Origin of the sequence: Streptomyces sp. SN-593, assembly GCF_016756395.1 — a bacterium.
Taxonomy (GTDB): domain Bacteria; phylum Actinomycetota; class Actinomycetes; order Streptomycetales; family Streptomycetaceae; genus Actinacidiphila; species Actinacidiphila reveromycinica.
The window spans coordinates 7,525,387-7,583,057 of record NZ_AP018365.1; the positions used below are offsets into that span (position 1 = coordinate 7,525,387).

The window sequence follows — 57,671 nt, forward strand, 5'->3', positions numbered from 1 at the left end:
CCTGCACCAGACGATGGAGCAGGACGGCGCGGACTTCTGGTGGCTGGACTGGTGCTGCGACAACTCGCAGTCCACGCTGGCCGGCGTCACCCCCGACGCCTGGATCAACCAGCAGTACGCCACCGACGCGGACAAGACCGTCGGCCGCGGGTTCGTGCTCTCCCGGGCCTTCGGCTCGCTCCAGTCCGGCGGCTACAGCAGCCCGACCGGTCTGCCGACCGGGCCCTGGGCGGACAAGCGCACCACCGTCCACTTCACCGGGGACACCTCCTCAAGCTGGGGCACCCTGAAGTACGAGGTCGGCTACACCCCGGGCGAGTCCGCGTCCACCGGACTGTCGGCGGTCAGCCACGACATCGGCGGCTTCAACGACACCACCGGCCTCAAGGGCGCCGAGACGTACACCGACGGCGGCCAGCAGAAGTCCACCACCAAGCTGCCGGACGACCTGTACGCGCGCTGGGTCCAGCTCGGCACCTTCCAGCCGGTGGACCGGCTGCACGGCAACCACAGCGACCGGCTGCCCTGGCAGTACGGCACCGCCGCCCGCACCAGCGCGGACAAGTTCCTCAACCTGCGCGAGGACCTGCTGCCGTACACCTACACCCTCGCCCAGCAGGCGAACGCCACCGGCATCCCGGTGGTGCGGCCGATGTACCTCCAGTACCCCGAGGAGGACAGCGCCTACACCACGGCCGACAGCGAGTACATGTACGGGCCGGACATGCTGGTCGCACCGGTCACCACGCCCGGCACCACCGCCACCACCTCGGTGTGGCTGCCGCCGGGCACCACCTGGACCGACTACTTCACCGGGAAGACCTACCCCGGCGGCACCACCCAGACCGTCACCACCGGGCTCGACACGATGCCGGTGTTCGTCCGGGCCGGCGCGGTCGTGCCGACCAGGACCGACCACGTCGCCGACGACGCGAACAACCCGCTGGACAAGGTGACGCTCACCGTCACCACCGGCGCGTCGGGCTCCTTCTCGCTCTACGAGGACGACGGCACCTCCGCGGTGCCGGCCAGGTCCGCGACCACGTCCGTGCACTACACCGAGAACAAGGGCGGCGTGCACACCCTGCGGATCGGCGCGGCGGACGGCTCCTTCCACGGCCAGGTCGCCGACCGGCAGTGGACGGTGACCTTCCGCGGGGTCGACACCGCGACCGCGGTGGCCGCCAGCGGCACCCGGCTGCCCAGGACCGCCTGGCACTACAGCTCGGCGGACCACTCGCTGACCGTCACGCTGCCGGCCCGCAGCGTCCGCACCGCCACCACCGTCACCTTCCACTGACCCCACCGGGGGAGGACCTGGGACAAGGCCCCGGGGCGGGGTCCGGCAGCCGGCCGGACCCCGCCCCGGGGCTGTTGGTGCGCGCGGCGCGGGCGGTCAGGCGCCCCAGCCGGCCTGGTTGCCGCCGACCCGGTCGGCGACGATCCGCTCGGCGTAGCCGGAGCGCGCGTACGCGGCCATCGGGTCCGGGTCGAGCCCCATCTCCTCGCGCAACTCGGCGAGCAGCGGCCGCACGTCGGTGTTGAAGGCGTCCATCAGGACGCCGTTGGCCCCCAGCACGTCACCGGCCGCCTGGGCCGCCGACAGCGCCTCGGTGTCGACCAGCAGCGCCTTCGCGGTGGCCTCCTGGACGTTCATCACCGAGCGGATCTGGCCGGGGATCTTCGGCTCGATGTTGTGGCACTGGTCGAGCATGAAGGCGATCCCGGAGTCCGCTGCCAGCCCGCCGGCCTGCTTGACCTCGAAGAGGATGCGGAAGAGCTGGAAGGGGTCGGCGGCGCCCACGATGAGGTCGTCGTCGGCGTAGAAGCGCGAGTTGAAGTCGAACGCGCCGAGCTTCCCCTCGCGCAGCAGGAACGCCACGATGAACTCGATGTTGGTGCCCGGCGCGTGGTGGCCGGTGTCGACGCACACCTGCGCCCGCTCGCCCAGCCGCAGGCAGTGCGCGTAGGAGGTGCCCCAGTCCGGCACGTCGGTGGTGTAGAAGGCCGGCTCGAACAGCTTGTACTCCAGGATCAGCCGCTGGTCGGCCGACAGCCGCGCGTACACCGCCTCCAGCGCCTCCGCCAGCCGGTCCTGCCGGGCGCGGATGTCGTCCTGGCCGGGGTAGTTGGTGCCGTCGGAGAACCACAGCTTCAGGTCGCGCGAACCGGTCCGGTCCATCACGTCGATGCACGCGAAGAGGTGGTCCAGCGCCTTGCGCCGCACGGCCGGGTCGGGGTTGGTGACACTGCCGAGCTTGTAGTCGTCGTCCTGGAAGACGTTCGCGTTCACCGTGCCCAGGGTGATCCCGGCGTCGGCCGCGGCGCGGCCCAGCGCGCCGTAGTCCTCGACCTCGTCCCAGGGGATGTGCAGGGCGACGGTCGGGGCGACCCCGGTGAACGCGTGCACCTGGGCGGCGTCGGCGACCTTCTCGAACGGGTCCCTGGGCACGCCCTGCTGGGCGAAGACCTTGAACCTGGTGCCGGAGTTGCCGAACGCCCACGACGGCAACTCGATGCGCTGCGCGCGCAGAACGTTCTTGGCTGCCTCACGACCGGCCATGGGCGGACCTGCTTTCCAGTGCTGAGAGTTCCTGACGGTTCGTACGGGGGCCGGCGAGCGCGACCTCGGTCAGCTCGACGCCGAGCAGGTCGGCGGTCGCCCGCAGGTGCGGCAGCAGGTCGCCGACGCCCAGCGCCCAGTGGTGCGAGATGCCCGTGGCGCTCCAGGCGTCCGTCCACTCGCCCGGGTCGCAGCCGAAGTCGACCCGCGAGGTGGTGTTGCCGATCTCCAGCAGCGGGCCGGGGACCACCTCGCCGGCGGACGCGACGAACCGGAAGGCTCCGTCGCGCTGCTGGGCGATGCCGAACGTGGTGACCGGGCCGTGCGCCACGTCGAACTCGACGGACACCCCCCAGCCGCGCTTGCCGTGGTAGACGCCCAGGCCGCGCAGCAGCGGGCGGCGCCGGCTGATCGCCAGGTGGGCCGGGCCGTCGTGGCCCATCTCCACCACGTTGTCGCGGAAGTTCAGCGCCTGCAGCTCGGTGAACGAGCCCCCGCCGCCGAGCCGGTCCACCACGAGCATGGCGAGCGAGGTGCGCAGTTCGTACTCGCCGGTGGTGGGCACCCCGCGGGCGGTCAGCAGGGACGCGCCGAGGATCATGCCGGCGCCGAGCCGCTCGTGCTGCTCGCCCTCCAGGCCGCGGTGGTAGTAGGCGAGGCTGTCCAGCGCGAAGTCGTCCACCAGCCGGTCGAGGCCGACCGACACCTTCGCCGCCCAGCGGAAGTCCTCCTCCTGGACGGTGGGGTCCAGGTCGAAGACCTCCCGGGCCAGCGCGATCCGCTCCTCCACCTGGGCGTCGGTGACGGCGGCGACCCGCACCCGCAGGTCGTCGAACTCCAGTACTTCCATGTGGCCGCCGAAGTTCGCCGGGACCAGGGTGAGGTCGGTGGACACGTCGAGCATGCCCGGGTAGAGGTGCCCCATCAGGCCGTGCCGGCCGTGCCGCAGCGCGCCGCGCACCCCGGCCGCCCGGATCCACCGGCCGATCCGGGCCCAGGCCCGCTCGTCCTCCAGGTAGCCGGACACCGAGCGGAAGTCGATGCCGCAGCGCAGGAAGGCGTTGGCCATCTCCGGCAGCGGGCAGGCCCCGCAGTACGCCAGCCACTGGCCGGTGTCGAAGGACGCGTGGTCCATCGCCTCGGTGGGCTGGAGGTTGATCAGCAGCACCGGCGCTCCGCTGCGCTGCGCGATCGGCACCAGCATCGAGGCGGTCATGTAGGTGGTCAGGAAGCCGACGATGATGTCGCAGCCGGCCACCCGCAGCGTCTCGGCGGCGCGTGCGGCGTCCTGCGCGTCGGAGACGAAGCCGGCGTCCACGACGTCGCAGTCCAGCGCCCGCACCCGCTCCGACACCCGGTCGGCGGAGCGCTGGAGCTGGGGGAGCAGGTCGGGGAACTGCGGCCAGTAGGCACCGAGCCCGCCGGCCACCAGGCCCACCCTGGTGCGCCGGGCGGTGATGCGGTGCAGGCCGGGCGGCGGCGCCGCGCCCGGCGGCCGGGCCGGCTCGTCGGGCCGGGAGGTGTCGAACGTCGTGGTCATCGGCCGGTTCCCCCTTCGGATGCGTGCAGTTGGTCGTCGAGGTTGAAGATCTCCCGGAGCAGCAGGAACCCCTCGTCCGGGCGCTGCCCGTCCAGGCCGGTGAAGAAGGGGGCCATCTCGGCCTGCCAGCGCGCGTTGACGTCGGTGCGGGCCATCGCGGCCTGGGCGGCGGCGAGGTCGTCGGCCTCGACGTAGCCCACGAGCAGACCGTCGTCGGCGGCGAAGATCGAGTAGTTGCGCCAGCCCGCCGCGGCCAGGGCGCGCAGCATGTCCGGCCAGACGTGCGCGTGCCGCTCGCGGTACTCGCCGAGCCGGTCGGGCCTGACCCGCAGCAGGAAGCAGTAGCGGTTCATCCGTTCGTCGTTCCCTCGTGCTCACCGGGTGCCGTGGGGCGTCCCGGGTGCCGCCGGCGCCGGCCGGCCCCGCGGTGGGGCCGGCCGGTCGCCCCGCGGCCTCAGAAGTCGAACTTGTCGACGTTGGTGGAGTCGAAGACGGTCGGCGGGCCGAGCACCACCGACGGGCCGACCCCGCCGGCCGAGCCGAGCACCTTGTAGGAGCCGAGCGTGCCCGCCTTGAAGGTGGAACCGGCCTGGAGGCTGGCGCTGCCGGACGCGAGCGACGCGGCCGCGTAGCCGGCGAGGTAGCCCAGCTTGTTGGGGTCCCACAGCTCGAAGGACTTCACGGTGCCGTCCTTGACGTAGGACTTCATCTGCGAGGGCAGCCCGAGCCCGGTGAGCGTGACCTTCTTCGCCACGTCCTTGTGGTTGGACAGGTACTGCGCCGCGGTCGAGATGCCCACGGTGGTCGGCGAGATGATGCCCTTGAGGTTCGGGTACGCCGACAGCAGGCCCTGGAGCACCGTCAGCGAGGTGGCCGGGTCGTCGTTGCCGTAGACGGTGCTGACCAGCTTCATGTTCGGGTACTTGGTGAGCTGCTGCTTCATGTACTTGATCCAGGCGTTCTGGTTGGTCGCGCTGGCCGCCGCGGACAGGATCGCGACCTGCCCGGTGCTGCCGATCTGCTTGGCCAGCAGGTCCACCTCGGAGGTGCCGATGACCTGGGTGTCCGCCTGGTTGATGAACAGGTGGTTCGGGCTGGTGCCGCAGGAGATGTCGGAGTCGAACGAGACGATCTTGATCCCGGCGGCCGCGGCCTGGTTGAGCGACGGGCACAGCGCGGACGGGTCGTTGCCGGCGATCACGATCGCGTCGGCGTGCTTCTGGATCGCGGTCTGGATCGAGGGGATCTGGGCGGCCGCGGTGTCGGCGGTGCCGCTGCTGACCACGACCTTGCCGCCCAGCTCCTCCAGGGCCTTCTTGCCGCCGGCGTCGGCGAGCACCTCGTAGGGGTTCTGGGTGTCCTTCGGGATGAAGTAGACCGTCAGGCCCTTCTTGACGCCGGTCGCGGTCGGTTTGCCGGTCGGGTCGGCGCCGGCGTTGGAGGAGGAGCCGCACGCCGCGAGCACGAGGCCGGCCACGGAGAGGGAGAGGATCGCGGTCGCCCTGCGACGCGCCGTTCTGCTGATGGTCACGTGAGTGTCTTTCTTCAGTGGACTGGACTGGACAAGACGGCCGGCGCCGCCGGTGCCGGCGAAGGAGGTGCGGTGCGGGACCGCGGGACGGACGTGACGCGGGGGGAGGGACGGGCCGTCAGGCGGCCGGCACCGCCCCGCGCCTGGTGCGGGCCCTGGCCCGGCGCAGCAGCTCGCCGCCGTTCGGCACGACGACGCTCACCAGCAGCAGCGCGCCGGTGACGATGTTCTGCACCTCCGGCTGGACACCCATCTGGGTCAGCGCCTGCTGGAGGCAGCCGACGATGGCCACCGCGAGCACCACGCCGATCACGGTGCCCCGGCCGCCGAAGATCGACACCCCGCCGAGCAGCACGATGGCCACCACGTTGAGTTCGAGTCCGGTGCCGGCGTCGTAGCTGACGGAGGAGTTCTTCAGGGTGAACAGGATCCCGGCGAGGGCGCAGAACAGGCCGGAGACCACGTAGAGCCCGAACTTGATCCGGTCCACCCGCACCCCGGAGAAGCGGGCGGCCTCCGGCTGGAGGCCGATCGCCACGATGGAGCGGCCCATCGACGTGGCGTGCAGGACCACGCCGAAGACCACCGCCAGCACCAGGAAGATCAGCGCGGACCAGGCGATCTGCGTGCCCTGCACCGGCATCACGCCGATCTTGGTCAGCGAGATCGGGAATCCGGTGATGGTGCGCGGCGCGAGCACGATCTCGGAGAGGCCGCGGAAGAGCGTCAGGGTGCCGATGGTCACCGCGATCGACGGCAGGCCCATCTTGGCCACGAGCAGTCCGTTGAGCGCGCCGCCGGCCGCGCCGACCGCCAGCGCCGCGGCCATCGCGGCCCACACCGACCATCCGTCGTGGAAGAGCGAGCCCATCACGGTGCCGGACAGGCCGAGCATCGAGGCCACCGACAGGTCGATCTCGCCGGTCATCACGATCAGCGTCAGCGGCAGCGCCATGATGGCGATCTCGCCCATGTTCAGGCTGATGTAGAAGAAGTTGGAGCCGTTCAGGAAGTCCGAGGACTGCGCGGAGCCGAAGATCAGCACCGCGATCAGGACGAACACCAGCGCGGTCTCCCAGCGCACCAGGCCGCGCCAGAGCGGCTGCCCGCCGTCGTCGACGCCCTGGTAGGAGGCGGTGGCCGGCGGCTTGGTGGTGGTGGTGCTGTCAGGCGTCACGGTGGGCTCCCTGTGCGGACTGGAGGCTGCGGGCCACCCGCAGGCCCAGCCAGCGGTCGAAGGCGATGGCCGCCAGCAGCAGGCCGCCGGCGATCGCCTCGTTCCAGAAGGACGAGATCTTGGCGGCGACCAGCGCCTGGTTGATCGTGTTGAGCAGCAGCGCGCCGAGGGCGGCGCCCAGCACGGTGCCGCTGCCGCCGAAGATGGCCACGCCGCCGACCACGACCGCGGAGACCACGGTCAGCTCGTAGCCGTTGCCGCCGGTGACGTCGATCTGGGCGTGCAGGGCGAGGAACAGCGATCCGGCGAGGCCGGCGAGCGCTCCGCTGATCACGAACGCGCTGAACACTCGTCGCCCGGCGGGGATACCGGCCAGCGCGGCCGCCTCCGGGTTGGAGCCGATCGCGTACAGGTCGCGGCTGGCCCGGAAGGAGCGCATCGCGTAGCCGACGACCGCGACCACCACCGCAACGATGATGGCCAGCCACGGCACCCCGAGGAAGGTGCGGTACCCCACCTCGGTGAAGGACTTGGGGATCGCGGCCGGGTCGATCGTCTTGCCGTCCACGATCACCCCGTCCACACCGCGGACGATGTAGAGCATCGCGAGCGTCACCACCAGGCTCGGCACCCGCGTCACGACCGTGATCAGGCCGTTGATCGAGCCGACCAGGACGCCGACCGCGATGCCCAGCAGGTAGCCGAGCAGCACCGGGAACCCGGAGTGGTGCTTGAAGACGTCGCCGACGACGTAGGCGGACAGGCCGACCACCGAGCCGACCGACAGGTCGACGTTGCGGGTGACGATGACCATGGTCTCGCCGACGCCGAGCAGCGCGATCAGGGAGGCGCCGGTCAGCAACTGCTGGACGCTGTGCGCGTTGGCGAAGGCGTGGTTGCTGATCGTGGTGGCGACGAAGACCAGCACGATCGCGACGCCGATGCCCAGTTCCCGGGCCCGCAGCAGCGCGGCCCCGCGGGCGAAGCGCTGGGTGTCGGGCGCCGGGGCGGGCGCGGTGAGCTGTGCGGTCATGACGCCACCGCCGCGTAACCCGTGGCGGCGCGCATGATCGAGTCCTCGTCGGCCTCGGCGCGGCTCAGCTCCGCGGTGATCCGGCCCTCGTGCAGGACCAGCACCCGGTCGGCCATGCCCAGCACCTCGGGCAGTTCGGAGGAGATCATCAGTACCGCCATCCCGCCGGCCACCAGGCCGTCGAGGATGCGGTGCACCTCGGCCTTGGTCCCGACGTCGATTCCTCGGGTCGGTTCGTCGATGATCAGCAGGGAGGGGTCGCGGGCCAGCCACTTGCCCAGCACCACCTTCTGCTGATTGCCGCCCGACAGGGTGGAGACCGGGTTCTTCATCCGGCCGAACTTCAACTGCAGGCGCTCCGCCCAGTTCGAGGCCAGCTCGCGCTCGGATCCGCGCCGGATCAGGCCGAGCCGGCCCAGCCGCGCCAGCGAGGCGAGCGCGACGTTCCGGTCGATGCCCATGTCCATCACCAGGCCCTGCTGGCGGCGGTCCTCGGGGACCAGCGCCACGCCGGCGGCCATCGCGTCGGCCGGGACGCCGTTGCGCAGCCGCCGGCCGTTCACCTTGACCGTGCCCGACGTCCACCGGTCGATGCCGAAGACGGCGCGGGCCACCTCGCTGCGGCCGGCGCCGACCAGCCCGGCCAGCCCCACGATCTCGCCCCTGCGCACGGTGAGGCTCACGTCGTGGAAGACGCCCTCACGGGTGAGGTGTTCGACCTCCAGCACGGTCTCGCCCGGGTCGGTGTGCGTCTTCGGGAAGAGCGCGCCCAACTCCCGGCCGACCATCGACCGGATGATGGAGTCGGCGGTCACCTCCTCGATCGGCGCGGTGCTCACGAACCGTCCGTCGCGCATGATGGTGACGCGCTGGCAGCTCGCCAGCACCTCCTCGATCCGGTGCGAGATGAACAGCACCGCGGCGCCCTGCTCGCGCAGCGTGCGCATCACGTCGAAGAGGCGCTCCACCTCCACCGAGGTCAGGGCGGCGGTCGGCTCGTCCATGACCAGCACCTTGGCGTCCAGCGACAGCGCCTTGGCGATCTCGACGATCTGCTGGTCGGCGACGGACAGGCCGCGGGCCTGCCGCTGCGGGTCAAGCTGCACGCCCAGCCGCTCGAAGACCGCCACGGCCGCCTTGTTCATCGCGGTCCGGTCGATCCGGCGGCCCGCGCGCCGCGGCTGACGGCCCATGAAGATGTTCTCCGCGACGGTGAGGTCGGGGAAGAGGGTGGGCTCCTGGTAGATGATCGACACCCCGGCGGCGCGGGAGGCCGCGGGCCCGGACAGCACGACCGGGGTGCCGTCGATCAGCAGCCGGCCGCTGTCGGGCTGGTGTACGCCGGCGAGGATCTTCACGAGCGTGGACTTGCCCGCGCCGTTCTCGCCCAACAGGGCGTGTGCCTCGCCTGGGTAGAGGGTGACCGACCCGTCCTCGAGCGCGCGCACGGCGCCGAAGCGCTTCGTGGCCTGCTCGAGGACCAGGAGCGGGTCCTTGCCTACGGGATCTTTCATCGTGCCAGGTCCTCGTCTTGGTGTGGTGCGCTTCCGCGGCGGGCTCGCCACATGTGTGCCCACCCCCTCCCCGGAACGCCGTCCGGGACTCGTCGTGCCCTCCGTCCGAACGTCGGGCCACCGGTAAATTGGAACGTTTCACCATGGTGAACGACGCGAGACTATGTCCTGCGTCACCCGACGTCTAGGGTCCCGCACGTAATATTCACCGGCGGGGAAGAGTGCTGGTGGGCGCGTCGCCCCGGCGGGGCCGTCGGAGGGGCCCGCGCCGGGCGCCGCCGGAGCGCTCCCGGGCGGCCCCGCGCCGCCGCCGAGCCCGGCCGTCCGCGCGGGGCGTACGACCGGAAACGGCTGTTCGCCGCGGTCGACGGCCCTGGTCGGGGCGGCCTCCCGGCCGGGCGCCGCGGGTCGTATACGGTGGCGCCGCCGAGGCTGCGGCGGCGGGCCGGGCGGCGGGTCCGGCATCTTCTCCGAATCGTGCCGGTACGCCCCATTGCGGAGCCCGGCCCGCGCCGTTATTCTGTGCACTTTTGAAACGACTCAGGTCCTCAAGGGCGATCTGGGACACGGTAGTTGAGAACCAGGGCGGACTCGGCCGCGGGGGAGGGGCGGCCCGCCGCGGACGGGGAGAATGCGCGCATGCCTTCCCTGTCCTCTCCCGCGATGGCCGCCGGCGTCCTCGGCTCGACCGGTCAGCCGGTGCTGCCAGCGGCTGGTGGCCGGTCGCTCCGGCCCTGGCACCCGGACGACGCGCCGGCCGTCCACGCCGCCTACCAGGACGCCGGAATCCAGCGCTGGCACGTGCGCAGGTCCGACTCCGTCGCGGAGGCGGGGGAGTGGATCGAGCGGTGGCGCGGCTGCTGGGCCGCCGAGACCGGCGGCCACTGGGCGGTGGTCGACGCGGTGACCGACGCGCTGCTGGGACGGGTCGCGTTGAAGGCGTTCGCGCTGCCCGACGCGACGGCGGAGGTCGCCTACTGGACGGCACCGGCGGCGCGCGGCACCGGCGTCTGCTCCGGCGCGGTGCTCGCGCTCGCCGCCTGGGCCCTGGGGGACGGCGGCTTCCACCGGCTCGAACTGGCGCACTCGGCCGCCAACGCGGCGTCCTGCCGGGTGGCTCTGAGGACCGGCTTCGCGCAGGAGGGCGTGCGCCGCAAGGCGGCACTGCACGCGGACGGCTGGCACGACATGCACCTGCACGCCCGGGTGCGCGGGGACTGACCGGAGGGCGGGGCGGCGCGCGGGACCGGGGCGGCGGCGGTGGGCCGGTCCGGGTCGCAGCGGCGGGTGGGCCGGGCCGCGGGACCGGGGTCGGCAGCGGTGGGCGGTCGGTGGTCGGTGGTCGGTCGGCGGGTGGGCCGGGGCGGTCCGGCGGGCGTGCGGGAGGGCCCGGGGGATCGGCGTCGCCGGGCCGGGGATTGGGGGTGGCGGCGCGGGGCACGCGCTGAGGCATGGGCGGCGGTGCGGAAGACGAGGGCGGGCGGGCGTTCGTGCTCGGCGGCGGCGGGGCGCTGGGCGCCCACGAAGTGGGCATGCTCAAGGCGCTGTTCGCGGCCGGGCTGACCCCCGACATGGTGCTGGGCACCTCGGTGGGGGCCATCAACGGCGCGGCCGTCGCGGCGGACCCGTCGCAGGCGTCGGTGGAGCGGCTGGAGGAGCTGTGGACCGGGCTGGGCCGGGCGGGGGTCTTCACGGGTTCGCTGGTGGGACGGCTGTCGACGGTGGTCCGCAGCGGCACCCACCTCTACGCGTCCGCCCCGCTGCGGTCGTTGCTGCGCACCCACCTCCCGGTCACCCGGATCGAGGAGCTGGCCGTGCCGTTCCAGTGCGTCGCCGCGCGGATCGAGGACGCGGCCGAACACTGGTTCGCGGACGGGCCGCTGGTCGACGCGGTGCTCGCGTCCTGCTCGGTGCCGGGGCTGTTGCCGCCGGTCCGGCTGGGCGAGGCGCACTTCGTGGACGGCGGGCTCGTCAACAGCATCCCGGTCGGCCGCGCGGTCGCGCTCGGCGCCCGCGAGGTCTTCGTGCTCCAGGTCGGGCGGATCGAGCACGCGCTCGCCCCGCCCCGGCTGCCGTGGGAAGTGGCCACGGTCGCCTTCGAGATCGCCCGCAGGCACCGCTTCGCCCGGGACATGGCCGACCTGCCGCCGCACGTCACCGTGCACGTGCTGCCCAGCGCGTCCACCCGCGACGAGACGGGCGGCGCGCTGCGCCAACTGCGCCACCGCGCCGCGTTCGGACAGACTGCCGAACGCATCGAGCGCGCCTACGCGGCTACCTCGCGCTACCTCGACACCGCGCTCGCGGCGAAGGGCGGTGGGGACGCGTGACGGTGCCCGCGCCCAGGTCCCCGTCACCGGGCCGCCCGGGCCCTCCGTCGGAGCCGTCCGGGCCCTCCGGACCGGCAGACGCCGCCTCCCCTTCCGCGCCGGCCGTCCTCCTGCCGCTGGCGTCGGCGCTGACGCTGGCCCGGCGGGTGGCGACCATCGCGCTCGTGGTCGCGCTCGTCCCGGCGACGGCAGCCCTGCTGGTGGCCGTGACGGTCCTCGGCGCGCCCGTCTCCGTCGCCACGCGCGGGCCGTGGCGGCAGACCCGGGTCACGGGCTTCGCGCTCCTGTACCTGCTCGCGGACCTGGCCGGACTGCTGGTGGCGGCCGCGCTGTTCCTGCGCGACCCGTCCCCGGGGCCCGCCGCCCGGCGCCGGCGCCAGGACAGCGCGTTCCGCGCCCTCGCCGGCCTGCTGGCCCTGCTCCGCCGCGCCGCCGCCCACGTCTTCCGCGTGCGGGTCGAGATCACCCCGCCGCTCCCCGCCGGGCGCGTCGTCCCGCGACCGGCGGTCCGGTCCGCGGCGGACGCGGACGCGCCGACGGACGCGCCGGCGGACGCGCGGGGCGCTGCTGTGCCGGGGCAGGACGCGCCGGCCTCCCCCGCGCCGGAGGGCTTCGGGCGGGAAGGCTTGAGGCGGGAAGGCCTCGGGCCGGAGGGCGGGGAGGCCCGGTGGGCGGGCGCTCCGGCCGGTGACGGCCCGCCGCTCGGTGCTCCGTCCGGTGCGGCCGGGGGCGGGGGCCTGCCGCCCGGACCGGTCTTGCCGGGAGCCGTCGCACCGGGCGGCGCCGCACCGGTGGGTGCTCCGGCCGAGGCTGCCGCGCCGGTGGGTGCTCCGCCCGGTGCCGTCGCACCGGTGGCGGACGTTGCCGACTCGGCCGACCTGCCGGACGGCGCCGCGCCGGGCTCGGCCGCCCGGGAGGGCGCCGTGCCGACGGCCGGCCCCCTCGGGGACCGCCCGGACGGGAGCGGGCCGGACCGGACGGGCCGGGTGCCGTTGATCGTGCTGGTCCGGCACGCCGGGCTGGGGGACTCCTTCCTGCTGCTCCAGATCCTGCTCACCGAGGCCGGGTTGCGTCCGCACACCGTGCTGAAGCGGACGCTGCGGGTGGACCCCTGCCTGGACGTGCTGCTCGGCCGGGTGCCGCACTGCTTCGTGCCGCCCGCCTCGGGCACGGCCGTCGACGGCATCGCCCGCCTCGCGGCGGGGCTGGGCCCCGGCGACGCGCTCGTGCTCTTCCCCGAGGGCGGCAACTTCACCCCGCGCCGCCACCGCCGCGGGATCGAGATGCTGCGGCGCCGCGGCCTGTACCGGCGCGCGGCCCGGGCGTCCCGGCTGCACTACGTGCTGCCGCCGCGCGACGGTGGCGCGCTGGCCGCCCTGGCCGCGGCCCCCACCGCGGACGTCGTCTTCGTCACCCACGCGGGGCTCGACGTGATCGACTCCCCGCGCACCGCCTGGTCCTCGCTCCCGCTCGAACGCGTCGTACGGGCGCACTGGTGGCGGATACCGGCTGCCGAGATCCCCCGGAGCGAGGAGGCCCGCAGCGACTGGCTGCTCACCCAGTGGGAGCGCGTCGACCGCTGGACCGCCGCGCACGCCGTCGCGCAGACCCCGCACGTGTGAGCGCCCCGGCCGACCTCGCCCGACGTACCGTCGGAGCCGTCGCGTCACCCCGCGCCGAACCGGCCCGGCGGACGGCCCCGAGGGCTCCCGCGCATCCTGGTGACAGGAGGGGCGGGCGTTGCTTGAATGCGGCAAGCGCTTTCCGTCGTCCGGCCCCTGGAGGGTCCGCCGTGCAGATCTCCCGCCGTACCCTGATCGCCGCGCTGCCCGCGACCGCCCTGCCCGCCGCGGCGCGGCCGTCCCGTGCCGGGGCCGCCGGCGTGCCCCCGGCAGCCGCGCCCGCGCCCGTCCCGGCCGGCACCCCCGCCGACCGCGCGACCGTCCTGGCCAACACCGTGGCCGTGTTCGCGGGCACCGACCGGTCCAACGCCCGTCCCGAGACCGCCGCCAAGCTCGCCGCGATGGCCGCGACCGCCCGGACCCGGCTGGCCGCGATGGACGCGGCGGGCAGCGGCGAGCTGTTCGCCGGCCTCGCCCTGGGCACCAGCGACACCGCCCTCACCTCCTGCTACCAGTACCTGTACGAGATCGCGCTGGCCACCCGCGTGCCCGGCGGCGCGTCCGACCTCACCGGCGACCCCGCCCTCCGGCAGCGCGTCGTGGACGGCCTCCAGTGGCTCCACGACCGCTTCTTCGGCGACCAGGAGAGCGGTTACTACGGCAACTGGTTCAACTGGGAGATCGCGATCCCGCAGTACGCCACCAAGACCCTGGTCCTCCTGAAGGACACCGCCGCCGCCTCCCGGCCCGAACTGGCCGCGACCTACGTCGCCACCATGGACGGCTACCTGCGCAACGGGAAGGACGGCGACGTCGACCTCGACTCCCGCTTCCACACCGGCGCCAACCTCGCGGACATCACCACCGACCGGATCATGCAGGGCGCCCTCCTCGACGACGACGCCCGGATCACCAAGGCGGTCGCGGACCAGTCGACGGTGCTCGCCACCATCGACCCCTACGCCCTGCGGCACGGCGTCACCGACGGCTTCTACGCCGACGGGTCCTACCTCCAGCACGCCTCCGTCGCCTACACCGGCTCCTACGGCACCGGGTTGCTCACCCGGATCGTGCAGACCGTCAAACTCCTGGACGGCACCGGCTACCCGGCGGCCGTGGACCTGGTGGGGGCGGCACGAGGCTGGGTGACGCGCAGCTTCGCGCCGCTCGTCTTCGAGGGCTGGATGATGGAGGCGGTCAAGGGCCGCGCGGTCTCCCGCACCACCACCGGCTACGCCGACGTCGGCGCCGTCGTGGAGTCCGTGGCGGACCTGTCGGCCCACGCCGCCGGAGCGGACGCGACCGCCCTCGCCGGCTACGTGAAGTTCGTCCGGCAGGAGTCGCGGGCGCCGGTCGACCCGGTGTCGTTCGTCTCGCCGGTCAGTGTCGCCCGCTACGCCGACATCCTCGCCGACGCCTCGGTGCCCGCCGCCGACCTCAACGCGCCCGCCCAGCACTCCGCGTTCGCCGCGATGGACCGCGTCGTGCACCGCCGCCCCGGCTGGGCGTTCACCCTCGCCCGCAGCTCCACCCGGATCAGCGGCTACGAGTACATGAGCGGCGAGAACCTGATGCCCTGGTTCCAGGGCGCGGGCGCGCACTACCTCTACCTGTCCGGCCAGGACCAGCGGCAGGCGTTCGGCGTCGACCACTTCACCGCCGTGTCGCCCTACGCGCTGGCCGGAGTGACCGCGCCGGTCGAGACCCGCCGGACCGTACCGGAGCTGTACGGCACGGCCTGGTACGACAACCCGGCCGCCGGGTTCACCTCGTCGTCCGAGTCGCAGAACACCTACGTGTACTTCCCGCTGTCCACCAACCCCCACTCCGGAGGCGCGTGTTCGGGCGCGTACGGCACCTGCGGCATGGTGCTGTCCGACGACGCCGCCCGCGCCGCCGCACGGGCCGGCCTGCTGCCCGCGGACTTCGTCACGTACCGCGACGCGCGCGCCACCAAGTCCTGGTACCTGTTCGACGACGAGGTCGTGGTGCTCGCCGCCGGCGTCGGCGACGGCGCCGGCCGCGCGGTGACCACGACCTTCGACACCCGGATCGCCGCCCCCGGGGACGCGGTCACCGCCACCGGAGCACTGCGCGACGGCACGCCGTTCACCGGTCCGGGCACCGCCCCGCTCGCCTGGCTGCGCTACGCCGACCCCGGGCAGGGCACCGCGATCGGCTACGTCCTGCTGGACGGCCCCGGCCCCGGCCCCGGCCGCGACCGGCCGCCGCGGGTACGGGTGGGCCTGGAGAGCGTGACACGCAGCCGGCGCGCGATCCGCACGGCCAACCCCGACACCGCCGTCACCAAGCAGGTCTTCTCGGTCGGCTGCGACCAGCCGGCCGGCGCCGGACCCGCCTCCTTCGCGTACGCTCTCGTGCCGGGCGCGACGGAGGACGCGCTGCGCGGGTACGGGCGGCCCGGCCCCGCGGGCCCGCGCGGGCCGCTGGCGGTCCTCGCCAACTCGACCGCCCTCCAGGCCGTCCGCCACGCGGGGCTGGGCATCACGGCCGCGAACGCCTTCGCCGCCGGGCCGCACCGGACCGGCGGGCTGGAGGTCGACGGCCCCGCCTCCGTGCTGGTGCGCGAGCACGGCGACGGCACCACCACCGTCGGCGTCGCCGACCCGACCACCGCGCGGGACACGGTCACGGTGCTGCTGCGCGGGCGCCGGCTGCGGGCGGTGTCCCCGGCGGACGGGGTGCGCGTCACCCGTTCCCGCGGCGCCACCCGGATCGAGGCCGCCACCCGTCACGCCTACGGCGCCACGCTGGAGGTGACGCTGCGCTGAACCGGGCCGGGCGCACCGGTTCCGCCCGCGCCGGGCGGCCGGGGCGCACCGGTCCGCGGCGGGGCGGCCCGGTTTCCGCCCGGTCCGGGGCGGCCGGGGGCGTACCGGTCCGCGCGGTTCGGGGCCGCCCCGAGCGGCCTGCCCGGGTCGTAGGGTGGGGCCGTGCATCTGTGCTTCGTCTGCAGCGGGAACATCTGCCGGTCGCCGTCCGCCGCGCTCGTGGTCGCCGAACACCTGCGCCGGGAGGGCCTCGCCGGGCAGGTGCGGGTCACCAGCGCGGGCATCGGCCCCTGGCACGCCGGCGAGCCGATCGACCCGCGCGCCGGGGAGGTGCTGGAGCGGCACGGCTACCCCGTGGACCACGTCGCCGCGCAGGTGGGTGCCGAGCACCTGGACGCCGACCTGTTCCTGGCGATGGACCGCGGCCATGAGAAGGCCCTGCGCAAGCTCGTGGGCGAGCCCTCCCGGGTGCGGATGCTGCGGTCGTTCGACCCGGCGGCGGCCGGCGGCGACCTCGACGTGCCCGACCCGTATTACGGCGGTCCAGACGGGTTCGACGAGGTGCTGGGGATGGTCGAGGCGGCCACGCCCGGCCTGCTCGCCTGGGTGCGCGAGCGCCTCGACGCGCTCGACGCGTGAGCGGCGCCACCGAGCCGGCCCCGGCCGCCGCGGCCCGGCTGACCGGGCAGCCGGCGGCGGTGGTGGCCGGGCGGTCGGGCGCGCCCGCCGAACTCCGCCTGGGCGACGGCACCGTGGTGGTGGCCAAGCGCGCCGACCGCCCCGGCGCGGCGCGCGCCGAGGCGGCCGGGCTGCGCTGGCTGGCCGCCGCGGGCACGGTGCGCGTCCCGGCGGTACGGGGCGCCGACGAGTCCTGGATCGTCGTCGACCTGGTGCCGACCGGCCCCGCGGACGCCGGCGCGGCCGAGCGGTTCGGGCGCGACCTCGCGGCGCTGCACGCCGCCGGCGCCCCCGCGTTCGGCGCGCCCCCGCCCGGCGGGCCCGAGGACGCGTCCATCGGCGGCGCCCCGATGCGCAACGCGACCGGCCCCGACTGGCCCCGCTGGTACGCCGAACACCGCGTGCTGCCCTACCTCCGGATCGCCGTCGACCACGGCACCGTGCGGCCCGCCGAGGCCGCGGTGGTGGAGCGCGTCTGCGACCGGCTGCCCGCACTCGCCGGGCCGGCCGAGCCCCCGGCGCGGCTGCACGGCGACCTGTGGAACGGCAACGTCCTGTGGGGCGCCGACGGCGACGTCCGGCTGATCGACCCGGCCGCGCACGGCGGCCACCGCGAGACCGACCTCGCGATGCTGCGGCTCTTCGGCTGCCCCCACCTGGAGCGCGTGCTGCGCGCCTACGACGAGGCCGCCCCGCTCGCCCCCGGCTGGCGCGCCCGCGTGCCCCTCCACCAGCTCTTCCCCCTCCTCGTCCACACGGTCCTCTTCGGCCCCGGCTACGCCGCCCAGGCCGTCTCCGCCGCCCGCGCGTGCCTGTCCGCCATGTGACGGCGCATCGCGCGGTCGGTGGAGGACCGGCCGGGCGGGGTGGGGGAGACTCGGGGAATCGGCAGCGAACGCGAGGAGAGGCGGAACCGGGGATGAGCGGTGGGATGTGGGCGGCCGTGCTCGCGGTGGCGGCGCTGGCACTGGTCGCGGCGCTGGTCGACGGGCGGGCCCGGTCGCGCCGGCCCCCTCGGCGCTCCCGCCGGCAGCCGCCGTCCCCGCGGCCGCGGGCGGGCACCGGACCGGGCCGCACCCGGGCGCCGCACCCGGGACGGGGCGGCCGGACCGGTGGGCGGCGCCCCCGCAGGGGCGAGGTGTGGTGGGCGGAGGTGCCCTTCGAGGACGGCCCCGGCGCGAAGGACCGGCCCTGCCTGGTGCTGTCCGTCCGCGGCGACTTCGTCCGGGTCGCCAAGATCACCACGAAGCACCACGCCGGCCTCCCCGGTGTGCTGGCGCTGCCCGCGGGCACGGTCGACGACGCGGCGGACCGGCAGAGCTACCTGGAGACCGGCGAGTTGAGGGACGTCCCGCTCCCGTCGTTCCGCCGCCACGCCGGCGCGCTGGACCCCGCCTTCATGAAGAGGCTCGGGCTGCGCTGACCGCCCGCCGCGGTCGCGTGCCCGGCGGTCTCCGTGGGGCCGCCGTCCGCCCGGAGTACCCGTGGCGTGCCGGTTGACGCGCGCGCAGCCGGCTGCGCCGTCACACCGCCCGCGCGTGCGCGGAAACGCTAGCCTTGCGTGCGTTGCGGCCGTTCCGGCCACCGGAGGGTCGTCACGAGCCGGGGGAGCTCATGCGGAGAGCTGGGGGCGCCGCCGACGGTGCCGTCGCCCGCGGTGAGGGCGCCCGCGGTGAGGGCGCCCGCGGTGAGGGCACCCGCCCGGAGGGGCTGCCCGTCCTCCCCGGCGGCGGGTCGCGGTGCCGAGGCGGGCCCGTCCACCGCTTCGGCCGCCGCCTCCGCGTCCCGTTCGGCCGCGTCGCGTTCGGCCGTGTGCCGTTCAGCCGCGCCCCGGGCGTGCCCGACCGCCGCAACACCGAGCTGGCGCTGCTGGTCCTCGCGGTCGCGGTGCCGGTCTACGCGTACGCCGAGACCGGCCTGGCGCTGCACGGCGAGGTGCCCGCCGGTCTGTGGGCACCCGCCCTCGGCCTCGGGCTGCTCGCGGGACTGGGGCATCTGGTGGTGCGCCGGTTCGCCCGGCACGCGGACCCGCTGCTGCTGCCGATCGCGACCCTGCTCAACGGCCTCGGGCTGGTCCTCGTCTGGCGGCTGGACCAGTCGCCGCGCCTGCGCTTCTCCGCCGGTTTCGAGGTGGCCGCGCCGCGCCAACTGCTGTACTCCGCGCTGGGGATGGTGCTGTTCGGCGCGGTGCTCGTGGTGCTGCGGGATCACCGCACCCTCCAGCGGTACACCTACCGCTCGATGGCCGTCGCGCTGGTGCTGCTGCTCCTGCCGCTGGTGCCGGGCCTCGGGTCGGAGGTGCACGGCGCCCGGATCTGGATCGCCCTGGCCGGCCACAGCATGCAGCCCGCCGAGTTCGCGAAGATCGTGATCGCCGTCTTCTTCGCGGGCTACCTGGTGGCGAAGCGGGACGCGCTGGCGTCGGCCGGCCGCCGGCTCGCCGGGCTGCCGCTGCCGCGTGCCCGGGACCTGGGACCGATCCTGGCGGTGTGGGCGCTGTCGGTGCTGATCCTGGTCTTCGAGACCGACCTCGGCACCTCGCTGCTGTTCTTCGGCCTGTTCGTGGTGATGCTGTACACGGCCACCGAGCGCATGAGCTGGATCGTCTGCGGCCTGCTGATGGCGGCGGCCGGCGCGGCGGGCGTCGGCTCCTTCGAGCCCCACGTCCGGCAGCGGGTGCGGGCGTGGCTGCACCCCATGGGCGAGTACCTCAAGGGCCGGCAGGGACTGCCCGGCCACTCCGAGCAGTCCATGCAGGCGCTGTGGGCGTTCGGCTCCGGCGGCCTGGCCGGCACCGGCCTCGGGCGGGGCGACTCCGACCTGATCGGCTTCGCCGCGAACTCCGACTTCATCCTCGCCACGGTCGGCGAGGAGCTGGGGATGGCCGGGCTGGTGGCGGTGCTGCTGCTGTACGCGCTCGTCGTGGAGCGCGGCATGCGGACCGCCCTGGCCACCCGCGACCCGTTCGGCAAGCTGCTCGCCGGCGGGCTCTCCGCCGCGTTCGCGCTCCAGGTGTTCGTGGTGGCGGGCGGTGTCCTGGGGCTCATCCCGCTGACCGGCATGACGCTGCCGTTCGTCGCGTACGGCGGCTCGTCGGTGGCCGCGAACTGGGCGCTGGTCGGGATCCTGGTCCGGATCAGCGACACCGCGCGGCGGCCGGTGCCGCGCGAGGACGGGGCGGGGGTGAGGGCGGAGCCGCACGAGGACGGGGCGGGGGTGAGGCCGGTGCCGCGCGAGGACGGGTGAGGCCGAGCGCGGAGCCCGGTGCGGGCCCGCCCGGTGTGCGGGCCCGCCCCGCGGCGACCGGCCCCCGGTGTGCGGGCGGTCGGAGGGCGAGGGGTACCGTCGCCCTGTGCTTCGCGTCGTGTTCACCCGCCGCTGGATCCTGCTGACCCTCCTGTTCGTGGCCCTGATACTGGTCATGGGCCGGCTGGGCCTGTGGCAGTACCACCGCTGGGAGCAGACCAAGCGCAGCAACCACCACATCTCGCTGGCGGTCCACGCGAAGCCGGTCCCGATCCAGACCCTCACCCACCCGGGCGCGGACGTCTCCTCCTCCCTGCGGTACCGCCCGGTGACCGCCACCGGGCACTACGACCCGGCGCACCAGTTCGTGGTCAGGCGCCGTACCAACGCCGACGGTGACCAGGGCTTCTTCCTGATCACCCCGCTGGTCACCGCCGACGGCGACGCGGTGCTGGTCAACCGGGGCTGGGTCGCGCCCGCCGACGACACCGCGACGTTCCCCCCGGTGCCGAAGACCCCGACCGGGACGGTCACCCTCACCGGCCGGCTCCAACTGGACGAGACCTCCCGGCTCAGCGGCATCCGGGACGTGGGCGGCCTCCCGCCCCGCCAGTTCATGCTGATCAACAGCACCGAGCAGGCGAAGAAGCTGCCCGAGCCGGTGCTCAGCGGCTACCTCGAACTGGTGAGGACCAGCCCGCCGCTCACCAAGGACGAGTCCGCCGAGCAGGTCGGCGCCCCGGGCAGCGACAACACCGGTACCGACATGGCGGTCGTCGGGCAGGGCGTGCACCTGCCGTACGCGATCCAGTGGTGGCTGTTCGCGCTCATGGTCCCGGTCGGCTGGTGGATCCTGCTGCGTCAGGACCTGAAGGAGCGCCGCCGGAAGGCGGCCGCCGGGCCCGCGGGAGCGGCGCCTCCCGCGCAGCCGGGGTCGGGCGAGGCCCCGGCCGCAGCGGCGGGCGGCGGCTCCTCCGCGGGCCGGCCCGCCGGAGGAACGGCGGAAGGCGCCGCCCCGGAGCCCGCCTCCGAGACCGCGCCCGCCTCCGAGACCGTGCCCGCGCCCGAGCCGGACCCGGCGGACGGCGCCGCGCCGGACGTCACGGCCGGTGCCGGGTCGGAAGCAGCCGGCCGGACCTGACCGGGACCCCCTCCCACCTGCCCGCGCCCCTGCCGCCCTTCCCGCCGGCGCCGGCGCCGGCGGCGGGGCCACCGCGGTCGCGTGCGTCCTGCTCACGGCGGCGGTCCTCGGCCGTCCGGTACGCGAAGCGCGGCAGCAGTGCCTGGGCGATCGGACCGATCGAGACCGCGTACAGCACCGTGCCCGGGCCGACGCCGCCGCCGAGCAGGACGCCCACGACGAGCACCGTGACCTCCATCAGGGTCCGGACGAACCGGATGGAGCGGCTGGTGGCCGCCGAGGCGCCGGTCATCAGGCCGTCCCGCGGGCCCGGCCCGAACCGCGCGCCGACGTAGACCGCCAGGGACATCCCGTTCACCAGGACGCCCCCGCACAGCAGGCAGACCCGGGCCGGCGGCCCGGGGTGCGCGGGCAGCAGGGCGAGGCCGAGGTCGGAGGCGAACGACAGGACCAGGACGTTCGCCACCGTGCCGAGCGTCGGCCGCTGCCGCAGCGGCACCCACAACAGCAGCACGAACGCCCCGACCAGCCCGTTGACCGTGCCGAAGCTCAGCGGACAGTGCCGCTGCACCCCCTCGTACAGCACGCTCCACGGATTGACCCCCAGGGAAGCCCGCACCATGGCGGACAGCCCGAACCCGTAAAGCCCCAGCCCGACCAGGAGTTGGGGCAGCCGCCGCCACGGGTGGCACCGCAGCGGGACGTATCCCAGCGCCGGCGCCGGACGTGCGCGACCCGCCTCCCGCCGCCACGGCCGGCGCGGTGACCGTACGGCTCCGGGTGCCGGCTCCGGTGCCTCACCGGGCACGACCGGCTCCTTCTCCGGTCGCCCGCGCGGCGGTGACGGCGGCGCCCGCGTGGACCGCGCGGCCCTCGGCGTACGCGAGCGCGGCGGCCGGCAGGGCGGCGGGGCGCCCGCTGTGCACCACGCGCAGACCGCCCACGGCGGGGGAGTCAGGCACCGGCCGCGCGCCGATCCTGCGCAGCGCCTGGGCGGCGACGGCCGCAGCGGTGCCGTACGGCACGACCGGAGGCCGACCGGAACGCCGGAACGCCGCGCACACGCGGTCGGCGACCAGTTCGTAGTGGGTGCATCCCAGGACGACGGCCCTTACCTCGGCGGGGGTCCGTCCCACCGCGGCGGCGACCGCCCGCCCGACGGCCTCCTCGTCCGCGCGCTCCACGGCCTCGGACAGCCCGGGGCAGGACACCTCGGTCACGGCCACGTCGGCCGCGAACGTGTCGATCAGCGCGCGTTGGTAGCGGCTGCCGGTGGTCGCGGGGGTCGCCCACACCGCGACCGGGCCGCCGCCCGCCGCGGCCGGCCTGACCGCGGGCACGGTGCCGATCACCGGCAACTCCGGCTCGAAGCGGGCGCGCAGTGCGGGGAGGGCGTGCACCGTGGCGGTGTTGCAGGCCACGACCAGCGCGTCCGGGCGGTGCGCGGCCGCGGCCTCGGCGACGTCCATGGCACGCGCGGCGAGGTCGGCGGGGGTGCGCGGGCCCACGGCATCCCGTCCGGGTCGGAGGCGAGCACGAGGTCGGCGTCGGGGCGCAGCCGCCGGAGCGCCGCGGCGGCCGCGAGCAGCCCGATCCCGGCGTCCAGGAGGGCGATCCGGGGGCGGCCCGCGGCGCGGCGGGAGGTGCGGGGCATGGCGCGGCGGAAGGTGCGGGGCGCGGTGCGGGGCACGGGCGCGGGCGCGGGCGGCGCGGCGGAGGCGGGCGGGGTGAGAGCCGCGGGCGCTTGCGTGGGCTGGGGCGAGCCGGGCGCGGACATGTGGCCTCCAGGGGGTGCGGGTGGCAGCGGGGTCGCTGGAGGCGAGTCTGTAGAGTGATTGGCCTGGAAGACATGGCCAATCGGGGGGAAATGGTATGGGAAGCCCGGAGGCGTCCCGAGCGGTGGACGGCGCGGGGCGCGGCGGGAGCACCCTGGGAAGCCGGCAACTGGCCGCGATGCTGCCCGATCCGGCGGGCTCCCGGCCGGCCTACCGGCACCTCGCACGGGCCATCGGCGCACTGATCCTCGACGGGCGGATCGCCCTCCATGTGCGGCTTCCCGCCGAGCGCGAAATGGCCGCGGCGCTCGGCACGAGCCGCGCCACCATCACGGCCGTGTACGACCTGCTGCGGGAGAGCGGCCACGCGCGCAGCCGGCAGGGCGCGGGCACCTGGACCGCGCTGCCCGAGGGCCGCGCCCCGAGCGGGGTCACCCGGGCCCTCGGGCTCCCCGGCGCCGCGATCGACCTGGCCAGAGCCTCCCTCGGGCTGCCCGAGCAGACCCTGGCGGACGCCCTCGCCCGGGTCGCGCCGCGGCTGGCCGAGCACGCCCACACCCCTGGCTACCACCCCTACGGCCTGCCGGAGTTGCGGGCCGTCGTCGCCGAGCGCTTCACCCGGCGCGGCCTGCCGACCGTCCCGGACCAGGTCCTGGTGACCTCCGGCGCCCAGCACGCCCTGACCCTGGTGCTCGGGCTGCTGGCCGCGCCCGGCGACCGGATCGCGGTCGAGAACCCGTCCTACCCGAACGCGCTGGAGGCGATCCGCCGCGCCCGGCTGCGCACCGTCGCCGTCCCGGTGGCGGACACCGGCTGGGACACCGGGATCGTGGCGTCCACGCTGCGCCAGGCGGTTCCCCGACTGGCCTACCTGATCCCGGACTTCCACAACCCCACCGGGTGCCTGATGCCCGCCGGAGAGCGGGCCCGCGTGCTGCGGGCCGCCCAACACGCCGGCACCTGGCTGGTCGTGGACGAGACGCTCACCGAACTCGCCCTGGACGTCCCGGCCCCCGCGCCGTTCGCCTCACACGCCCCGGCCGGCGGCACCGGCCAGGTCGTCACCATCGGCTCGATGAGCAAGACGCACTGGGCCGGGCTGCGCGTCGGGTGGCTGCGCGCCCCCTCGCGGCTGGTCACCGAACTGGCCGCGCAGCGCGTCGCGTCCGACATGGGCGGCTCGGTGCTCGACCAACTCCTCGCGCTCGACCTGCTGTCCGCCGCGGACGGCGGCCCGCTGCCGGACCGGCTCGTCCGGCTGCGCGGGCAGCGTGCCGCCCTCACCGCCGCCCTGGCCGCGGAGCTTCCGCACTGGAGGTGGCAACTGCCCCCCGGCGGGCTGTCGTTGTGGGTGGACCTCGGCGCGCCGGTCGCCTCGGCGCTGGCCGAACGCGTCCTCGACCACGGCGTGCGGATCGAGGGCGGCGCCCACTTCGCCACCGACCCCGGCATCTTCGAGCAGCGCCTGCGCATCCCCTACACCGCGCCGCCCGACACCCTGCGTGAGGCGGTGCGGCGGTTGGCCGCCGCCCTTGCCGACGGCCTTCCCCCGCCCGCCGCGGCCGGCCGCCAGCACTGGATCGCCTGACCGCGCGAAGGCATCTCCGGCCCGCGCGCCCGGCTCCGCGGTCCGGGGCGGGCGGGAGGAGCGGGGGTGAGCGTGCGTGCGGATCAGCGGGGGGTCGACGTGGGGGTGACCTGGCGGCGGGCCGCTTCGAGGACGGCGAGGCTGTCGGCGGGGGACATCGCGCGGCTCTCCGCGGTGTCGAGGAGGCCGGGATACGGCCCGGGGGAGCAGGCGGCGCGGTAGAGGGCGCCGGAGAAGTCGTCGAACTCCTCGGCGAAGAGGTGGTGCCGGCCGCCCGCGCGGACGAGTTCGGTCAGCATCGCGGCGTCGGTGGGCTGGGCGTGCATGCCGACCATCCGGACGGTCAGGCTCCCCCGCGCCACCAGGCCGAGCACGTGGTCGAGTTGGGCGGCGGCCACGGCGGGGTCGAGCCCCACGTTCCAGAGGTGGCAGAGCACCATCTCGTCCAGGATCGCGGTCACCGGCACGCCGTCGGGCACCCGGGCCGACGGCGTGAAGCGGTCGGCCGGCAGGTGGTGGGCGGTGCGCAGCGCGTGGGCGTAGCCGGCCGTCCACAGCACGCGCGGGAACACCGTCAGGGCGTAGGTGCGCACCCGCCCGGCGCTGCCGACGCAGGCCGCGAGCCGGTGCGGCCAGCCGGCCGCGCCGTCGTGGAGCACCGCCGGATCGGGCGCGTGCGGCAGCAGCGCGGTCGCGTCGCGGGCGCCGGGATCGGCCATGCCGTAGCGCGCGAGCAGGGAGCGGCGGCCGTCCGCGTCCACGCCGTGGCCGTCGAGCGCGCCCTCCAGCCGGGTGATGGCGCGCGGGCTGACGCCGACGGACCGCGCCGCGTCGGCCCGGCTGCGCACCGGTTCGGCGCCGGACGGCAGGCCGCGGCGCAACGACCGGAGGACCAGGCCGAGGACGACGGCACCGACCGCCGGCCGTACGGCTCCGTGCGTACCGCCGTCCGCGTCCGGCACCCGCACCTCCGCCTCGCCCGCCCCGCCCGCCGCGCCGGCCCTGTCCGCCGCTCCGGCCCCGCAGGGCATCGCGTGCGATCCGGGCGCGCCGCCCGCCGCGCCTGCTCCGGGCGAGCCGGTGCCCTGGTCGGCGGACCGGGGAGCGGCGCGTCCGCTGTCCGGCCCGGGCGCGCCGGGTCCGTCCTCCACCCCGGTCCCGGTGCCGGGGGTCCGGCGGGTGCCGGGCGCCTCGCGTACACCGGGCAGTCCGCGGAGCCCGCCCGGGTCGGGCACGCCGGGCAGCCCGGCCGCGCCGGGAACCCCGCCTGGGCCGGGCCCCGCCCGGAGCCCGGCTGCCGGGGCGGCCGTCGGCTCGCCCCCGGCGCAGGCGGGGGGAGGGCAGGACGGTGCCGGGGCGGGCTGCTCCGGGGGGAGCCGACGAGACGGTGGCGCGCCGGGGTCGGTCCGCTCCCGCGGCTCGCCGCGGACGCAGGAGCCGTGCGCGTCCTCCGGGCCGCGGGGTGCGGGCGGGTTCGGCCCGGAGGGGCGGCCGAGGAGGTCGCGCCGCTCGGCGGACACGCGCAGCACCCGCAGGCCCGGGCCGCCCGCCCGGCGCGGCTCCGTCATGAGGGGGCGTCCGCGCCGGCCCCCGACGCGCCCGCCCCGGCACCCGTGTTCGCCCCGGCACCGGTACCCGTATCCGCGCCGGCACCCGTGCCCGTATCCGCGCCGGTGCCGAGAATCTTCGTCAACTCCTCGCCGAGCACTTCGAGTTCCGTTCCGTCGGGCTCAAGTGCGCAGTCCGCCGCGGCTATCACCAGCAGCACGCTGTCCGAACCGGTCTCGGCGAGCACGATCCGCCCGTCGTGCATGTCGACCACCAGCGTCCGGATGCCGCCGCCCGCGGCGTGCTCGGCGGCCCGCCGGGCGACGCCCATCATCGTGGCGCCCATGGCCGCCCAGTACTCGACGCGCTTGTCGTCCAGTTCGTAGGCGCACAGCGCCTGCCCGTCGGCCGCGACGACCAGGGCGCCGCGCACCCCCGTGACCTGTTCGAGGTGTTGCTCGACGGTCTTCTGCACTTCGGGGTGGACGGTGGGGATCATGGTGTCTCCGGATCGCTGTGGGAGTGCCCCGCCGGCACGGCCCCTGCGCCGCCCGTCGGCTGGGCGCCGCACGCCGCGCGGGCCGCGCGCGGCGATCTGAGGGGGCGTCACGGCAAGGGTCACGGCTTCACTATGCGCGTGCGTCCAATCACTCCGCAAGGGGCAATGTGCATGATGCAGGGTGCTCGATGCCCGGACGCGTGGCACACTGCGGGAACGGTCGGCACTCGCCGGCGGGGCCGGTGCACGTTCGAAGAGGAAGGCGCATCGCGGTGAGTGAACGGCGGGCTGCTCCCACGGTGTTGCAGATCTCGCTCGGCCGCAGGCTGCGGGACCTGCGCGAGGTCGCCGGGCTGTCGGCGGCGCAGGCCGGCGAGCGCATCAGGGTCGCGCAGTCCACCGTCACCCGGCTGGAGGGTGCGAGGACGTCGCTCAACTACACCACCGTCAAGGCGCTGCTGGAGCTGTACGGCGTGACCGGGTCCGAGGCCCGGGACTTCCTGACACTGGTCGACAAGGCCAACGAGTCCGGCTGGTGGCAGGGTTACAGCGACGTGCTGCCCGGCCGGTTCGGCGTCTACGTCAGCCTGGAGAGCGCCGCCTCCCAGATCCGCAGCTACGAACCGCAGGTGGTGCCCGGGCTGCTGCAGACCCCGGCCTACTGCGAGGCGGTCATCCGGCTCGGCTTCCCGCGCGAGTCCGACGAGTCGGTGCGCCGCCGGGTCGCGCTGCGGCTCCAGCGGCAGAACGTGCTGAACCGCCCGGACGGCGCGCCGTTCCTGTGGGCGGTCGTCGACGAGACCGCGGTCCGGCGGCCGGCCGGCAGCCGCGCGGTGATGGCCGAGCAGATCGAGCGGCTGATGCAGACCGCGGACCTGCCGAACGTGGCACTCCAGGTGCACCCGTTCGCGGCCGGCCTGCACCGGGGCGCGTTCGGGCCGTTCACGCTCTTCCGCTTCCCGATCCCGGACTTCCCCGACATCGCGTGCGTCGACAGCCTGCGGGGCACCGCGTACCGGGACGAGAGCGCCGAAGTCGAGCTGTACCGCTCGACGTTCGAGCACCTGATGACCGGAGCACTGGCACGGCGACGCACCAAGGGCTTCCTGGAGGCCCTGCGCAAGGAGTACCTGCGATGAACCCGACACACGTCGACCACGCCCCCGCCGCGCTGGGGGCCGATGGCTGGGTCCGCCCGTGGAGCGGCACCAACGGCGAGGCATGCGTGGAGGTCAAGGTGCTGACCGGCCGCCGGGTCGCGGTCCGCCAGTCGACCGACCCGAACGGTCCGGCGCTGATCTTCCCGGCGGAGGCGGTGGCGGAGTTCGTGGCCGCGGCCAAGGAGGGCGGCGCGGACTTCCTGGTCCGCGCCGACGTGCCCTGACCCACGGCCCCCCCGACCGCCCCGACTTCCCCCTCGTCCGTACCGACACCCATCCGGGAGACAGCAGTGAACGATCCGGCGACCGGCGCCAGCACCGCGGACGACGCGGAGAACGTACCGAGTTCGGCCCGTATGTACGACTACATCCTCGGCGGCAAGGACAACTACGAGATCGACCGGGAGCGGGTGGACGCGGCCGAGCGCGCCTACCCGGGCATCAAGGAGGCGGCCCGGATCAACCGGATGCTGCTGCTGCGGATGGCCCGCTACTTCGGCGAGCTGACGGACGTCGACCAGTTCATCGACGTGGGCACGGGCATCCCGACCGAGCCCAACTACCACCAGGTCATCCGGGCGGCCCGGCCCGAGGCCCGCATCCTGTGCACGGACTTCAGCAAGACGGTGCTGCGCTACACCGAGAGCCTCGCCGAGCAGGACCCCGAGGGCCGGATCTCCTACGTGCACGCCGACGTCCGGGAGCCGGAGAGGATCCTCCAGGCGGCCCGCGCCCACCTGGACCTGAGCCGGCCGGTCGCCATGACGATGGTGGCGCTGCTGCACTTCATATCCGACGAGTTCGACCCGCACGGGATCGTCAGGACGCTCACCGACGCGCTGGCGCCGGGGAGTTACCTCGCCATCAGCCAGGTCACCGGCGACTTCGACTCCGAGGGGGGCGAAGGGGTGGTCAAGGTCTACCGCGCCGGCGGCACCCCGGCGCAGGTGCGCTCGCACGCGGAGGTGGCGCGGTTCTTCGACGGCTTCGACCTCGTGGAGCCCGGACTGGTCGTCGCGCCCCGCTGGCACCCGGAGCTCGCGGTGCCGATGCCCTGGCCGGAGCCGGCCGGCCACGACCGCACCCCGGTGTACGCGGCCATCGGCCGCAAGCCGTAGCCGCGCATCCGCTCGGCCCCGTAGCCCCGTAGCCCCGTAGCCCCGTGGCCACCTGGGCCCGTGGCCCCGTAGCCACCTGGGCCTGTGGGCCGGGGGCCCGCCCCGCGCGCACCGGCCCGGACGGGATCACCCCGTCCGGGCCGGTGCGCGGTCACGGCCCGAGGGGCCGTCGGATCACTGGTTCAGCAGCGTGGTGGAGAGGGTGCCCGCGTTGTACGAACCCCAGCCCGTCACGAAGTCCCAGCCCTTGGCGGCGGAGTAGGCGCCGTTGCTGCCGCTGGTGATGTCGTGGAAGCCGCTGCCGGCCGCCGCGTAGAGCGCCGGGTTGGCGAAGCCGAGCTTGGCCTTGCCGGCCGCCGTGGCCTGCTGGTTGTAGAGCGCCGCGAACGCCGCCCACTCGGGCGCGGCCGTGCTGGTGCCGCCGACCTGGCCCCAGCTTCCCTGCGAGTAGATGGACACACCCGGGCTCGGGTTGGCCAGCGCCGAGACGTCCGGCACCTGGCGCTTGCCGCCGCCCGCGCTCTGCTGGACCGAGGTCTGCCAGCTCGGGATGGCGAACTTGGTGGACACGCCACCGCCGCCGCCGGACCAGGCGGTCTCCTTGCTCCAGGCGTTGGCGGAGGTGACCGTCAGCGTGGTGCCGCCGACGCCGGTGACGTAGGGGTCGCTCGCCGGGTAGTCGACCGACTTGCCGCCGGTGCCCGCGTCGTCGGAGCCGTCGTCGCCGGAGGCCGCGAAGAAGCCCAGGCCCTCGGCCGCACCCTGCTTGAAGACGGCGTCCACGGCGTTGATGTTGGAGGCGGTGCGCTGCGACTCGGCGGCGCCCCAGCTGATCGAGGTGACGGGGATGCCGCTGTCCACGATCGCCTGGTAGGTGTCGACCTCGCCCGCGTCGGAGTTCGGGCCCTCGAAGACGGTGACGTTGGCGGCCGGGGCCACCGCGTTCAGCACCTCGATGTCGAGTTCGACCTCGACCTGCCCGCCGCCCAGCGAGCCGGAGCCGCCGTCCACCTTGCTGACGGTGGGCGCGGTCGAGCTGAGGCCGTAGTAGCTGTCGTACTTGGTGATGTTGGCCTGCTGGAAGCCGTCGAACTCCAGCAGCGCGACCTTCTGGCCGCTGCCGGTGGCGCCGGAGACGTTGTAACCGCCCTTGATCTGCGCGGGGGTGTAGCCGCCGCCCGGGCCGGCGTGCGGGGTCACCGACGCGGCCTGGTGGTGCAGCAGCGCGCGGTTGTTGAGGCCGGAGACGTCGCCGACGATCGAGGCGATCGACAAGGGCACCGACGGCGCGGCGGTGTTGGCGTAGAAGGTGCGGCCGGTGGAGCCGTCCTGGTAGTTCGCCAGCGTGGTGCCGAACGCCTTCTGAAGCTGGGCGGCGGTGCCGGTCGCGTCGACCAGCAGGTTGCCGGAGTGCACCTTGCCGACCTTCAGGCCCTGGGCGCGCAGGTAGTCGGTGACCTTCTTGACGTCGGCGTCGCTGCGGCCGTACTGCGCGGCGAACTGGGCCTTGGTCAGGTAGTGGCCGTAGGACGACGAGTGGGGGTCGCTGACCTTGGCGATGAAGGTGTCGAGCGCCGCCTCGTTCCGGGTGGTGAGGCTCACGGCCACGGATATCTGCTTTCCGGCCGCGACGTCGCCGGTGCGCACCGCGTGCGAGGACAGGCCCGGCACGACGTCGCCGGACAGGGAGGTACGGGCCGAGTCCGCTTGCGGGGCGGCGGCGTACGCGGCCGGGACGGCCGCTGCCAGCAGCGCCGGCGTCGCGGCGGCGACCAGCAGTTTCAGACGGAGCGTCACGAAGATCCTCCAGGAGGGGGGATGGTGCCCGGATCGGGACGACCACCACGCTAGGTGCGGCTGGGACGCGCGCATAAGCGTGGGAACCCTTGCGACGACTGTGAACGATGTGTTTCCCGTGGCGGAAGTGAGGAATCGGTGAATGCCGCGTGCCGGCGGTGTGCGGGCGGCCGCGGGCGCGCGTGGGGGCGGCGGCCGGGCGCCGCCGCGCCGGGCCGCGTGGGACCACCAGGCCGGAGCGGGTGCGGCGGGCAGGCGCACCCGGGGCGCGGTGCCAAGCGGAGCGACCCGCGGCGGCGCCTACTGCGGCCGCGCCGCCGTGGACGCCATCACATGGGCCAGTTCCGTCCTGGACCGGACGCCGAACTTCCGGTAAAGCCGCGACAGCGTGCCTTCGACCGTCTTGACGCTGATGAACAGCTCCGCGGCCACCTCGCGGTTCGTGGCGCCGCCGCGGACGAGTTCGGCGACCCGCGTCTCGGCCGGCGTCAGGCTCACCCCGCTCGCCGCGCCGCGCGCCACCGCGCCCACCCGGGCGAGTTCGTCCCCGGCGCGCGCGGCCAGTGGCACCGCGCCGGTGCGCTCCGCCCACTCCAGCGCCTCGGTGAGCGCCGCCCGGGCCGCGGTCCGGTGCCGGGCCCTGCGCTCCACCGCGCCCAGCGCGGTCAGCGTCCGGACCAGCTCCACCGGCAGCTCCAGCCGGCGCAGCCGCTGCGCCGACGAACGCAGGCGCACCGCCCCCTCCTTGGCGTGCCCGGTGGCGGCCGCCAGCAGCCCCTCGGTGCGCTCCAGCGACGCCAGCACGCTGCCGGGCACCGGTCCGGTCACGCACGCGCGTGCCTGCCCGAGCACCGTCGCGGCCGCGTCGGTCTCACCCGCGGTCACCAGGGCCTCGGCGAGGTCGGCGTGCCAGCACAGCAGCGGCGGGTCCGCGGCGCCCATCGCCGCGCCGATCTCCAGCGCCCGGCGCAGCGGCTCGACGGCCCGGGCGGCGCGCCGGCGGTCGCCCGCGAAGAGTTCGGCCTGCCCGAGCGCCGCGAGGGCGCGCAGCAGGAAGAGCTGGTCGCCGTCGGCCTCGGAGGCGGCCACGGCCTCCCTCGCGAGCCGGCACGCGTCCTGCGTGTCGCCGCCGAACGTCGCGGCGAGCGCCGCCGCGTAGAGCGCCGGCGCCGACACCAGCCCGGCCTCGGCGACCACCCGGGCGCAGTGCTCCGCGGTGCGCAGCGCCTCCCGGCACTCGCCGGCCCGCACCTGGACCCGGGTGAGGGCGACCAGCGACGCCACGTCCTGCTCCACGTCGGCCGCGCCGCCGGTGGCGTCCAGCAGCGCGAGCACCTGCTCCCGCGCGGAGGCGACCCGGTCGGAGTCGAGGGTCAGGATCGCCCGCATCCGCTGGATGCCCCAGCTACGCGGCCCGTGGTCGGCGCGGGCCAGCGCCTGGTCCAACGCGGCCTCGGCGGCGGCCGGTTCGCCGGTCAGCGCGCGCACCCGGGCCAGGGTGGACAGCGCGTCGACCTCGGTGCCGGTGTCGCCGACGGCCGCGGCGCGGCCGGCCGCGAGCAGCGCGTGCTCGGCCGCCTGCGCCAACTCGCCGCACAGCAGCCCGCGCAGGGCGGCCCAGTCGTAGAGCTTCGCCTCCAGAGCCCGGTCCCCGGCCGCCTCCCGCAACCCGTCGGTGATCAGCGGGCCCTTGGCGCGCAGCGCCTGGCCGGCGTTGCGCAGCAGCACCAGCCGGGCCGCGACCCGCCCGGGCGCCGACGCGGAGGTGTCCAGGACGCTCTGCGCGATCCGTTCGGACTCCTCGCGGTGGCCGGCGTCGCACGCGAACCCGGCCGCGGCCAGCAGGCGCCGGTCGTGCGCCTCGACGCGGTCGGCGGGGGTCCGGCCGGCGGCGAGCGCGGCCAGTTCGGCGGCGGTGGCGGCGTCGCCGCGCTCCCGCGCGGTGCGCGCGGCGGCCATCACCCCGCGGGCGGTGGCCTCGTCCTCCTGCGGGTGGGCCAGCGCCAGGTGGCGTGCGGCGTCCACGGGATCGCCGACCGTGCCGGCCAGCAGCGCGTGGGCGCGGCGCCGGGCGGGCCCCGAGGCGTCCGCGCACAGCGCGGCCGGCAGCAGCGGGTGGCAGAAGCGCACCGTGCCGGACGCGTCGCAGGACACCGCCCCGCACCGCTCCGCCGCGTCGAGCGCCGCCGCGGTGGCGTCGGTGCCGGCCGCCGACCGCAGCAGGGCGAGGGTGGGCCGGGCGGCCGACGCGGCGAGCAGCAGGACGGAGCGGTCCGGCTCGGGCAGCGCGCGGACCCGGTCGAGAACCAGCGCGCGCAGCTCAGGTGGCACCGGCAGGTGGCCGTCGGACACCGGGGGACCGCCCGCTCGCAGCGCGTCGCGGCCCAACGCCAATGCGTACAGCGGGTTTCCGGCGGCGGCGTGCAGCACCCCGCGCAGCGCGGACGGCGGGAGGGTCACCCCCGCGGCGAGCAGCAGCAGCGTGACGTCGTCGTCGTCCAGCGGGGGCACGGGGACCTGGGCGGCCCCGGCCGGGCAGCAGCGGGCGCGGGCCGGCGGTCCGTCCCCGGCCACCCGCTCGGTCGCGGCGATCCGCACGTCGGCGCCGTCCAGCCGCCGCGCGGCGAACGCCAGCACCTCCGTGCTCGGCGCGTCCAGCCACTGCAGGCCGTCCACCACCAGCACGACCGGTGCCCGCGCGGCGAGCAGCCGCAGCGCCTCCAGGACGGCCAGCCGCACCGCGAGCCCGCCGTACGGACCGACCGGGCCGTGGCCGCGCAGCAGGGCGGTGCGCAGCGCGGTGCGCGGCCCGGACGGCAGGGCCCGCACCACGTCCTCCGGTACCCGGGCGAAGAGGTCGATCACGCCCAGGTAGGGCAGGGCGGTGTCCGCGGGGGCGGGGGAGCAGCGCAGGACGGTGGCGCCGGCGTCGGCGGCACGCGCGGCGAGCGCGTCGAGCACCACCGACTTGCCGATCCCGGCCGGGCCGTGCAGCAGCAACCCGCCGTCCAGCCCGAGGCGTTGCCACCCCTCCTCCAGCAGCGCCTCGCGTCCGGTCGGTGCGGCGCGGGGGCGCCGCACCGGGCCGCCGCCGGTGCGGGCGGGCAGGGCCGGGCACGGGCGGTAGGCCGGCGGGGCGCCTGCGGCTTCGTGTGCCACGGTGCGAACTGACCTCCTCGTCCGGGACCGCGGACACGCCCTGGGAGCACGGTCTCGATTGGTGTCCATGACAATCACTGCGATGCCGCCTGTCAATGGCGCGAACCGCTCCGGCCTGGCTGTTTTCACGTGAACGTGACGCCGGGCAAGCGGGCGAAACGCTCCCGGCACGCCGTCGGCACGCCGCCGCCGCGCACCCCGCCGACCGCGGTGCCGCGGACGGGAGTTGCTCAAATGATCACACTCAATCTTGCAAGTAAAAGTCGAGATTCAACGAAAACAGATCTGGATATTGCGGCGATGTGTCGGAGGGGTTACGGTCCCCTGCGTCGCCACCGAACTGCGGTGGCGCGCGGGCGTCTTTCCCCCCTGCCCACCCCCTCGTCCCAGCTCGTTCACGCCCCCGGCCCCCACCCGGCAGTGCTCGCGCCGTGGTGTGCCGGTCCGGCTGCACGTGTCGAAAGGAACAAGACGTGTTCAGACGGTTGCGAAGTCTCAGACGCGTGGTCGCGGTCGGAGGCACCACCGCGGTGCTCGCCGCGGGCGGCGTGCTCGGTCTCGCCTTCCAGCCCGCGGTCGCGGCCACGGCGGCCGCCGCCACCGGCGGCAGTGGCGCGAACCTCCCCTACACCGAGGTGCAGGCGGAGAACTCCGCCACCAACGGCACCGTGATCGGCCCGAGTTACGCCGCGGGCAACCTCGCCGACGAGGCGTCGCAGCGCAAGGCGGTGACGCTCCAGGGCTCCGGGAAGTACGTCACCTTCACCACGCCGGTGGCGACGAACTCCATCGACTTCCGCTACAGCATCCCCGACACCGCGAGCGGTTCGGTGTACACCGCGCCGCTGTCGCTGTACGTCAACGGCACGAAGCAGCCGGACTTCACGCTGACGAACGCCTACTCCTGGTACTACGGCAGCTACCCGTTCACCAACTCGCCGGGCACCAACCAGCACCACTTCTACGACGAGGCGCACCGGCTGTTCGGCCAGACCTACCCGGCCGGTACGACCTTCAAGTTCCAGGTCGACGCCGGCGACACCGCCTCCTCCTACACCCTGGACTTCGCCGACTTCGAGCAGGTCGGCGCCGCGCTCCCGCAGCCGGCCGGCTCCGTCTCGGTGACCAGCACGGGCGCCGACTCCAGCGGCGCGGCCGACTCCACAGCCGCGTTCAACGCCGCGATCGCCGCGGCCGGTTCGGGCGGCACCGTGTGGATCCCGTCGGGCACGTACAAGATCCCGGGCCACATCAGCGTCAACAACGTCACCATCGCGGGCGCGGGCATGTGGTACTCCACCGTCACCGGTGCCGCCCCCGGCTTCTACGGCACCTACGGGACCGGCGGGGCGCCGAGCACGAACGTCCACCTGAAGGACTTCGCGATCTTCGGCGACGTGCAGGAGCGGGACGACAACGCGCAGGTGAACGGGATCGGCGGCGCGATGAGCAACTCGTCGGTCGCGGACGTCTGGATCGACCACATGAAGGTCGGGGCCTGGATGGACGGCCCGATGGACAAGCTGACCTTCAGCGGGATGCGCATCCGCGACACCACCGCCGACGGCATCAACTTCCACGGCGGGGTGACCAACTCGACCGTGACCGGCAGCGACATCCGCAACACCGGTGACGACGGCATCGCCACCTGGGCGGACTCCGCGCTCGGCGCCGACGCGAACGACACGATCTCGAACAACACCGTCCAGTTCCAGACGCTGGCCAACGGCATCGCGATCTACGGCGGCCACGACAACACCGTCACCGGCAACCTGGTCCAGGACACCGGACTCGCCCAGGGCGGCGGCATCCACGTCGGCCAGCGCTTCACCTCCACGCCGGTCGGCACCACCACGATCAGCAACAACACCATGATCCGCGACGGCAGCCTCGACCCGAACTGGCAGTTCGGCGTGGGCGCGCTGTGGTTCGACGGCAGCCAGGGCGCCATCACCGGCCCGATCAACGTCTCCAACGCCCTGATCGAGCAGAGCCCGTACGAGGCCGTGCAGTGGGTCGAGGGCACGGTGAGCGGGGTCAACCTCAGCAACGTGACCATCGCCGGCACCGGCACCTTCGCGCTCCAGGAGCAGACCGGCGGCGCCGCGAAGTTCACGAACGTCACCGCCACCGGCGTCGGCGCCCCCTCGCCGGTCTACAGCTGCGAGGGCGGCAACTTCGCGGTCACCGACGGCGGCGGCAACTCCGGCATCGACGGCACCCCTGTCTGCGGCCCGTGGCCGACCCCGGTCTTCCCGCCGTACCCGCCGTCCGGCGTCACCGCCAGCCCCAGCGCGCTGTCCTTCGGTTCGGTCGCCAACGGCGCCACCAGCGCCGCGCAGAGCGTGACCGTCTCCAACCCGACCGGCGCGGCCGCGGCGGTCTCCTCGATCGCCGCCTCCGGCGACTTCGCGCAGACCAACACCTGCGGCAGCTCCATCGCCGCGAACGGCTCGTGCACGGTCAGTGTCAAGTTCAGCCCGACCGCGACCGGTGCCCGCACCGGAACGCTGACCGTCGCCGCCGGCGGTGTCACCAACACCGTCACCCTGACCGGCACCGGCACCGCGCCCGGCCCGGTGCTCGGCGCCACTCCGGGCGGTCTGTCCTTCGCGGGCACGGTCGTCGGCTCCACCACCGCCGCCCAGGCCGTCACCGTCACCAACTCCGGCACCACCGCCGCGACGGTCTCGGGCGTCACGGCCACCGGCGACTTCGCGCAGACCAACAACTGCGCCACCGTCGCCGTGGGCGCGTCCTGCACCGTCAACGTCACGTTCAAGCCGACCACGGGCGGCGCCCGCACCGGCACCCTGAGCGTGGCCAGCAACGCCAACAACAGCCCGACCACCGTCGCCCTGACCGGCACCGGCATCGACTCCACCACCAACATCGCGGCCGGCCGTCCCGCCACCGCGAGCAGCAGCAACGCCCCGTACGTCGCGGGGAACGTCACCGACGCCGACGCGTCCACCTACTGGGAGTCGGTCGCCGACTCCTTCCCGCAGTGGGCCCAGGTCGACCTCGGTGCGAACTACGGCGTCAACAAGGTCGTCCTCAAGCTCCCGCCGGCCACCGCGTGGGCGGCCCGCAGCGAGACCCTGTCCGTGCAGGGCTCCACGGACGGCTCCACCTTCTCCACGCTGGCCGCCTCGGCCGCGCACACCTTCGACCCCGCCACCGGCAACACGGTGACGATCACCTTCAACTCCGCCACCGCGCGCTACGTCCGGGTCAACGTCACCGCCAACACCGGGTGGAGCGCGGCGCAGCTCTCCGACCTGGAGGTCTTCCCCAGCGGCAGCGGCGGCACCACCCCGCCCGCCTCGGCGACCCTGGCGGCCAGCCCGGTCTCGCTGAGCTTCGGCAGCGTGGCCCCGGGCATCAGCAGCAGCCCGCAGACCGTCACCCTCACCAACGGCGGCTCCGCGGCGGCGTCGGTCTCCTCGATCGCCGTCTCCGGTGACTTCGCGCAGACCAACACCTGCGGCAGCTCCATCGCCGCCGGCGCCAACTGCACCGTGAGCGTCACCTTCAAGCCGACCACGACCGGCGCCCGCACCGGCACCCTCACGGTGACCGGCAGCGCGTCCAACAGCCCGACCACGGTCCCGCTGTCCGGCACCGGGACCGGCACGGTGAGCGCCAACCTGGCGCTGCACAAGACGGCCACCGAGTCCAGCCACACCGACGTGTACCCGGCGTCCAACGTGACGGACGGCAGCCAGGACACCTACTGGGAGAGCGCCAACAACGCCTTCCCGCAGTGGGTCCAGGTGGACCTCGGTTCGGCGCAGAGCGCCAGCCGGGTGGTGCTCCAGCTCCCGGCCTCCTGGGCCGCCCGCAGCCAGACGGTCTCGCTGACCGCGAGCACCGACGGCTCCACCTTCACCACCCTGAAGGCGTCGGCGAGCTACAGCTTCACGCCGACCTCGTCCAACACCGTCACCCTCTCGTTCCCCGCGACCAGCCAGCGCTACTTCCGGCTGAACTTCACGGCGAACACCGGCTGGCCGGCCGGCCAGCTCTCGGAGTTCCAGGTCTGGAACATCTGATCCCGAACCGGGTCCGGACCACCTGACCCGGACCCCCACCGGCGGTGCCGCCGGGCGAACCCGCCCGGCGGCACCGCCGCACGCTCGTGGCCCGCCCGCCCCCCGCCCGCCCCTGGCCGTATGACCCGGGCCCCGGCCGGCCGCGGTGATCGACTTCGCCGATCCGTCGCAGACGCTTGACGCGGCCGAACCCCTGCCCGCATCTTGGAGAGCGCTCTCCGAACTCCCCCACCCGCCTCGGAACCCCCCCACTCCACGGTTGACGGGACGGCGTTCGGCGCGTCGGGCCGCCTTCCGCGCCCCCTCGCGCCGCCGCGCCCCGGCCCGCCCACCGAGCCACCCGCCAACCGGCCGAGCGGCACGGCACCGCCGAAGCGGAACAGGCAACTGAAGGGAACGCAATGAGGCTCCTCCCGCTCCCGCGGCCACCGGAACCCGATCACGGCAGGTCGAGACGGCCGCGCCGCCGGCTGCTCCCGCGCCAGCGCTCCGCCCACCGACAGCCCCTGCGCCACAGGCCGTTCCGCCGGCCGCCGCACCGCAGCCCCACCGCCCGCGCGCTGGTCGTGGTGATGGCCCTGCTCGGCCTGTCACTGGCCGGCGCCGGCGTGTTCACCTCGGCCCAGGCGGCCGGCAGCGGTGCCTTCGGCGGCACCCCGGCGGCCGTCCCCGGCACGGTCGAGGCCGCCAACTACGACACCGGCGGCGAGGGCGTCGCCTACCACGTGCTGTCCGCGAACGGCAGCGCCAACGGCTACCGCACCGACGGGGTGGACCTGGAGGCCACCCAGGACACGCAGGGCACCAGCGCGGCCGGCGGTGCCTACGACATGGGTTGGACCACGCCGGGCCAGTGGTTCCGGTACACCGTGGACGTCGCCACCGCCGGGAACTACACGATCGGGTTCCGGCTGGCCTCGCCGTACGGGATCACCGACGCGCTGCACGTCGCCGACGCCTCCGGCGCCGACCTGACCGGCAAGGTCGCCGCTCCGAACACCGGCGACTACGAGACCTGGACCACCGTCACCGCCGACGTCACCCTGCCGGCCGGCCGGCAGACGCTCACCGTCGACCAGGACACCAACGGGTGGAACTTCCACGCCATGACCTTCGCCCAGGGCGGCGACGGCGGGACCACCGGTGGGGGCACGGGTGGCACGGGTGGCACGGGTGGCTCGGGGGGGACCGGCGGCACCGGCCCCACCACCTACTGCGGCACCGACGACCTCGCCCTGGACCAGCCGACCACGGCCTCCTCGACGCAGGACGCGACGGCCTACCCGGCGACCGGCGCCACCGACGGCAACCCCGGCACCCGGTGGTCCAGCGGTGCCGCCGACCCGCAGTGGCTGGAGGTCGACCTCGGCTCCGCGCAGCAGATCTGCGGCGCGGACCTGCTCTGGGAGGCCGCGTACGCCTCCGCCTACCAGGTCCAGGTCTCCGGCAACGGCACCGACTGGACCTCGGTCTACTCCACGACGTCCGGGGACGGCGGCACCGACGCGCTGACCTTCGCCACGACCTCCCGCTACATCCGGGTCTACGCCACGGCGCGCGCCACGCAGTTCGGCGACTCGATCTTCGAGTTCGACGTCTACGGCCTGACCACCACCCCGCCGGTCACCGGCGGCAACGGCAACGGCGGCAACGGGACCTGCCCGTGGGTCGGCTCCACCGCGCCGGTCGCCGATCGGGTGCAGCAGGTGCTCACCACCATGAACCGGGCCGAGGAGGTCACGCTGCTGTCCGGCGACGGCAGTTCGTCGTACATCGGCCAGGTCGGGGGCATCCCGAACCTGTGCATCCCGGCGCTGAACCTGGAGGACGGCCCGTCCGGGGTCGGTGACGGGAACGGCGGCGTCACGGCCTTCCCCGACGGCGAGAACGCCGCCGCGACCTGGGACCCGGCGCTGATCCAGCAGGAGGGCGCGGCCAAGGGCGCCGAGTTCGCCGGCAAGGGCGCGAACGTCGCGCTCGGCCCGACGACGAACCTGGTGCGCGACCCGCGCTGGGGCCGGACCTACGAGACGTACGGCGAGGACCCGTACCTGGCGGGCCAGATCACCTCGGCGGAGGTCCGGGGCCTGCAGAGCCAGGGCGTGATGGCCGAGGTCAAGCACGCCGCCGCCTACGACCAGGAGCAGTACCCCAACGGCGGGAACAACGAGACGGTCAGCCAGAAGGCGCTCGAAGAGCTGTACCTGGCGCCCTTCCAGGCCGCCGCCGAGCAGTCCGCGCCGGGCTCGATGATGTGCTCGTACGCCGTGGTCAACGGCGCGCCCTCCTGCGCGAGCGCGCAGATGCTCCAGCGCGGGCTCGACCAGCAGGCCGACTACGGCGGCTTCATCGTCTCCGACTGGGGAGCCGCGGGCAACGCCGTCGCGGACGCCCAGGGCGGCATGGACGTGGCGATGCCGTTCTCCGACGCGAGCGACGTCTCCGCCGCCCTCGCGGCCGGGACGCTGAAGCAGGCGACCGTGAACGCCGTGGTGGCCCGCATCCTGACCCAGATGTTCGCCTTCGGCCTGTTCGACAACGCGCCGAGCGGGTCGCTCTCCGCCACCGTCACCACGCAGGCGCACCAGCAGACCGCGCTGAAGCTCGGTGAGGAGGGCACCGTGCTGCTGAAGAACAACGGCCTGCTGCCGCTCAACCCGAACATGACCGGGTCCGTCGCGGTCATCGGCACCGACGGCGGCGCCGCGGTCGAACTCGCCGGCGGCGGCAGCGGCGGGGTCACCAGCGCCAACACCGTCTGGCCGCTGACCGGCGTCCAGAACGCGGTGGGCCCGAACGTCAAGGTCACCTACACCGCCGGTGACGACAACGGGACCGCCAACATCCCGCAGGCCGTCGACGCGGCCAGGGCCGCCACCGACGCGATCGTCTACGTCAGCGCCCCGGAGGGCGAGGAGAGCGACCTGGCCACCCTCGACCTGTCCAGCGCGGACGAGACGATGATCAACGACGTGGCGGCGGTGAACCCGAACACCGTCGTGGTGATCAACAGCGGCTCGCCGGTGGTCATGCCGTGGCTGAACAAGGTCGCGGGCGTGTTCGAGAACTGGTACGGCGGAGGGGGGACCGGCGCCGCCACGGCCGCGCTGATCTTCGGTACCGCCAACCCCTCGGGCAAGCTGCCGGTCACCTTCCCGAGCAGCCTGGGACAGGTCCCGGCGCAGACCACCGCGCAGTGGCCGGGCACCCCGACCGGGCCGGTCTACAGCGAGGGCGTGGACATCGGCTACCGGTGGTACCAGTCGCAGAACATCACGCCCGCCTTCCCGTTCGGCTTCGGCCTGTCGTACACGAAGTTCTCCTTCTCCGACCTGAGCGTGGGGGGCTTCGGCGCCGACGGCACGGCCACGGCGACCGCGAAGATCACCAACACCGGGTCGGTGGCGGGCGCGGACGTGGCCCAGTTGTACGTGGGCGACCCGGCCGCGAGCCAGGACCCGCCGGAGCAACTGGCGGGCTTCCAGCGGGTCTCGCTGGACCCGGGGCAGAGCGCCACGGTCACCTTCCCGCTCACCGTCCACGACCTGGCGTCATGGTCGGCGGCGGACAACCAGTGGGAGGCGGCCGCGGGCACGTACACGATCAAGGTCGGGGACTCGTCCGCCAGCCTGCCGCTGTCCGGCTCGACCAGCCTGGCGCACACGCTGACCGGGCAGGTCGCCGCGGGCGCCTCGGCCGCCGGCGTGTCGCTGGCCAACACCGCCGTCAGTGCGAACGTCACCCCCAACTCGGGTGTGGCGGGTGCCGAGACGGTCGGCGTGGTCAACCCGCACGGCTACAGCAGCCCGAAGGGCAAGGCGGTGTCGTTCACCGTGCAGGGGGTCGACTCCGACACCTCGCAGCCGCCCACCTTCACCGCGACCGGGCTGCCGCCCGGCGTCGGCATCGCGTCGAACGGCGCCGTCTCCGGCTCCGGCACCACCGCCGGGACCTACACGGTGACCGTGACGGCCAAGGACCCGAGAGGAGCGTCCGGTTCGGCCACCTTCGTGTGGTCCGTCACCCAGTGATCCAGCGCCACCGCGCCGCCGTGCGGGCCGGGGCCTCCACCCCCGGTCCGCACGGCACCCGATCCAGTACGCCCGCACGCAACCCGGCATGCCCGCACGCCACCAGTACGCCCGCCCGCCGCTCCTCGCCGCGCCGCGGAGATCCGGACGGACAGGCCCTAATCCAGGTCGCGCGCCCGGCGGAAGCGGGCCAGCCCGTCGGCGAGCTGCACGATCGGCTCCGGGTAGTCCCCGCACGCCGCGCGCTCCCGCTCCGGCAGCTTCCACGGCTCGTGCACGGCCGCACCCGCCACCTTCGCCAGCTCCGGCACCCAGCGGCGCACGTAGTCGCCGTCCGGGTCGTAGCGCTTCGCCTGGAGCAGCGGGTTGAGCACGCGGTTGGGGCGCGAGTCGGTGCCGGTGCCCGCCACCCACTGCCAGTTCAACTGGTTGTTCGCGATGTCCCCGTCGACGAGCAGGTCGAGGAAGTGCCGCGCGCCGACCCGCCAGTCCACGTAGAGCGTCTTGGTGAGGAAGCTCGCCGTCAGCAGCCGGCCCCGGTTGTGCATCCACCCCTCGGCCCGCAACTGCCGCATCGCCGCGTCCACCACCGGGTAGCCGGTCCGGCCCTGCCGCCACGCCTCCGCGTCGGCCTCCGCTCCCGCCCCGGTGCGCCAACGGTCCTGCCGCGTACGGTAGTCGGCCGATGCCACGGCCGGGCGGACCGCCAGCAACTGGTAGTTGAAGTCGCGCCAGCACACCTGGCGGACGAACGCCTCCGCGCCGTCCCCGCCCTTCGCCAGCGCCCGCCGTACCGCCTCGACCGGGGACAGCGTGCCGAAGTGCAGGTGCGGTGACAGCCGTGACGTCGCGTCGCCGGGCATGTCGTCGTGGCGCTCGTCGTACGCCTCGACGCCGCGCCGCAGCCACGCGGACAGCAGCCGCCGGGCCTCCTCCTCACCGCCCGCGGCCAGGTCCGGCGACACCCCGCGGACCGCCGAGCGCGGCTCGATCCGGGCCGAACGCACCGCCTCCGGCACCCGCACGGTCCGCGGCGCCGGCAGCGGATCGCGCAGCCCCTCCTGCCGCCAGCGCCGGAAGTACGGGGTGAACACCGCGAAGTGCCCGGAGTTCTGCGGGGTGATCCGGCCCGGCGGGACCGCGGTGACCACCGCGTCGTGGACGTGCAGGGTCCGCCCGTCCTCGCCCAGCGCGTGCCGCAGCCGCTCCTCGCGGCGCAGCGCGAAGCCGCTGCAACCCGCCGCCACATGGACGTCGGCCGCCTCCGTCTCCCGTGCCACCGCGCGGACCTCGGCGACCGTCCCGCCCTCCCGCAGCACCAGCCGCCCGCCGCGCTCGCGCAGCCCCGCGTCCAGCGCGGCCAGGCAGTCCGCCAGGAACGCCCGCCGGTTGGGCGCGGCGAACCCGGCCGCGTCCACCGCCGGATCGCGCACGAACAGCGGCACCACCTCCTGCGCGCCCTCCAGCGCGGCCCGCAGCGGCGGGTGGTCGTGCACCCGGAGGTCCGAGGTGAACAGCACCACGGCGCGGCGCGGCGGCCGCGGACCCGACGCGGCGCCGGAGGCGGTGGACCGGCTCATACGGCGCGGCCTCCCTTCGGGGAGCGGCCGGTGCCCGCCGGTGCGGGGGAGCCGTCCCCGGCCCCTCCTCCGGACGCGTCCCCGGCCCCGTCCGCGCGGGCGGCCGCCCGCGCGATGTTGCGGGCCATCCCGCCGAAGACCACGGCGTGGAACGGCGAGACGGACCACCAGTACAGGTGCCCGAACAGGCCGTGCGGCTGGAAGACGGCGCGCTGGCGGTAGCGGGTGCGGCCCTCGGCGTCGGTGCCGGCGCACATCTCCAGCCAGGCCGGTCCGGGCAGCCGCATCTCGGCGCGCAGCCGCAGCAGCCGGCCCCGCTCGATCTCCTCGACGCGCCAGAAGTCCAGCGAGTCGCCGACCCGCAGCCGTTGCGCGTCGCGCCGGCCGCGCCGCAGCCCGACCCCGCCCACCAGCCGGTCAAGCCAGCCGCGTACCGCCCACGCCAGCGGGAAGGAGTACCAGCCGTGCTCGCCGCCGACGCCCTCGATCACCCGCCACAGGCCGGCCGGCGAGGCGTCCACCCGGGCCTCGCGCACGTCGGTGTAGAGGCTGCCGCCGGCCCAGTCGGGGTCGGTCGGCAGCGGGTCGCTCGGCGCGCCCGGCACCGAGGCCGACGACCAGCGCGTGGTCACCTCCGCGTCCCGCACCCGTTGCAGCGCCAGCCGCAGCGCGGAGTCGACGTCGAGCGGGCCGCCGGGCGGGTCGGGCACGTAGCGGGCGATGTCGTGCTCGTGGCAGACCACCTCGTGGCGCAGCGACTCCGCGAGCGGGCGCGCCACGCCGGCCGGGACCGGCGTGACCAGCCCGACCCAGTGGCTGGACAGCCGCGGTGTCAGCACCGGCACCGGCACGATCACCCGCCGCGGCAGCCCGGCCACCTCCGCGTACCGCCGCATCATGTCCCGGTACGTCACCACGCCGGTGCCGCCGATGTCGAAGGCCCGGTTCACCTCGGGCGGCATGGCGGCGCTGCCCACCAGGTAGCGCAGCACGTCCCGGATGCCGATCGGTTGCAGCCGGGTGCGCACCCAGCTCGGCGTCACCATCGCCGGCAGCCGCTCGGTGAGGTAGCGCAGCATCTCGAACGACGCGGAGCCGGAGCCGAGGATCACCGCCGCGCGCAGCACCGTGGTCGGCACCCCGGACGCCAGCAGGATCTCGCCGACCTCGGCGCGCGAGCGCAGGTGCGGTGAGAGCTCGCCGGTCGGCACACCCTGCGGGGTCAGTCCGCCCAGGTAGACGATCCGCCGCACCCCGGCGATCCGCGCCTGCTCGGCGAAGATCCGCGCCGCCCGGCGGTCGGTGTGCTCGAACCCGGAGCCGGAGCCGAGCGCGTGCACCAGGTAGTACGCCACCTCGACGTCCCGCAGCGCCGCGCCCACCGCCTCGCGGTCCAGCACGTCGCCGGCGGCGATCTCGACCCGGTCCGCCCACGGGTGGTCGCGCAGCTTGACCGGGGTGCGGGCCAGGCACCGCACCGCGTACCCGGCGTCGAGGAGTTGGGGGACGAGCCGGCCGCCGATGTAGCCGGTCGCCCCGGTCACCAGGCACCGGGGTCCGGCGTGAGCTGTCACGCACCTCACCGTAGCGGACGGTGGGCGCCGGATCGGTCACCGAGCGTGCCCGGGGGCGGCCGTGGCGCGCCGGCGGAAGGGCGGCCGGGGCCGGGCGCGGCGCGGGCGCCTTGCGGCATTCGGCCCGCACCCGCCGCCCCGCCGGGTGACCCCGCCGGTGTCGGCGGCCGGGCGGCTCGGTCTGCCCTGGTTGGCTCGGCGGGTCGGAGCAGGTGGGCGCGGCGGGGGCGAGGAGGCGGGCCATGGCGTCCGGGGCGGAAGGAGCGGCGGGCACGCCGGGCCCGGGCCCGGCCCGGGGAACAGGCGGCGCGGCCGGCGACGGCCCGGCCGCGGACCCGGACGCGCTGCTGCGCAGCCGGGGCTACCTCGGCCTGCTGGTGTGCGCGGTCCTGCTCGGCGTGCCGGTGTCGGCCGCCGCGTTCGGATACCTGGCGCTCACCGCGAAGCTCGAACCGCTGCTCTACCACGACCTGCCCCGCTCGCTCGGCTTCGGCGCCACCCCGTCCTGGTGGCCGCTGCCGCTGCTCGCGGTCGGCGGGCTGCTGACCGCGCTGTTCGTGCGCCACCTGCCCGGCCACGGCGGCCACGAGCCGACCGACGGGTTCTCCGCCCGCGGCACGCCCGGGCTGGCCGCGCTGCCGGGCGTCCTGCTCGCCGCACTCGCCACGCTCGCCTTCGGCGCGGTGCTCGGCCCCGAGGCGCCGCTGATCGCGCTGGGCGGCGGGCTGGCCGCCGGGTCGGTCCGGCTGCTGCGCCCCGGCCTGCCCGAGCGGACCTACGCGGTGCTCGGCGCCACCGGCAGCTTCGCCGCGGTCAGTTCGCTGCTGGGCTCGCCGCTGCTGGGCGCGTTCCTGCTGATGGAGGCGGCCGGGCTGGGCGGCCCGATGCTCGGCCCGGTGCTGGTGCCGGGCCTGCTCGCGTCCGGGGTCGGTGCGCTGATCTTCGTCGGCATGGGGTCCTGGACGGGCCTGGGCACGTACTCCCTCAAGCTGCCGCACGTGCCGAGGGCGGACGACCCGACCGCCGCCGAGTTCGGCTGGGCGCTGCTGATCGGGCTGGCCGCGGCCCTGCTCGCGGCGGGGATCATGTGGCTCGCCCGCCGCCTGCGCCACCGCGTCGAGGGCCGCCGGCTGCCGCTGACCGTGCTGCTCGGACTGGTCGTCGCGGGTCTGGCCGTCGCCTACGCGCAGGGCTCGGACAAGTCCGCCACCGAGGTGCTGTACTCCGGGCAGGACTCCATGGGCCCGCTGCTGGCCGACGCGGCGACCTACTCGACCGGCACCCTCTTGCTGCTCCTTGCGTGCAAGGCACTGGCGTACGCGGCCTCGCTGAGCGCCTTCCGGGGCGGTCCGATCTTCCCGTCGCTGTTCGTCGGCGCGGCCGGCGGGGTGCTGATGTCGCATCTGCCCGGCCTGCCGCTGGTCGCCGGGTTCGCGACCGGCATGGGGGCGATGGCCGTCGCGGTGCTGCGGTTGCCGCTCACCTCCGTCCTGCTGGCCACCCTCCTGCTCGGCAGGGAGGGCCTGACGGTGATGCCGCTGGTGATCGTGGCGGTCGTGGCCTCCTACGTGGCCACCGCGGTGCTCGCCCGACCGCCGCGCCCGCCGCACGGCCATTTGCCTTGAAGTGCACTCCAACTCCTAGCCTCGGTCGCATGACCACACCACAGCAGCCCATCGCATCCGGATTCGGCGCCGAGAGCACCGCGGCCGAGGTCCTGCGCGGGATCGACCTGACGGGGAAGCTCGCGGTCGTCACCGGCGGCTACTCCGGGCTCGGCCTGGAGACCACCCGCGCGCTCGCCGCGGCCGGCGCCCACGTCGTCGTGCCGGCCCGCCGCCCCGCGGCCGCGCAGGAGGCGCTGGCCGGGATCGACGGCGTCGAGCTGGAGGAACTGGACCTGGCCGACCTCGGCAGCGTCGAGAAGTTCGCCGAGCGCTTCCTCGCCACCGGCCGCGACATCCACCTCACCATCAACAGCGCCGCCGTCATGGCCTGCCCCGAGACCCGGGTGGGGCCGGGCTGGGAGGCGCAGTTCGCCACCAACCACCTCGGCCACTTCGCTCTCGTCAACCGGCTCTGGCCGGCGATCGAGCGGGGCCGCGGCCGGGTCGTGGCGGTCTCCTCGACCGGCCACCACATGTCCGCGATCCGCTGGGACGACCTCCAGTTCGACCAGGGGCACTACGACAAGTGGGAGGCGTACGGCCAGGCCAAGACCGCCAACGTGCTCTTCGCCCGCCACCTCGACACCCTCGCCCGCGACCGGGGCGTACGCGCCTTCGCGCTGCACCCCGGCGGCATCCTCACCCCGCTCCAGCGCCACCTGCCGCAGCAGGAGATGATCGACCGCGGCTGGATCGACGAGGACGGCAACCCGCTGAACCCGGCCGGCTTCAAGACGCCCGAACAGGGCGCCGCCACCCAGGTGTTCGCCGCCACCTCGCCCCGACTCGACGGCATGGGCGGGGTCTACCTGGAGGACTGCGACATCGCCTCCCCGGCGGTGCCCGGCGGCCCCCGCACCGGCGTCAAGGACTACGCGGTCGACCCGGAGCAGGCGGCCCGCCTGTGGACGGTGTCGGCCGAGTTGACCGGAGTCGACGCCTTCGCCTGACGCCACATCAAATACACTCTGGTGTAGGTTGCTTGGGCCGCCGGGCCACCCCGCAGCGACTCCGGGGCGGTCCGGCGCCCGTGCGCGGAGGTGCGCCCCCGGGCCGGCCTGCCCGGACCCGTCCGCCGGCGTCCGCCGACGCCGCCGACCGCCGCGGGGCACGGGCTGGTTGAATGCTCCCGTGCCGACCCTCCGTACCCGCGTCGACGTGCTCAGCGTCCTGTGCGGTCCCGACCGCCGCCACGGCAGCGAGGTCGCGGTCGTGCGCGACGGCCGGCCGTACCCCGACCCCCGCGCGCGCCAGGAACTGGCCGGCCGGCTCGGCTGCCCGCACACCGTGTTCGTGGACGACCCGGAGCGCGGCGCCGTCGAGGTGCACCGGCCCGGGCGGGGTGTCGAGCCGGACCCGCACGCGCTGATCGGCGCGGCCTGGCTGCTGGACCTGGAGATCCTGGAGGTCCCGGCGCTCGGCGACGTGTTCGCCCGCCACGACGGGGAGTTCGGCTGGGTCACCGTGCTCGCCGGCTGGGCGCCGCCGCGCGTGCTGCGGCGGTACCCCGATCCGGAGCAGGTCCGGGCGCTGCCGGCCGCGGACGCGGGGGAGCGCTCCTACGCCTGGGCGTGGTCCGACGAGGCGGCCGGGCGGGTCGTCGGCGCCGAACGCGGCAGCGGGGCCGGGCCCTGCGGCGGGCCGACCGGGGCGGGCGCGCTCCTGCTCGCCCACCACCTGCAACGGGCCCTGAACGTCACCGAGGCGCCGGGCGCGCAGATCCTCTGCGCGCCCGGCGCCGACGGCACCATCGAGATCGGCGGCCGGGTGTTCCTCGACCCCGTCCGGCAGTTGCTCCTCGACCGGCCCTGAGGGCGCGGGGGAGCGGTCAGCCGTTGGGGAGGATGACCGCGCGGCCGTTGACGGTGCCGGCGTGCAGCCGCTCGTACGCCCGCGGTGCCTCGTCGAGGGAGAAGGTCTCGGTGTGGACGGAGACCGCACCGGCCCGGGCCAGCGCCAGCACCTCCTGGAGCTCGCCGCGGCTGCCCCAGTACGGGGCGTAGGCCGCGGCCTCGAACGGCAGCGTGCCGAACCCGACCGGGAGCGTGCCGCCGCCGATCCCGACCACGGCCACCTCGGACTCGACCCCGGCCACGGCCGCCGCGGTGCGGACGGTCGGCGCCGCGCCGACGAAGTCGAAGACCGCCTGCGCGCCCAGCCCGCCGGTCAGTTCGCGGACGGCGGCGGGCGCGGCGTCGTCGGAGAGCACCGTCTCGTGGGCGCCCACCTCGCGCGCCAGCCGCAGCTTGTCCTCGCTGACGTCGAGCGCCACGACCCGGGCCGGGCTCAGCGCCCGCAGCAACTGGATCGCGGTGTGCCCGAGGCCGCCGGTGCCGATGACGACGGCGGTGGAGCCCGGAACCAGCTTGGGCAGCGCCCGCTTGACGGCGTGGTACGGCGTCAGGCCGGCGTCGGTCAGCGGCACCGCCGCCACCGGGTCGAGTCCGTCCAGCGGCAGGAGGTGGCGCGGGTCGTCCACGAGCAGGTACTCGGCGATGGCGCCGGGCGCGCCGAGTCCGGGCGGGCGGATGCCCAACTCGTCGGCGCGCAGGCAGTAGTTCTCCTTGCCCTCGGCGCACTTGGCGCACTGGCCGCAGCCCCAGGGGCCGTAGACCGCGACGGCGTCGCCCTCGCGCACGCCGTTGGCGCCCGCGCCGAGCGCGACGACGGTGCCGACGCCTTCGTGGCCGAGGGTGAGCGGCAGCGGGTACGGGAAGCCGTCGGCCGGCCAGCTCATCACGGCGATGTCGCTGTGGCACACGCCGGCGGCTGTGACCTTCAGGAGCACCTGCCCGGGACCGGGCTCGGGGTCGGGAACGGTCACCACCTCGGGGGCGGCGCCGATGGTGCGGTATTGCAGGGCCTTCATGGTGGTCTCCTCTCCTGCGGTTCAGACGGCGGTGTACGCGCCGTCGACCAGGTGGTAGCTGCCGGTGACGAACGAGGCCCGGTCCGAGAGCAGGAACGCGATCAGCTCGGCGACCTCCTCGGGGCGGCCCAGCCGGCCGGCCGGGTGCAGCCCGATCAGCGCGGCCCGCGCCTGCTCGTCCATCTGCCGCAGCAGCGGCGTCTCGATGAAGCCGGGGCCGACGGAGTTGATCCGGACGCCGCGGGCCGCGTACTCGGCCGCCGCGGCCTTGGTCAGACCCACGACGCCGTGCTTGGCGGCCACGTAGGCGGGCGAGCCGGCGAAGCCGACGGACCCGAGGATGGAGGCGACGTTCACGACGGCGCCGCCGCCGGCCGCCTCGATGGCGGGCAGTTCGTGGCGCAGGCAGTAGAAGACGCCGTCGAGGTCGGTGCGGATGACCCGGTCGTACGCGGCGATGTCGTACGCGCCGGTGGGCGCGCTCGGGCCGCCGATGCCGGCGTTGTTCACGGCGAGGTCGAGGCCGCCGAAGGTCTCGGTGGCGAAGCGGACGGCCGCCTCGGCCGACTCCGGCACGGTGACGTCCAGGGTGGTGGCCGCGGCCGACCGCCCCTCGGCGGTCAGTTCGGCGGCGGCCCGCTCGGCGCCGGCGGTGTCGTGGTCCGCGATGACGACGCGGGCGCCGCCGGCGGCCAGCAGCCGGGCGGTGGCCAGGCCGATACCGGACGCCGCACCCGTGACCAGGGCGGTGCGCCCGGCGAACTCGGCGGTCTCGGCGAACTCGGCGGAGGAGGGGGTGGTGCTGGGGGTGGTGCTGGGGGTGGTGCTCATGGTGGTCTCACTCATCGGTAGTGCGTGGTTCTTCGGTGGTGCGGTGTTCCCGGGTGGTGCGTTGTTCCTCGGTGGTGCGGTGGGCGGCCGCCGCGGCGGCCTGGTCGGAGAGGACGTCGTAGGCGCGTTCCACCAGGTCGGCCAGGTCGGCGGCCGGACCGTCCGGGCCGACCTGGTCGTCAGGGGTGTGGGCCCAGGTGCGCAGCGCGGCGGTCAGCACGCCCGCCGCGGCCTCCACGACCACGGCCGGGCGCAGGTCGCGCGGGTCGCCGGCGCCCAGCCGGTCGGCCACGATCCGGACCGACTCGTCCTGGGCGTCCACGCGGATGCGCTCGTACGCCGCGAACAGGGTGGGTTCGGAGTCCAGGAGGGCGATGATCCGGCGCATCCGCGGGCGGACGTGCCGGGCCGGGGTGTGCGGGTCGGTCAGCCAGGCACGGACGGCCCGGCGGTAGGCCAGCAGCGGAGGCTCGCCGGCGGGCCGGGCGCGCAGCAGCGCGTTGATCCGTTCGCCGTCGTCCCGGACGAAGCCGAGGGCGGCGTCCTCCTTGCCGGTGAAGTACCGGCTGAAGGTGCGGCGGGTGACGTCCGCGCGTTCGGCGACGGCCTCCACCGTGGTCGCGGCCAGACCCCGTTCCAGGATCAGTTCGACGGCGGCGGTGGCCAGTGCCTCGCGGGTGCGGCGGGCCCGCAGCAGCCGCCGGTCCTCCACGGCGGAACCGCGCTGTCCTGGTACGACGGTGTCCATGCCCTCGACCGTACGCCCGGATGTCCCCTCGGGACATGTTTCCCGGTGAGACATATGTCCCATCGGGACACGAGGGTCGGCCGCCGCGTGCCGAGGGCCCGCCGGTCGCCGCGGACGCGGCGGCGGGCGGGCCCCGGGGGTGGAAGGTGACGGCCGGCGTCCCGGCAGGCGTCAGCCGGTCGTGGGCCGGTAGGCGTAGATCGTCGTGGCGACCTCGCACACGCTCGGCGGCACGATCTCCACGCGCAGCAGCTTGGCGGCCGTGTCGTAGTCGATGCCCTCGGACTCGAAGGTGCCCGAGCAGATGCTGCTCTGCGGGAGCTGGAAGAGGGTGGTGACGTGCCCGGTGACCGCGCTGCCGTCCAGCGCGTGCGGCAGGTCCACCTGCACGACGTCCTTGGCGGCGTCGTCGGAGTCGCACACCAGGCGGGTGGCGGAGACGAAGTCGCAGCCCTGGATGTCGTCCACACTGCGGTCGAGGGTGATCTGCCCCGCCTGCGGAAGGGTCCCGCCGGTGCTCGGCGTGGACGGGTTGGTCAGCGGCGCGGGGAAGACCTGGAGGCGGCTCTCGGTGTTCCACTCGCCCTCCACCAGCCACTGGGCGTCGGGGGAGACGGTGGCGAAGGAGTTGTTCAGCAGCTCGCCGGAGTCCAGCGGGTGGGTGTAGTCGTAGGACTTCCCGCTCGGCGTGGTGACCTCGAAGAGTTTCGAGGTGGCGTCGTCGCCGCCCTGGTAGGCGTCGTAGACGTAGCCGTTCAGGATGTCCGGGTCGCCGACGTGGTTCCAGCCCTGGATCCGCAGCCGCAGCGGCACCGAGCCCAGGCCCCGGGTGAGCAGGGAGCCGTCGGCCTTGGTGGCGATGCCCTCGCCGCCGGTCACCGAGTTCACCGTCGAACTGCCCGCCGCCACCCATCCTCCGGGCGAGTCGTCGGCACGCGCCGTGGCGGAGCCGAGCGCGGTGGCCGCGGCGGTGGCGATGATCAGCGCGGTCGCGCGACGGCGCAGTGCGGTTGCGTCCACGGGAACCCCCAGGGTGGTCGGTCGGAGCGCTCGGCGTACCGACCCCGGCCACGTGCGCAGTCCGGTGGCGGGCTCGGGCAGCATGACCTTAGCCCCACCGGTATCAGGCGCACCACCATGCCTCGGCCAACGGGTCCTGAACGCCTGGGTTTTGGGCGATGTGCCCGCCAGCCGTGGGCTTGGCCGCGCCCGGCCGCCCCCGCACCACCCGGGCCTCCCCGCTGCCGTGGCCGCTCGCGGACCGAAGTTGACCGCATCGACTCCTAGAGTCGGAAACGTCGAGACGGACGGAACCGGAAACGGGCCGAGGAAAGTGGGACACCATGCCGATACTGGTGAACGCGGAGAACAACGAGCGGGACGCACTGCTGGCTTTCCTGGACGCGCAGCGGGGCGCCTTGCGCCGGGCGGCGCGGGGCCTCACGGACGAGCAGGCCGCCGCGCATCCCAGCCCCAGCACGATGGCCCTCGGCGGTCTGGTCAAGCACGCCGCGCGGTGCGAGCACCACTGGGTGCAGGTCATTCTGCTCGGCGGCCCGCAGCCCGAGTGGGCCGGGAGCGAGGGGGACCGCAACGACGAATTCCAACTGCTGCCCGGCGAACGGCTGTCCGACCTCCTCGCCGAACTCGAGGCGGAGGGACAGGCCACCCGCGCGGCAGTGACCGCCCTCCCCTCCCTCGACGTCGCGGTCCCCCTCCCCGAGGCGCCGTGGTTCCCCAAGGACGCGAAGCGCAGCGCGCGGTGGATCCTGCTGAACCTGATCGGCGAGCAGGCCCGGCACGCCGGGCATGCCGACATCATCCGCGAATCACTGGACGGCGCGGTCGCGTTCGACCTCCTCGCCCAGGAGCAGCAGGACCAGCAGGGTTAAGGCCGGCAGGAGCAGGAGCAGGAGCAGGAGCAGGAGCAGGAGTAGGAACGGGGGCAGCAGGAGTAGCGGCGGGCGGAACAGGACCGGCGACGGGCGGAGGAGGAGCCGCCACCCGGCGGGAGCCGGTCAGTGGCCGCCGCGGCCCAGCCCCGGCACGCCCAGCGCGGACAGCCCGTCGAGCACCACATCGACGCCGACCGCGGCGAGCAGCAGCCCCAGCAGGCGGCTGAGCAGTTCGATGACGGTGTGGTGCGTCCTGCGCAGGAGGGGCGCGAGCAGGAGCACGCAGGCGAGGTCGACCGCGATCACCGTGTCGTACGCGCCGACGACGGTGCCCCGCCAGGTCCACGAGTCCCGCTCGGACGCCTCGATGAGGATCGCGGTCAGCGCGAGCGGGCTGACCACGTAGGGCATCAGCAGCGCCCTGATCCCGCTCACCAGGTCGGGCCGGTCGTCGTCCGGGCCGTCCGGGCCCAGTCGCACCCCGAGCACCAGGCTGATCGCGTAGAGGAAGAAGATGATGCCGCCCGCCACCTGGAGCGCGGGCGCCGAGATGTGGAACAGCTCCAGCAGCCAGGGCGCGGTGAACCCGGCGAGCGCGCCCACCGCCAGCGCCACGACCGACGACAGCAGCGCGATCAGCCGCAGTTGCCGCCGGTCGTGCGCCCGCGCGAGGTGGGCGAAGGCCAGCAGCACCTTCGGCGGCCCGACGACGGAGAAGAAGGTGATGAACGCCGCGGCGAAGCTCTTGGTGACCATGGGGCGCATCCTCGTTGCGCCGCCCGCTCCGCCGGCGGAACGACCCGCCCGTGACGGAGGGGCGGGCGGGAAGCGCCGGAGGCGGGCATCCGCCCCGGGCCCGGGGCGGGGCCGGACGTGAACTAGCCTTGCGGCCCATGGGAAACGGGAGCCCGGAGGGAGGAGCGGGGCCAGTGAGCACACCGTCGACCGGCCCGGGAGGCGCGACCGACTCGGACATCCCGCGGATGGACTACTGCTCGACCTGCCGCCGTGTCCTCAACGGTGCGTTCATGTGCCCGGGTTGCGGTGCCTACGCGCCCGACATCGACCCGCGCGGCCCGGCCGGACGGTCACCGGTCGACCTGCCGCCCCTGGACGGTCCCGGCGTGGGCGGCCCGGATGCGGATGGCCCTGGCGTGGGCGGCCCCGACGAGGACGACACGCGCCGCCTCCCCGCCGCCGTACCGCTGCCGCCGCCCGCCGACGGGTCCGCCGCCGCGCACCCCCTGGCCGGGCCGTACGTCGCGAAGGCGGAGCTTCCCCCCGAGCGGGCGGCCGTGGCGGCCCCGGCCGGGGGCCCGCGGACCGCCGCCGGGCAGGAACCGGCCGACGAGCCGCGCCGCAGGACGCGCCGCACGGTCGCCGCGGTCGTCGCCGCGCTGGCGGTCGTCGGGGGTGGCACCGTCGCGGCGGTGATATCCGCCGGCTCCTCCTCGGCCCCGCCCGCCACCTCCGTCCCCGACAGCCCCTCGTCCCACGGCGGTCCGGCACCCGGCGCCACCACCCCCGCCTCCAGTCCGCCGGCCGACGCCCCCACCGCGGCAAGCCCCCGCACCTCCGCCGCCGTCCCGCCCGCCACCGGCCCCGGCGCCTCCGCCTCCGGCGCCCCCGCCACGCCCAGTACCCCGGGCACCACGGCGTCCGGCAGCGTCACCACCCCCAGCTCCGGTCCGTCCGGCCCGCGCAGCGCCTCACCCACCGGCGGCACGCCCTCCGCCCCCACAGCGACCCCCAGCAGCAGCCCGACCTGCGTGCTCGGCTTCTGCCTGCCCTGACGGGCCGCCGAGCCCGGCCCCGCCGCCCGCGGAAACCGGTCGCCGCTCGCCTCGCAGAACTGGCTGCCGGCCTTCGACAGGTCGACCGCGCGGTCGAAACCGGTCCTGCTGCGCGGCACGACCGTGCCCGACACCGGGTCGCGGACCTTCTGCCGGTTCTGCGCCCGGGGCATGAGCGCCTTCTCGCCGGCCGTGCCACCGAGGCGGGCGGCCAGTTGCGCGATGCCGAAGTCGTCGATCGCGTACTCCGGCGTGGTGGAGGTCGGCCACTGCGCGGGACTGCTCTCCGGCAGGAAGCCGAGCGCCGCGTGCTGCGGGAAGCCCGCCCGGTGGTTCCCGGCGGGCACGCCGTCCACGGAGGCGCCCGCGGTGCCGTTCGGCAGCAGCTTCCTGGCGTCGGCCAGGCTCTTCGGCGCGCCGGCCCGGTCGTCGTCGGTCGCGCCGAACGCGTCCGTGCGCGACAGCACCGATGCCGGCGAGCCGCCCGGCATCTTGTTCTGCCCGGCGCTGCGCATCGGCCAGTGGTACCGGCCGACCTGGCTGGGGCCGGCCGAACGGGCGCCCGGACCGCGAACACGACTTCTGTGGAGGCAAGGTGAGTGTCCGTCACCTGCTTCCGTCCGCGTTCGCGGTCGGGTTCCGTCAGGACCCGCCGGCCGTCAGGGTCGCGGCGAGGCCGGACGCGAAGAGGCTGGTGCCGGCCCCGCCGCGCGGGTGGACGTGGTCGATCCACAGCAGGTCCAGGTGGGAGGCCACGGTGGTGTACCAGTCGTCGAGGAGCACCTCGGGATGGCGGGCGTGGTAGGCGCGCACCGTGCTGTTCACGCCGTCCTGCCACGGGAACGGGCCGCGCACGGTGGTCAGGACGAGCCGGCGGTCGCCGACCACCGCGCGCACCCGGTCCACGTCGTCCGGGCCGAACGTCGCGTTGGTGCCGAGCGCGAGCACCACGGTCCCGCGCAGCCGGTGTTGGGCCAGGAGTTGCGCGCAGATGTCGGGCGCCTCCTCCATCATCCGCCCCACCTGGGCGTAGAGCCGGATGCCGGGCAGGACGCGGTGCAGGTCCTCGGCGGAGCCCAGGGTGATCGAGTCGCCGATCATCGTGATGTCGCCCCCGTCGACGCTGCCGGGGGCGAGGGAGGGAGCCTCCGACGGTGCCTGCGCGGACGGTTCGGAGGGCGTGGACGGGGCGGACGGGGTCGACGGTGCGGAGGTCTGCGGCGCCGGGCCGGCGTCCGCGGGCGGCGCGGGGACCGGGGCCGGGGGAGCGGCCGGGTCGGCGGCGGTGCCGTACGAGCCGTCCGGCACGCCGGCGCCGGCGTCGCCGCCCTTCCCGGCGAGCGTCGCCTCGTACTTCGCCCCGGCGCGCAACTGGGTCTCCAGCGCGCTGGGCGCCCACGCCGGGCTGGCCAGCACCGCGGCGGCCGCGAGCGCGACCGCCCCGGCCAGCACCGGCAGCGCGGGGTGGCGCAGGGACGTCCGGCCGTGCGGCGCTCCGTCCCGCCGGACGCCGCCCCGAGGTCGGGTACGGTCCGGCCGCTGCCGCAGGAGCGCGGTCGGGCGCCGTACCAGCCGCCGCCCGGCGACGGCCAGCGGCAGCGGCGCGAGGAGTTCGACCGCGCGCACCGTCGCGGAGGTCTCCGGCCACAGGGCGTTCGCGGTCACCACGACCGGCCAGTGCCACAGGTACAGCCCGTACGAGTGGCGGCCGACCAGCCGCAGTGGCGCGGTGTCCAGCAGCCGCGGCCGGACCCCGAGCGCGCACCCCGCGCACACCACGGCGGTCGCCGCCGCGACCGCAGCGAAGCCCCACCCGTACATCACGCCGTTGCCGGGGCCGAGCACGGCGAAGCCGGCCAGTACGGCGAACGCGGCGAGCACGGCGGCGCAGCCGCGGTGCGGCAGCCGGTCGGCGCCCCGGGCCAGCGCGGGCAGCACCAGGGCGGCGGCGCAGCCCGCGAGCAGGGCGCCGCAGTGCGAGTCGGTGCCGAAGTACGCCCGGGAGCCGCCGGTGATGCCCGGCCCGAGCGTGTGCATCCGCCCCAGCGACACGGCCGCGCCGCCCGCGGCGAGCAGCGCGGCCGCCGCGGTCGCCACCGGTCGGCGGCGACCCCGGGCCAGCCGCAGGAACGCGGCCAGCAGCAGCGGCCAGACCAGGTAGAACTGCTCCTCCACGCTCAGCGACCACAGGTGCTGGAGGAGTGGCGGGCTGCCGAAGTGGTGGAAGTAGTCGGCGCCCTGGTGGATCTGCCACCAGTTGTCGACGAAGGCCAGCGAGGCGAGGGTGTCGCCGCGCAGCCCGTCGCCGATGCCGGTGCCGCGTCCGGCGGTCAGCCGTGCGGTCGCCGCGCACGCGGCCAGCACCAGCAGCAGTTCGGGCAGCAGGCGCAGCGCGCGGCGGCGCCAGAACCCGCCGAGGGCGATCCTGCCCTCCGTCCGGTGCTCGGCGACCAGCAGATGGGTGATCAGGAAGCCGCTGATGCCGAAGAAGACGTCCACCCCGAGGTAGCCGCCGGGCAGCCGGCCCGGGTCCACGTGGTAGGCCACGACGGCGGTGACGGCGAGCGCGCGCAGCCCGTCCAGGCCGGCCAGCCGGGGCGTGCGGGCGGACGATCCGGATCCGCCGTCCGGTTCCCCGCGGTCGGGGCGGGCGGGTTGCGCCTGCTCGGGGCCCTGCTGCTCAGGGCATGCATGTGCGGGGCCCGGCTGCTCGGAGCCCGGTCGCCCTGATCCTGGTCGCTTGTGGTCCGGGCGCCTGCGGGCGGCGTGTTTGAGGAGGATGCCCGGCCGGGCCTTCTCCCCGCCGGCCTCCCGACC

The 57,671-nt window shown here is 75.1% G+C and carries 41 protein-coding genes and 2 pseudogenes (2 of these 43 only partly in view); 21 read left to right on the top strand and 22 right to left on the bottom strand.

Annotated features, from left to right (window positions below; genetic code table 11):
• Window positions 1-1,300: the 3' portion of a TIM-barrel domain-containing protein gene (locus RVR_RS38130; RefSeq protein WP_237405447.1), read on the top strand. It extends 1,892 nt beyond the left edge of the window; only the last 1,300 of its 3,192 coding nucleotides appear in the window; its start codon lies beyond the left edge, outside the window; the stop codon is at window positions 1,298-1,300.
• A gap of 96 nt (window positions 1,301-1,396) precedes the next feature.
• Here the strand turns inward: RVR_RS38130 and rhaI are convergent, their stop codons facing one another.
• The 7 genes from rhaI to RVR_RS32045 form a co-directional block, all read right to left on the bottom strand.
• Entirely contained in the window at window positions 1,397-2,563 is a 1,167-nt protein-coding gene (gene rhaI, locus RVR_RS32015; RefSeq protein ID WP_202237380.1) for an L-rhamnose isomerase, read from the bottom strand.
• A complete protein-coding gene (locus RVR_RS32020; protein ID WP_202237381.1) occupies window positions 2,550-4,103 on the bottom strand; it encodes an L-fucose/L-arabinose isomerase family protein in 1,554 nt (517 codons plus the stop codon). The genes rhaI and RVR_RS32020 overlap by 14 nt, the downstream gene beginning before the upstream one ends.
• On the bottom strand, window positions 4,100-4,456 hold the full coding sequence (locus tag RVR_RS32025) for an L-rhamnose mutarotase (RefSeq protein ID WP_202237382.1): 357 nt from the start codon (window positions 4,454-4,456) through the stop codon (window positions 4,100-4,102). Before RVR_RS32025 ends, RVR_RS32020 begins: the two co-directional genes overlap by 4 nt.
• A gap of 101 nt (window positions 4,457-4,557) precedes the next feature.
• The gene (locus RVR_RS32030) at window positions 4,558-5,628 is read right to left on the bottom strand and encodes a substrate-binding domain-containing protein (RefSeq protein ID WP_202239482.1); all 1,071 of its coding nucleotides are present in this window, start codon (window positions 5,626-5,628) and stop codon (window positions 4,558-4,560) included.
• 124 nt (window positions 5,629-5,752) lie between these two features.
• A complete protein-coding gene (locus tag RVR_RS32035; RefSeq protein ID WP_202237383.1) occupies window positions 5,753-6,811 on the bottom strand; it encodes an ABC transporter permease in 1,059 nt (352 codons plus the stop codon).
• Window positions 6,801-7,844, bottom strand: coding sequence for an ABC transporter permease (locus RVR_RS32040; protein WP_202237384.1), 1,044 nt, complete (start codon window positions 7,842-7,844; stop codon window positions 6,801-6,803). The genes RVR_RS32035 and RVR_RS32040 overlap by 11 nt, the downstream gene beginning before the upstream one ends.
• The gene (locus tag RVR_RS32045) at window positions 7,841-9,358 is read right to left on the bottom strand and encodes a sugar ABC transporter ATP-binding protein (RefSeq protein WP_202237385.1); all 1,518 of its coding nucleotides are present in this window, start codon (window positions 9,356-9,358) and stop codon (window positions 7,841-7,843) included. The genes RVR_RS32040 and RVR_RS32045 overlap by 4 nt, the downstream gene beginning before the upstream one ends.
• A gap of 639 nt (window positions 9,359-9,997) precedes the next feature.
• Between RVR_RS32045 and RVR_RS32050 the strand changes: the two genes are divergently transcribed.
• The 9 genes from RVR_RS32050 (at window position 9,998) to RVR_RS32090 (ending at window position 21,167) form a co-directional block, all read left to right on the top strand.
• Complete coding sequence (locus RVR_RS32050; RefSeq protein ID WP_202237386.1) at window positions 9,998-10,579, top strand: GNAT family N-acetyltransferase; 582 nt, start codon at window positions 9,998-10,000, stop codon at window positions 10,577-10,579.
• A gap of 230 nt (window positions 10,580-10,809) precedes the next feature.
• Window positions 10,810-11,688 (top strand): patatin-like phospholipase family protein, encoded by an 879-nt coding sequence (locus RVR_RS32055; RefSeq protein ID WP_202237387.1) that lies wholly within the window; start codon window positions 10,810-10,812, stop codon window positions 11,686-11,688.
• A gap of 146 nt (window positions 11,689-11,834) precedes the next feature.
• Window positions 11,835-13,310: a lysophospholipid acyltransferase family protein gene (locus tag RVR_RS32060; protein ID WP_237405085.1), complete on the top strand. Its 1,476-nt coding sequence runs from the start codon at window positions 11,835-11,837 to the stop codon at window positions 13,308-13,310.
• A 170-nt stretch (window positions 13,311-13,480) separates the two neighbouring features.
• Complete coding sequence (locus RVR_RS32065) at window positions 13,481-16,102, top strand: polysaccharide lyase family 8 super-sandwich domain-containing protein (protein ID WP_202237388.1); 2,622 nt, start codon at window positions 13,481-13,483, stop codon at window positions 16,100-16,102.
• Between the two features lie 162 nt (window positions 16,103-16,264).
• The gene (locus tag RVR_RS32070) at window positions 16,265-16,741 is read left to right on the top strand and encodes a low molecular weight protein-tyrosine-phosphatase (RefSeq protein ID WP_202237389.1); all 477 of its coding nucleotides are present in this window, start codon (window positions 16,265-16,267) and stop codon (window positions 16,739-16,741) included.
• The gene (locus RVR_RS32075; protein ID WP_202237391.1) at window positions 16,738-17,607 is read left to right on the top strand and encodes a fructosamine kinase family protein; all 870 of its coding nucleotides are present in this window, start codon (window positions 16,738-16,740) and stop codon (window positions 17,605-17,607) included. Before RVR_RS32070 ends, RVR_RS32075 begins: the two co-directional genes overlap by 4 nt.
• 92 nt (window positions 17,608-17,699) lie before the next feature.
• Window positions 17,700-18,203, top strand: coding sequence for a type II toxin-antitoxin system PemK/MazF family toxin (locus RVR_RS32080; protein WP_202237393.1), 504 nt, complete (start codon window positions 17,700-17,702; stop codon window positions 18,201-18,203).
• Window positions 18,204-18,394: 191 nt separating this feature from the next.
• On the top strand, window positions 18,395-20,026 hold the full coding sequence (locus RVR_RS32085) for an FtsW/RodA/SpoVE family cell cycle protein (protein ID WP_202237395.1): 1,632 nt from the start codon (window positions 18,395-18,397) through the stop codon (window positions 20,024-20,026).
• 106 nt (window positions 20,027-20,132) lie between these two features.
• A complete protein-coding gene (locus RVR_RS32090) occupies window positions 20,133-21,167 on the top strand; it encodes an SURF1 family cytochrome oxidase biogenesis protein (protein ID WP_237405086.1) in 1,035 nt (344 codons plus the stop codon).
• On the opposite strand, the gene yczE is transcribed toward RVR_RS32090, so the two are convergent.
• The gene (gene yczE, locus RVR_RS32095) at window positions 21,127-21,975 is read right to left on the bottom strand and encodes a membrane protein YczE (protein WP_202237397.1); all 849 of its coding nucleotides are present in this window, start codon (window positions 21,973-21,975) and stop codon (window positions 21,127-21,129) included. The genes RVR_RS32090 and yczE overlap by 41 nt on opposite strands.
• Window positions 21,965-22,821: pseudogene (locus RVR_RS32100) on the bottom strand (glutamate racemase). The gene yczE and the pseudogene RVR_RS32100 overlap by 11 nt, the downstream one beginning before the upstream one ends.
• A 218-nt stretch (window positions 22,822-23,039) precedes the next feature.
• On the opposite strand from RVR_RS32100, the gene yczR reads away from it, so the two are divergent.
• Complete coding sequence (gene yczR, locus RVR_RS32105) at window positions 23,040-24,530, top strand: MocR-like transcription factor YczR (protein WP_202237399.1); 1,491 nt, start codon at window positions 23,040-23,042, stop codon at window positions 24,528-24,530.
• 83 nt (window positions 24,531-24,613) lie between these two features.
• Here the strand turns inward: yczR and RVR_RS32110 are convergent, their stop codons facing one another.
• Both RVR_RS32110 and RVR_RS32115 read right to left on the bottom strand, forming a co-directional pair.
• Complete coding sequence (locus RVR_RS32110) at window positions 24,614-26,098, bottom strand: Scr1 family TA system antitoxin-like transcriptional regulator (protein ID WP_202237401.1); 1,485 nt, start codon at window positions 26,096-26,098, stop codon at window positions 24,614-24,616.
• On the bottom strand, window positions 26,095-26,577 hold the full coding sequence (locus tag RVR_RS32115) for a roadblock/LC7 domain-containing protein (RefSeq protein WP_202237403.1): 483 nt from the start codon (window positions 26,575-26,577) through the stop codon (window positions 26,095-26,097). The genes RVR_RS32110 and RVR_RS32115 overlap by 4 nt, the downstream gene beginning before the upstream one ends.
• Window positions 26,578-26,849: 272 nt before the next feature.
• Here RVR_RS32115 and RVR_RS32120 point away from each other — a divergent pair, with 272 nt between their 5' ends.
• From RVR_RS32120 to RVR_RS32130, 3 genes are all read left to right on the top strand, one after another.
• Entirely contained in the window at window positions 26,850-27,716 is an 867-nt protein-coding gene (locus RVR_RS32120; protein WP_202237404.1) for a helix-turn-helix domain-containing protein, read from the top strand.
• Window positions 27,713-27,961, top strand: a complete 249-nt coding sequence (locus tag RVR_RS32125) for a DUF397 domain-containing protein (RefSeq protein ID WP_202237406.1) — start codon at window positions 27,713-27,715, stop codon at window positions 27,959-27,961. Before RVR_RS32120 ends, RVR_RS32125 begins: the two co-directional genes overlap by 4 nt.
• Window positions 27,962-28,027: 66 nt before the next feature.
• Entirely contained in the window at window positions 28,028-28,855 is an 828-nt protein-coding gene (locus tag RVR_RS32130; protein WP_237405087.1) for an SAM-dependent methyltransferase, read from the top strand.
• Between the two features lie 174 nt (window positions 28,856-29,029).
• On the opposite strand, the gene RVR_RS32135 is transcribed toward RVR_RS32130, so the two are convergent.
• Window positions 29,030-30,652 (bottom strand): S53 family peptidase, encoded by a 1,623-nt coding sequence (locus RVR_RS32135; protein WP_202237417.1) that lies wholly within the window; start codon window positions 30,650-30,652, stop codon window positions 29,030-29,032.
• Between the two features lie 300 nt (window positions 30,653-30,952).
• The gene (locus tag RVR_RS32140; RefSeq protein WP_237405088.1) at window positions 30,953-33,811 is read right to left on the bottom strand and encodes a helix-turn-helix transcriptional regulator; all 2,859 of its coding nucleotides are present in this window, start codon (window positions 33,809-33,811) and stop codon (window positions 30,953-30,955) included.
• Window positions 33,812-34,314: 503 nt separating this feature from the next.
• Here RVR_RS32140 and RVR_RS32145 point away from each other — a divergent pair.
• Window positions 34,315-37,866: a choice-of-anchor D domain-containing protein gene (locus RVR_RS32145; RefSeq protein WP_237405089.1), complete on the top strand. Its 3,552-nt coding sequence runs from the start codon at window positions 34,315-34,317 to the stop codon at window positions 37,864-37,866.
• Between the two features lie 401 nt (window positions 37,867-38,267).
• Window positions 38,268-41,897, top strand: a complete 3,630-nt coding sequence (locus tag RVR_RS32150) for a glycoside hydrolase family 3 C-terminal domain-containing protein (protein WP_202237421.1) — start codon at window positions 38,268-38,270, stop codon at window positions 41,895-41,897.
• A gap of 158 nt (window positions 41,898-42,055) precedes the next feature.
• On the opposite strand, the gene RVR_RS32155 is transcribed toward RVR_RS32150, so the two are convergent.
• Together RVR_RS32155 and RVR_RS32160 are read right to left on the bottom strand one after the other, a co-directional pair.
• Window positions 42,056-43,477 carry a cryptochrome/photolyase family protein gene (locus RVR_RS32155; protein ID WP_202237423.1) on the bottom strand — a complete coding sequence of 474 codons (1,422 nt, stop codon included), beginning with the start codon at window positions 43,475-43,477 and terminating at the stop codon, window positions 42,056-42,058.
• Window positions 43,474-45,051, bottom strand: coding sequence for an SDR family oxidoreductase (locus RVR_RS32160; protein WP_237405090.1), 1,578 nt, complete (start codon window positions 45,049-45,051; stop codon window positions 43,474-43,476). The genes RVR_RS32155 and RVR_RS32160 overlap by 4 nt, the downstream gene beginning before the upstream one ends.
• A 242-nt stretch (window positions 45,052-45,293) precedes the next feature.
• Between RVR_RS32160 and RVR_RS32165 the strand changes: the two genes are divergently transcribed.
• The 3 genes from RVR_RS32165 (at window position 45,294) to RVR_RS32175 (ending at window position 48,530) form a co-directional block, all read left to right on the top strand.
• Window positions 45,294-46,676 carry a chloride channel protein gene (locus RVR_RS32165; protein ID WP_202237427.1) on the top strand — a complete coding sequence of 461 codons (1,383 nt, stop codon included), beginning with the start codon at window positions 45,294-45,296 and terminating at the stop codon, window positions 46,674-46,676.
• A 29-nt stretch (window positions 46,677-46,705) separates the two neighbouring features.
• A complete protein-coding gene (locus RVR_RS32170; protein WP_202237429.1) occupies window positions 46,706-47,668 on the top strand; it encodes an SDR family NAD(P)-dependent oxidoreductase in 963 nt (320 codons plus the stop codon).
• Between the two features lie 181 nt (window positions 47,669-47,849).
• On the top strand, window positions 47,850-48,530 hold the full coding sequence (locus tag RVR_RS32175; RefSeq protein WP_202237431.1) for a PhzF family phenazine biosynthesis protein: 681 nt from the start codon (window positions 47,850-47,852) through the stop codon (window positions 48,528-48,530).
• Window positions 48,531-48,546: 16 nt separating this feature from the next.
• Here the strand turns inward: RVR_RS32175 and RVR_RS32180 are convergent, their stop codons facing one another.
• The 4 genes from RVR_RS32180 to RVR_RS32195 all read right to left on the bottom strand — a co-directional run bounded on the left by RVR_RS32180 (window position 48,547) and on the right by RVR_RS32195 (window position 52,186).
• Entirely contained in the window at window positions 48,547-49,587 is a 1,041-nt protein-coding gene (locus RVR_RS32180) for an NAD(P)-dependent alcohol dehydrogenase (RefSeq protein WP_202237433.1), read from the bottom strand.
• 21 nt (window positions 49,588-49,608) lie between these two features.
• Window positions 49,609-50,418: an SDR family NAD(P)-dependent oxidoreductase gene (locus tag RVR_RS32185; RefSeq protein WP_202239490.1), complete on the bottom strand. Its 810-nt coding sequence runs from the start codon at window positions 50,416-50,418 to the stop codon at window positions 49,609-49,611.
• A gap of 7 nt (window positions 50,419-50,425) precedes the next feature.
• Window positions 50,426-51,166, bottom strand: a complete 741-nt coding sequence (locus RVR_RS32190; protein WP_202237435.1) for a TetR family transcriptional regulator — start codon at window positions 51,164-51,166, stop codon at window positions 50,426-50,428.
• Window positions 51,167-51,337: 171 nt separating this feature from the next.
• On the bottom strand, window positions 51,338-52,186 hold the full coding sequence (locus tag RVR_RS32195; RefSeq protein ID WP_237405091.1) for a hypothetical protein: 849 nt from the start codon (window positions 52,184-52,186) through the stop codon (window positions 51,338-51,340).
• A 323-nt stretch (window positions 52,187-52,509) separates the two neighbouring features.
• On the opposite strand from RVR_RS32195, the gene RVR_RS32200 reads away from it, so the two are divergent.
• Window positions 52,510-53,058, top strand: a complete 549-nt coding sequence (locus tag RVR_RS32200) for a DinB family protein (RefSeq protein WP_202237437.1) — start codon at window positions 52,510-52,512, stop codon at window positions 53,056-53,058.
• 126 nt (window positions 53,059-53,184) lie between these two features.
• Here RVR_RS32200 and RVR_RS32205 read toward each other — a convergent pair whose 3' ends face one another.
• The gene (locus RVR_RS32205; RefSeq protein WP_202237439.1) at window positions 53,185-53,817 is read right to left on the bottom strand and encodes a MarC family protein; all 633 of its coding nucleotides are present in this window, start codon (window positions 53,815-53,817) and stop codon (window positions 53,185-53,187) included.
• Window positions 53,818-54,089: 272 nt separating this feature from the next.
• Here RVR_RS32205 and RVR_RS39225 point away from each other — a divergent pair, with 272 nt between their 5' ends.
• Complete coding sequence (locus tag RVR_RS39225; protein WP_430393256.1) at window positions 54,090-54,854, top strand: hypothetical protein; 765 nt, start codon at window positions 54,090-54,092, stop codon at window positions 54,852-54,854.
• 56 nt (window positions 54,855-54,910) lie between these two features.
• On the opposite strand, the pseudogene RVR_RS39230 reads toward RVR_RS39225, so the two are convergent.
• Window positions 54,911-55,369, bottom strand: a pseudogene (locus tag RVR_RS39230) (glycoside hydrolase domain-containing protein); the annotation flags it as partial.
• Between the two features lie 127 nt (window positions 55,370-55,496).
• A protein-coding gene (locus tag RVR_RS32215) for an acyltransferase family protein (RefSeq protein WP_202237443.1) crosses the window boundary here: on the bottom strand, window positions 55,497-57,671 show its 3' portion. Its footprint extends 117 nt past the window's final position; only the last 2,175 of its 2,292 coding nucleotides appear in the window; its start codon lies beyond the right edge, outside the window — the gene reads right to left on this strand; it ends in the stop codon at window positions 55,497-55,499.

Excerpts from the sequence above, each read along its gene's own strand:
- rhaI (WP_202237380.1), bottom strand. The coding sequence starts at position 2,563 with ATGGCCGGTCGTGAGGCAGCCAAGAACGTTCTGCGCGCGCAGCGCATC.
- RVR_RS32020 (WP_202237381.1), bottom strand. The coding sequence starts at position 4,103 with ATGACCACGACGTTCGACACCTCCCGGCCCGACGAGCCGGCCCGGCCG.
- RVR_RS32025 (WP_202237382.1), bottom strand. The coding sequence starts at position 4,456 with ATGAACCGCTACTGCTTCCTGCTGCGGGTCAGGCCCGACCGGCTCGGC.
- RVR_RS32040 (WP_202237384.1), bottom strand. The coding sequence starts at position 7,844 with ATGACCGCACAGCTCACCGCGCCCGCCCCGGCGCCCGACACCCAGCGC.
- RVR_RS32045 (WP_202237385.1), bottom strand. The coding sequence starts at position 9,358 with ATGAAAGATCCCGTAGGCAAGGACCCGCTCCTGGTCCTCGAGCAGGCC.
- RVR_RS32050 (WP_202237386.1), top strand. The coding sequence starts at position 9,998 with ATGCCTTCCCTGTCCTCTCCCGCGATGGCCGCCGGCGTCCTCGGCTCG.
- RVR_RS32055 (WP_202237387.1), top strand. The coding sequence starts at position 10,810 with ATGGGCGGCGGTGCGGAAGACGAGGGCGGGCGGGCGTTCGTGCTCGGC.
- RVR_RS32080 (WP_202237393.1), top strand. The coding sequence starts at position 17,700 with ATGAGCGGTGGGATGTGGGCGGCCGTGCTCGCGGTGGCGGCGCTGGCA.
- RVR_RS32085 (WP_202237395.1), top strand. The coding sequence starts at position 18,395 with ATGCGGAGAGCTGGGGGCGCCGCCGACGGTGCCGTCGCCCGCGGTGAG.
- yczR (WP_202237399.1), top strand. The coding sequence starts at position 23,040 with ATGGGAAGCCCGGAGGCGTCCCGAGCGGTGGACGGCGCGGGGCGCGGC.
- RVR_RS32110 (WP_202237401.1), bottom strand. The coding sequence starts at position 26,098 with ATGACGGAGCCGCGCCGGGCGGGCGGCCCGGGCCTGCGGGTGCTGCGC.
- RVR_RS32115 (WP_202237403.1), bottom strand. The coding sequence starts at position 26,577 with ATGATCCCCACCGTCCACCCCGAAGTGCAGAAGACCGTCGAGCAACAC.
- RVR_RS32125 (WP_202237406.1), top strand. The coding sequence starts at position 27,713 with ATGAACCCGACACACGTCGACCACGCCCCCGCCGCGCTGGGGGCCGAT.
- RVR_RS32150 (WP_202237421.1), top strand. The coding sequence starts at position 38,268 with ATGAGGCTCCTCCCGCTCCCGCGGCCACCGGAACCCGATCACGGCAGG.
- RVR_RS32155 (WP_202237423.1), bottom strand. The coding sequence starts at position 43,477 with ATGAGCCGGTCCACCGCCTCCGGCGCCGCGTCGGGTCCGCGGCCGCCG.
- RVR_RS32165 (WP_202237427.1), top strand. The coding sequence starts at position 45,294 with ATGGCGTCCGGGGCGGAAGGAGCGGCGGGCACGCCGGGCCCGGGCCCG.
- RVR_RS32170 (WP_202237429.1), top strand. The coding sequence starts at position 46,706 with ATGACCACACCACAGCAGCCCATCGCATCCGGATTCGGCGCCGAGAGC.
- RVR_RS32180 (WP_202237433.1), bottom strand. The coding sequence starts at position 49,587 with ATGAAGGCCCTGCAATACCGCACCATCGGCGCCGCCCCCGAGGTGGTG.
- RVR_RS32185 (WP_202239490.1), bottom strand. The coding sequence starts at position 50,418 with ATGAGCACCACCCCCAGCACCACCCCCAGCACCACCCCCTCCTCCGCC.
- RVR_RS32190 (WP_202237435.1), bottom strand. The coding sequence starts at position 51,166 with ATGGACACCGTCGTACCAGGACAGCGCGGTTCCGCCGTGGAGGACCGG.
- RVR_RS32200 (WP_202237437.1), top strand. The coding sequence starts at position 52,510 with ATGCCGATACTGGTGAACGCGGAGAACAACGAGCGGGACGCACTGCTG.
- RVR_RS32205 (WP_202237439.1), bottom strand. The coding sequence starts at position 53,817 with ATGGTCACCAAGAGCTTCGCCGCGGCGTTCATCACCTTCTTCTCCGTC.
- RVR_RS39225 (WP_430393256.1), top strand. The coding sequence starts at position 54,090 with ATGTGCCCGGGTTGCGGTGCCTACGCGCCCGACATCGACCCGCGCGGC.